This is a genomic window from Paenibacillus amylolyticus (assembly GCF_003719335.1).
Classification (GTDB): Bacteria; Bacillota; Bacilli; order Paenibacillales; family Paenibacillaceae; genus Paenibacillus; species Paenibacillus amylolyticus_D.
In genome coordinates this window covers 173,014-230,684 of sequence record NZ_RIAS01000009.1, presented here as the reverse complement: position 1 = coordinate 230,684, position 57,671 = coordinate 173,014, and the positions used below count along the sequence as shown (strand labels likewise).

Annotated in this window: 48 protein-coding genes (2 of these 48 only partly in view); 12 read left to right on the top strand and 36 right to left on the bottom strand. The window is 45.7% G+C overall.

What is annotated here, in order from left to right:
• A protein-coding gene (locus EC604_RS17530; protein WP_123065384.1) for an ABC transporter permease crosses the window boundary here: on the bottom strand, positions 1-771 show its 5' portion. The gene continues 420 nt to the left of window position 1, outside the view; 771 of the gene's 1,191 nt are visible here — the first part of the coding sequence; it begins with the start codon at positions 769-771; its stop codon lies off the left edge, out of view.
• An 11-nt stretch (positions 772-782) separates the two neighbouring features.
• Positions 783-1,718: an ABC transporter ATP-binding protein gene (locus EC604_RS17525; protein ID WP_123065383.1), complete on the bottom strand. Its 936-nt coding sequence runs from the start codon at positions 1,716-1,718 to the stop codon at positions 783-785.
• A 237-nt stretch (positions 1,719-1,955) separates the two neighbouring features.
• On the opposite strand from EC604_RS17525, the gene EC604_RS17520 reads away from it, so the two are divergent.
• Both EC604_RS17520 and EC604_RS17515 read left to right on the top strand, forming a co-directional pair.
• Positions 1,956-3,173, top strand: coding sequence for a sensor histidine kinase (locus tag EC604_RS17520; RefSeq protein ID WP_123065382.1), 1,218 nt, complete (start codon positions 1,956-1,958; stop codon positions 3,171-3,173).
• A 70-nt stretch (positions 3,174-3,243) separates the two neighbouring features.
• Positions 3,244-3,882 carry a response regulator gene (locus EC604_RS17515; protein WP_123065435.1) on the top strand — a complete coding sequence of 213 codons (639 nt, stop codon included), beginning with the start codon at positions 3,244-3,246 and terminating at the stop codon, positions 3,880-3,882.
• Positions 3,883-3,933: 51 nt separating this feature from the next.
• On the opposite strand, the gene EC604_RS17510 is transcribed toward EC604_RS17515, so the two are convergent.
• The 5 genes from EC604_RS17510 to ftsE form a co-directional block, all read right to left on the bottom strand.
• Entirely contained in the window at positions 3,934-5,262 is a 1,329-nt protein-coding gene (locus tag EC604_RS17510) for a PDZ domain-containing protein (RefSeq protein ID WP_123065381.1), read from the bottom strand.
• 64 nt (positions 5,263-5,326) lie between these two features.
• On the bottom strand, positions 5,327-6,799 hold the full coding sequence (locus tag EC604_RS17505; protein ID WP_123065380.1) for a S41 family peptidase: 1,473 nt from the start codon (positions 6,797-6,799) through the stop codon (positions 5,327-5,329).
• A 384-nt stretch (positions 6,800-7,183) separates the two neighbouring features.
• Positions 7,184-8,464 (bottom strand): murein hydrolase activator EnvC family protein, encoded by a 1,281-nt coding sequence (locus EC604_RS17500; RefSeq protein WP_123065379.1) that lies wholly within the window; start codon positions 8,462-8,464, stop codon positions 7,184-7,186.
• A gap of 261 nt (positions 8,465-8,725) precedes the next feature.
• Positions 8,726-9,643: a permease-like cell division protein FtsX gene (ftsX, locus tag EC604_RS17495; protein WP_123065378.1), complete on the bottom strand. Its 918-nt coding sequence runs from the start codon at positions 9,641-9,643 to the stop codon at positions 8,726-8,728.
• On the bottom strand, positions 9,633-10,319 hold the full coding sequence (gene ftsE / locus EC604_RS17490) for a cell division ATP-binding protein FtsE (protein WP_123065377.1): 687 nt from the start codon (positions 10,317-10,319) through the stop codon (positions 9,633-9,635). The genes ftsX and ftsE overlap by 11 nt, the downstream gene beginning before the upstream one ends.
• Positions 10,320-10,572: 253 nt before the next feature.
• On the opposite strand from ftsE, the gene EC604_RS17485 reads away from it, so the two are divergent.
• Positions 10,573-12,006, top strand: a complete 1,434-nt coding sequence (locus EC604_RS17485; protein WP_123065376.1) for a VanW family protein — start codon at positions 10,573-10,575, stop codon at positions 12,004-12,006.
• A 266-nt stretch (positions 12,007-12,272) separates the two neighbouring features.
• On the opposite strand, the gene EC604_RS17480 is transcribed toward EC604_RS17485, so the two are convergent.
• The 4 genes from EC604_RS17480 to EC604_RS17465 form a co-directional block, all read right to left on the bottom strand.
• Complete coding sequence (locus EC604_RS17480) at positions 12,273-12,917, bottom strand: hypothetical protein (RefSeq protein WP_123065375.1); 645 nt, start codon at positions 12,915-12,917, stop codon at positions 12,273-12,275.
• A 317-nt stretch (positions 12,918-13,234) separates the two neighbouring features.
• Positions 13,235-14,797: an MDR family MFS transporter gene (locus EC604_RS17475; RefSeq protein WP_123065374.1), complete on the bottom strand. Its 1,563-nt coding sequence runs from the start codon at positions 14,795-14,797 to the stop codon at positions 13,235-13,237.
• Positions 14,798-14,984: 187 nt separating this feature from the next.
• A complete protein-coding gene (locus EC604_RS17470) occupies positions 14,985-15,812 on the bottom strand; it encodes a polymer-forming cytoskeletal protein (protein WP_123065373.1) in 828 nt (275 codons plus the stop codon).
• Positions 15,813-15,825: 13 nt separating this feature from the next.
• On the bottom strand, positions 15,826-16,449 hold the full coding sequence (locus EC604_RS17465; protein ID WP_123065372.1) for a YhbD family protein: 624 nt from the start codon (positions 16,447-16,449) through the stop codon (positions 15,826-15,828).
• A 293-nt stretch (positions 16,450-16,742) separates the two neighbouring features.
• On the opposite strand from EC604_RS17465, the gene EC604_RS17460 reads away from it, so the two are divergent.
• Positions 16,743-17,531: an alpha/beta hydrolase gene (locus EC604_RS17460; protein ID WP_123065371.1), complete on the top strand. Its 789-nt coding sequence runs from the start codon at positions 16,743-16,745 to the stop codon at positions 17,529-17,531.
• A gap of 142 nt (positions 17,532-17,673) precedes the next feature.
• Here EC604_RS17460 and EC604_RS17455 read toward each other — a convergent pair whose 3' ends face one another.
• Entirely contained in the window at positions 17,674-19,305 is a 1,632-nt protein-coding gene (locus tag EC604_RS17455) for a PucR family transcriptional regulator (protein ID WP_123065370.1), read from the bottom strand.
• A 171-nt stretch (positions 19,306-19,476) separates the two neighbouring features.
• Between EC604_RS17455 and allC the strand changes: the two genes are divergently transcribed.
• From allC to EC604_RS17420, 7 genes are all read left to right on the top strand, one after another.
• Positions 19,477-20,721, top strand: coding sequence for an allantoate deiminase (allC, locus tag EC604_RS17450; RefSeq protein ID WP_123065369.1), 1,245 nt, complete (start codon positions 19,477-19,479; stop codon positions 20,719-20,721).
• Positions 20,722-20,754: 33 nt separating this feature from the next.
• On the top strand, positions 20,755-21,984 hold the full coding sequence (locus EC604_RS17445) for a pyridoxal-phosphate-dependent aminotransferase family protein (protein WP_123065368.1): 1,230 nt from the start codon (positions 20,755-20,757) through the stop codon (positions 21,982-21,984).
• A 213-nt stretch (positions 21,985-22,197) separates the two neighbouring features.
• Positions 22,198-23,535 (top strand): uracil/xanthine transporter, encoded by a 1,338-nt coding sequence (locus EC604_RS17440; protein ID WP_123065367.1) that lies wholly within the window; start codon positions 22,198-22,200, stop codon positions 23,533-23,535.
• A 3-nt stretch (positions 23,536-23,538) separates the two neighbouring features.
• The gene (locus EC604_RS17435; RefSeq protein ID WP_123065366.1) at positions 23,539-24,843 is read left to right on the top strand and encodes an amidase; all 1,305 of its coding nucleotides are present in this window, start codon (positions 23,539-23,541) and stop codon (positions 24,841-24,843) included.
• The gene (locus EC604_RS17430) at positions 24,840-25,697 is read left to right on the top strand and encodes a fumarylacetoacetate hydrolase family protein (RefSeq protein ID WP_123065365.1); all 858 of its coding nucleotides are present in this window, start codon (positions 24,840-24,842) and stop codon (positions 25,695-25,697) included. Before EC604_RS17435 ends, EC604_RS17430 begins: the two co-directional genes overlap by 4 nt.
• A 324-nt stretch (positions 25,698-26,021) precedes the next feature.
• Positions 26,022-27,416, top strand: a complete 1,395-nt coding sequence (locus EC604_RS17425) for an NCS1 family transporter (protein ID WP_123065364.1) — start codon at positions 26,022-26,024, stop codon at positions 27,414-27,416.
• A 68-nt stretch (positions 27,417-27,484) separates the two neighbouring features.
• The gene (locus tag EC604_RS17420) at positions 27,485-28,840 is read left to right on the top strand and encodes an allantoinase (RefSeq protein WP_123065363.1); all 1,356 of its coding nucleotides are present in this window, start codon (positions 27,485-27,487) and stop codon (positions 28,838-28,840) included.
• A 195-nt stretch (positions 28,841-29,035) separates the two neighbouring features.
• Here the strand turns inward: EC604_RS17420 and argH are convergent, their stop codons facing one another.
• The 7 genes from argH to argC form a co-directional block, all read right to left on the bottom strand.
• The gene (gene argH, locus EC604_RS17415) at positions 29,036-30,439 is read right to left on the bottom strand and encodes an argininosuccinate lyase (protein WP_111269132.1); all 1,404 of its coding nucleotides are present in this window, start codon (positions 30,437-30,439) and stop codon (positions 29,036-29,038) included.
• A gap of 106 nt (positions 30,440-30,545) precedes the next feature.
• Positions 30,546-31,781: an argininosuccinate synthase gene (locus tag EC604_RS17410; protein ID WP_090922968.1), complete on the bottom strand. Its 1,236-nt coding sequence runs from the start codon at positions 31,779-31,781 to the stop codon at positions 30,546-30,548.
• 90 nt (positions 31,782-31,871) lie between these two features.
• Positions 31,872-32,837 (bottom strand): ornithine carbamoyltransferase, encoded by a 966-nt coding sequence (argF, locus tag EC604_RS17405; RefSeq protein ID WP_123065362.1) that lies wholly within the window; start codon positions 32,835-32,837, stop codon positions 31,872-31,874.
• A gap of 255 nt (positions 32,838-33,092) precedes the next feature.
• Entirely contained in the window at positions 33,093-34,346 is a 1,254-nt protein-coding gene (locus EC604_RS17400) for an aspartate aminotransferase family protein (RefSeq protein WP_123065361.1), read from the bottom strand.
• A gap of 460 nt (positions 34,347-34,806) precedes the next feature.
• A complete protein-coding gene (gene argB / locus EC604_RS17395) occupies positions 34,807-35,589 on the bottom strand; it encodes an acetylglutamate kinase (RefSeq protein ID WP_123065434.1) in 783 nt (260 codons plus the stop codon).
• 399 nt (positions 35,590-35,988) lie between these two features.
• A complete protein-coding gene (argJ, locus tag EC604_RS17390) occupies positions 35,989-37,227 on the bottom strand; it encodes a bifunctional glutamate N-acetyltransferase/amino-acid acetyltransferase ArgJ (RefSeq protein ID WP_123065360.1) in 1,239 nt (412 codons plus the stop codon).
• A 145-nt stretch (positions 37,228-37,372) separates the two neighbouring features.
• Positions 37,373-38,422: an N-acetyl-gamma-glutamyl-phosphate reductase gene (gene argC / locus EC604_RS17385; RefSeq protein WP_123065359.1), complete on the bottom strand. Its 1,050-nt coding sequence runs from the start codon at positions 38,420-38,422 to the stop codon at positions 37,373-37,375.
• Between the two features lie 331 nt (positions 38,423-38,753).
• Here argC and cls point away from each other — a divergent pair, with 331 nt between their 5' ends.
• Positions 38,754-40,202 (top strand): cardiolipin synthase, encoded by a 1,449-nt coding sequence (gene cls / locus EC604_RS17380; RefSeq protein ID WP_123065358.1) that lies wholly within the window; start codon positions 38,754-38,756, stop codon positions 40,200-40,202.
• Positions 40,203-40,376: 174 nt separating this feature from the next.
• On the opposite strand, the gene EC604_RS17375 is transcribed toward cls, so the two are convergent.
• From EC604_RS17375 to EC604_RS17295, 17 genes are all read right to left on the bottom strand, one after another.
• Positions 40,377-41,285 (bottom strand): YitT family protein, encoded by a 909-nt coding sequence (locus EC604_RS17375; RefSeq protein ID WP_123065357.1) that lies wholly within the window; start codon positions 41,283-41,285, stop codon positions 40,377-40,379.
• 129 nt (positions 41,286-41,414) lie between these two features.
• Positions 41,415-42,528, bottom strand: a protein-coding gene (gene prfB / locus EC604_RS17370; RefSeq protein WP_123065356.1) for a peptide chain release factor 2 whose coding sequence is annotated in 2 segments (ribosomal slippage) — positions 41,415-42,455 and positions 42,457-42,528 — 1,113 coding nt in all. Because the reading frame shifts where the segments join, the coding sequence is not laid out codon by codon here.
• 288 nt (positions 42,529-42,816) lie between these two features.
• Positions 42,817-45,321 (bottom strand): preprotein translocase subunit SecA, encoded by a 2,505-nt coding sequence (gene secA / locus EC604_RS17365; protein ID WP_123065355.1) that lies wholly within the window; start codon positions 45,319-45,321, stop codon positions 42,817-42,819.
• Between the two features lie 741 nt (positions 45,322-46,062).
• Positions 46,063-46,623: a ribosome hibernation-promoting factor, HPF/YfiA family gene (gene hpf / locus EC604_RS17360; protein WP_090922954.1), complete on the bottom strand. Its 561-nt coding sequence runs from the start codon at positions 46,621-46,623 to the stop codon at positions 46,063-46,065.
• A gap of 419 nt (positions 46,624-47,042) precedes the next feature.
• The gene (locus EC604_RS17355; protein WP_024631599.1) at positions 47,043-47,240 is read right to left on the bottom strand and encodes a cold shock domain-containing protein; all 198 of its coding nucleotides are present in this window, start codon (positions 47,238-47,240) and stop codon (positions 47,043-47,045) included.
• A 233-nt stretch (positions 47,241-47,473) separates the two neighbouring features.
• The gene (locus EC604_RS17350; protein ID WP_123065354.1) at positions 47,474-47,812 is read right to left on the bottom strand and encodes a hypothetical protein; all 339 of its coding nucleotides are present in this window, start codon (positions 47,810-47,812) and stop codon (positions 47,474-47,476) included.
• Entirely contained in the window at positions 47,805-48,200 is a 396-nt protein-coding gene (gene fliS, locus EC604_RS17345) for a flagellar export chaperone FliS (protein ID WP_123065353.1), read from the bottom strand. The genes EC604_RS17350 and fliS overlap by 8 nt, the downstream gene beginning before the upstream one ends.
• 31 nt (positions 48,201-48,231) lie before the next feature.
• Complete coding sequence (fliD, locus tag EC604_RS17340; RefSeq protein WP_123065352.1) at positions 48,232-49,764, bottom strand: flagellar filament capping protein FliD; 1,533 nt, start codon at positions 49,762-49,764, stop codon at positions 48,232-48,234.
• Positions 49,765-49,802: 38 nt separating this feature from the next.
• Positions 49,803-50,189, bottom strand: coding sequence for a flagellar protein FlaG (locus tag EC604_RS17335; protein WP_123065351.1), 387 nt, complete (start codon positions 50,187-50,189; stop codon positions 49,803-49,805).
• A gap of 295 nt (positions 50,190-50,484) precedes the next feature.
• Positions 50,485-51,177, bottom strand: a complete 693-nt coding sequence (locus tag EC604_RS17330) for a cytidylyltransferase domain-containing protein (RefSeq protein ID WP_123065350.1) — start codon at positions 51,175-51,177, stop codon at positions 50,485-50,487.
• 32 nt (positions 51,178-51,209) lie between these two features.
• Positions 51,210-51,851, bottom strand: coding sequence for an acetyltransferase (locus EC604_RS17325; protein ID WP_123065349.1), 642 nt, complete (start codon positions 51,849-51,851; stop codon positions 51,210-51,212).
• A 57-nt stretch (positions 51,852-51,908) separates the two neighbouring features.
• Positions 51,909-52,955, bottom strand: a complete 1,047-nt coding sequence (locus EC604_RS17320; protein WP_345789273.1) for a nucleotidyltransferase family protein — start codon at positions 52,953-52,955, stop codon at positions 51,909-51,911.
• A gap of 186 nt (positions 52,956-53,141) precedes the next feature.
• Positions 53,142-54,218, bottom strand: a complete 1,077-nt coding sequence (neuB, locus tag EC604_RS17315; RefSeq protein ID WP_123065347.1) for an N-acetylneuraminate synthase — start codon at positions 54,216-54,218, stop codon at positions 53,142-53,144.
• A 28-nt stretch (positions 54,219-54,246) separates the two neighbouring features.
• Entirely contained in the window at positions 54,247-55,404 is a 1,158-nt protein-coding gene (gene neuC / locus EC604_RS17310; protein ID WP_123065346.1) for a UDP-N-acetylglucosamine 2-epimerase, read from the bottom strand.
• Positions 55,394-56,566, bottom strand: coding sequence for a LegC family aminotransferase (locus EC604_RS17305; protein WP_123065345.1), 1,173 nt, complete (start codon positions 56,564-56,566; stop codon positions 55,394-55,396). Before EC604_RS17305 ends, neuC begins: the two co-directional genes overlap by 11 nt.
• Positions 56,563-57,567 carry an NAD-dependent 4,6-dehydratase LegB gene (locus EC604_RS17300; protein ID WP_192895126.1) on the bottom strand — a complete coding sequence of 335 codons (1,005 nt, stop codon included), beginning with the start codon at positions 57,565-57,567 and terminating at the stop codon, positions 56,563-56,565. The genes EC604_RS17305 and EC604_RS17300 overlap by 4 nt, the downstream gene beginning before the upstream one ends.
• Positions 57,568-57,647: 80 nt before the next feature.
• On the bottom strand, positions 57,648-57,671 hold the 3' end of the coding sequence (locus tag EC604_RS17295; protein WP_161556968.1) for a motility associated factor glycosyltransferase family protein. It continues 1,791 nt past the right edge of the window; 24 of the gene's 1,815 nt are visible here — the last part of the coding sequence; the start codon falls outside the window, past its right edge — the gene reads right to left on this strand; it ends in the stop codon at positions 57,648-57,650.

Below are 57,671 nucleotides of genomic sequence, written 5' to 3'. Positions count from 1 at the left end.
AAGAAAACTGTTGCCTGCAACTTTGCCAGCAAAGATCACTCCATTGCCTACTGGAGTTGCCTGAAGACGAGCGAGCGTTTGTTTGTCGCGCTCCGTAAACAGGCTGTTGACAGTGGTCATACCAGAGTACAGCATAAACATCGCCAGCATAGCTGCAGCGTAATATTGTGAAGCGCTGTAGGATTGACCGGAGTGCCCCGGGCTGCTGACCTTAATATTCGGCTTTGCAGAGGTTGATCCAGTGCCATCTTGCGTTGCAATCGCCATCACCGTGTCAGGCCCGAGGACTTTTGCAATTGCAGCCTGTCGATTCAACCCATCCGTAAAGCTAGTGAATAAAGTCTGCCCCACGACATTAAGTGTGTTGTCTTTTCCAAGTATCCATTGCAGCTTAACGGCTTCTCCTGCCAACCATTGCTGCACCATATCCGAAGTCATGATCACCGCAAAATCAAGATTTCCTTGTTTTAACGCATCAATCGTTTCGTCCTGCGAAGACATGTTTTTAATCTTGATCATTTGGGCTACCTCAGGTGCAGCTACAAATGCTTCCAGGGCTTCACCCACCGGAGAGGACGCCGCTTCATTTGATTGCACCATCCCCACGCGTAACGTTTCAGGCGTAGTATCTTTCCCTGTTCCCATTGCGCTCGATAATGCCGTTCCTAAGATAAAAATTAATAATAAAGGCAGAATAAACAAATTAATGACCACAGAACGAATTTTCAGAATACGTCTGAGTTCAAAGATACAAATATGCCATATGCTCATGCCATCTCCCCCTAGTCTCGAAGCGTACGCCCGGTCAGATTGAGGAAAAGCGTTTCGAGATCCGGTTCTTCGACCCGGAGGGAATGAATGGATACGTCATGTTTGCTGCAAATAAACAGCATATCTTGCAGTGCCTGCTGTGCCGAAGGCAGCATAATCGTTAATGTGTCTTCGGTGACTTCTACTGCCCGTACACGCGGGTGAAGCTTAAGTTCTTCCACAACACCGGCATCGATCCCGGAAGTGGTAAGTACGATTTTTTCCTCCGATGCAACGCGTTCCCTTAGCTCAACCTCGGTTCCACAAGCAATAATCCGGCCTTGATCCATGATGGCTACCCGATTACTGATCGCTGCAACCTCCTCCATATAATGACTTGTATAGATGATGGTCGAGCCCATCTTGTTGAGCGTTCGCACCGATTCAAGAATGTGATTGCGGGATTGTGGATCAATGCCCACGGTGGGTTCATCCATAATAATCAGATCTGGCCGATGACTAAGGGCACATGCGATGTTGAGTCTGCGTTTCATGCCTCCCGAGAAGGTGGATGGAGCATCCTTGGCCTTATCTTGCAAACCGACAAATTCAAGAGATTCCTGTACTCTTTCTTTGAGCATCTTCCCTCGTAATCCATAGAGCCGGGCAAAAAAAGTAACATTATCCGCAGCACTCATCGTTTCATACAAAGCCAATTCTTGCGGAACCAGTCCAATCTTACGCTTCACATCGAGTGGTCGCTCCTTCACCGATATGCCATCCAGTCTGATCTCTCCCTGATCCATGTTGAGCAGACCTGCAATCATGCTAATGGCGGTGCTTTTTCCCGCTCCATTCGGGCCAAGCAGGCCAAAAATCTCTCCCTTTTGCACACTTAAGTTGAGGTGATCCACCGATAACTTGCTGCCGTATCGTTTTACAACGTGATCCATTTCCAATATGTTCATCTACGTATGCCCCTCCCATATGAGCTCTTACCGCGATATTCCTAAATCTATTGTATCGAATGTCTCCCTTTGGCGAAGGTACATAAAGTCATCATTCAAAGGTGACTTAAGTCATCTCCTGATGTTGAGGTGGCCTATGTTATAATCAAGGATGCGTTATCGGGAGTTCTATCCTGGCTCTCTTCCATCTGTAAACATTTTATTCTTCAATCTGCATAAAAAGGATGTCATCTACATATGCCCTTGGGATTCCTACAATATGGTTTATTAGTTGTACCTGCTGTGTTGTTCAGTTTGACCCTTCCTTTACATGGCGAAGCGCTGTACACCTTTTACATCCTCATCTCGACCTTACTCGCTGTAACGAACCGCTTTACCCGTTCAGGTGCAGGGCAGTCGCTGTTATTTCTGGCAGAAATAATGTGGGCCAGCTGGTTGATGGCGCTGTATGGCCCCTTTATGATTTTCATCTCTCTATCGGCTCTCTATGTTTATATGTATCGGCTCGGTGGATCTATAAGATGGTTCATATTAGGGATTCAGCTGATTACAACGAACCTCGCACTGTATTGGCATGTTGCAACTCCAACTACGCTCAGTTCTGGAGCCATGGAAGTTCAAATGAACACCATCAGCTGGTTCTCGGACTCTGTGAAGATAAGCATTGGCGTAAACTTGCTCCTATGGATGACAGCAGCGCTCTCCTGGCAAGGAGCCAAAGCGGCAAACCGTCGTAAACAACTGGAGCATGTGTATGACGAGCTGCGGCATAAGCATTATGAGCTGCAAGAAACCCGTGCACAACTGCTGTTATTTTCCAAACAATTAGAAGATGCGGCTCAGGCAGAAGAGCGTATTCGAATATCCCGTCAGCTTCATGATGATATCGGACATCGTCTAATCCGCACAAAAATGATGTCAGAGGCTGCATTGCTCACGCTACCCTTGAATAACGAACTGGGTACCGAAATGGTCAAGCAGATTCGAGATCAGCTCGCTGCAAGTATGGATGATATGCGTAACACACTTCATAAACTTCGTCCTGATTTTCATGCATCCGATGCCTACGCTTTGGATCGTCTATTAGAGGAAGTCGGCCGCGATACAGGGATACAGACCCATTACGAAATTGTTGGTCAGCCACACGCTCTCTATCCAAGTACGCAGATTGTGTTGTACAAAAATGCGAAAGAAGCCGTGACAAATGCCATTAAACATGGAAAGGCCACTTCCATTCGTTTGCAGCTGGCTTTTGGACATCAGGAGATTTGTATGAGCATCAGTAATGATGGCAGCACACACTCCCTTTTGGATACAGGTGTAACAACCGGCCTTGGGCACGAGGGTATGCGCCAGCGCACACAGTTCATTGGAGGTACCATTGAGGTTCAATCCACCGCCCCATATACGCTTATCACTCGAATCCCCATTACGAACAAAATGAATATACTGTAAAACGGAAAGGAATATGCTCATGCCAGAAGCAAACCATAGCAGTCAGGAAGCATTGTCTGAACAACCTTCAATGATTCATGTCCTTCTTGTCGATGACGATCCCTTCATCCGGGAAAGCCTGAACGTGGTGCTCGGCCTGGATACGGATATCCATATTACAGGTACGGCTTCCAATGGGACGGAGGCACTTGCTTGCCTTGAATCAGGAACAACAACAGATGTTGTACTCATGGATATTCGTATGCCCGAATGTGATGGGGTCGAAGGCACTCTTCTGATCAAAACCCGTTTTCCCGATATCCAGGTGCTGATGCTGACGACCTTTGACGACGATGAATATATCATTCAAGCATTACAGAACGGAGCGAGTGGTTATCTGCTCAAAAATGTCCCTCCTGCCCGTATCGTGCAGGGCATCAAAACCGTCCATAACGGGGATATGCTGATCCACCCGGATATTGCACGCAAACTCGCGGGTTTGCTTCGAACGCCAGCTTCTCCTCCGGTAAACGAGCCCTTTGAAACGTACGGGCTTACCCGCATGGAGCTTGCCGTTGCCGAAGCCATCTCTGAAGGATTATCCAATAAAGAAATTGCCGCTAAGCTTTTTCTCAGTGAGGGTACTGTCAAAAACTATGTAACTGAAATTCTGGGCAAGCTGAATTTGAGGGATCGCACCCAAATCGCCATTTTTATTTTGAAAAAATAAAGAAAAAAGGTACTCCCTCACCCCAGAGAAGGCGTTTGGAAGTACCTTTTATTACATTTCGATCGACCCTTTGTCACTCACTACAGGGGCTGGTGGTAAAGCCAGTGGAGCCTCGTCAATTCGCTGCTCTTTCCGGCGTGTGAATAATTTGAGCATAATCACATGAAACAGCGTCACCGGACGCGGCTGAACTGCCCATGCCTCATGTTTATCCGGTGCCATAATCACACCAAGCTGGTGATGCTCGCCTTCGTAAATCGCTCGCTGCATAAACTTGCTCTCTCCCTGATGATTACGCACCTCCAGCTTGCAAAAAGCCGGATTCATCCGCAGTGCCCGGTGTAGCTCTTCGGGAGAATGAACGAGTATACCGTTCACTTTATACAGCGTCTCCCCTGCCTCAATTCCGAGCTCTGCTGCAGGACTATCTGGAATCACACTCAGTACCTTAAGGCCATGCTGAGGGTGAACAAATGCAGGACTAAGTTGTTGCTCTTCCAATGCACTGTACCACACCAGGACTTCATGTCCAGCAAAAGCTACCAATGCCGCAACCACCGTCAAAGGTGACCACCATACGGCAAGCAGACTGAATACAAGCAAAGCCAAGCTATACAGCATCAAACGTTTAGCTGAAATCTGAAGTTTACGCCCAGGTAGCATACTTTGTGTGTTTTCACTAAATCCCAGTAAGATGGGCAGCGCCATTAGCGTGTAGCCTTGACCTGCATGAAGTAACGGAGTCCACGCTATTTCTGTGATGCCTCCGGTTGTCGGAACAAGAATCAGTAGCGGAACCGCCCAAAAGAGCTGGATCTGATACCCGCCTACTAACTTCCCACGTTTGCCTTCCATCAGAAACGGAGAGGCCATAGATACACCCTGCATTCGTGCCAGTATAGCTTCGCCAAAATGCAACAATGCAGCCAGAACGAGTAACGCAGGCATGTCCAGTGCACGCACCGTCTCCACAGCCTGTCCAAGCATGCCGGAAGGCTGCCAGCTGGATGCCACATTCAAAGCAAATTGAAGTATTCCCAGTGCCCCCGCTGCATAGGCAAAACACAAATAACGGATACGAATAAGAGCCAAGACCAATGCTGCAATCCATATGCTAATCAGACTGCCCAGGGTAAGATAAGTGCCAAGGAAAAGCGATACCATGGACACGATTACACCAATGACAATTCCCCCGAGAACCGCTCGAATCGTCTGCGTGATTGAACTCTGCATACGCACATGGAAGAGTTTACGTTCTTGGAGCAACTGACGATGATAAATCAAAACAATCAGAATCACTGCCATATAATAAAACGGCTGAATCAACAACTGTAACAATGCTTCCCCTAATGTAGTTAACCAAGGCCATGCCCATTCCATTGTAGCATTTCACTCCTCTCCTTCAGCCGGTTCAGAAAAAAAGAAGGCTGAAAATCAGCCTTCTTTATGGCTTCGACACAGCGGACGAAATATCCTTTGAGACATTTTCGATCGCGCGTTTCAGCTGTGCATCATATTGAGGATTAGCGATGCGTTCAATCAGAGATGCCTCCAGAGATTCTGCCGTTTTCTCATCGATTTGGCCAGTAACCTGAATGCCTTTTTTCTTCTGGAACGCCTTGACGGCTTCTTCGGTCTTCTGGTCGTAGTATCCGTCCACACGATCCGGCTTGAAGTCAAGTCCTCTCAGCATCGTCTGCGCACTCTTCACATCCGTGCTATTGCTGTCATATTTCAGTGGCAGCTTCTCTTTATTAATCGGTGCAACCGAGAAATAATCAGGCTGGTTCACTGCGATATCCGGTTTGATGCCTTTTTCGTGAATCCAAGTACCGTTTGGTGTCAGCCACTTGGCAATCGTAATTTTCAGCAAGCTACCGTCACCCATCTGTTTATCGTAGCTGGTTTGCACGGTTCCTTTACCAAAAGAATTCTCACCCACGAGTGTAGCGCCAGCAGATTGTTGCAAAGCTCCTGCCAGAATTTCGGAAGCACTCGCGCTGCCTTTGTTCATCAGCACCGTGATTGGATAAGGCTTGGCTGATCCATTTGATTTACTTTGTTCCTTCTTGCCATTTTTATCTTCAACCTGAACGATGACTTTGCCTTTCGGTACGAACTGTTCTGCAATATCGATAACGACTTGCAGTACACCGCCCGGGTCATTCCGTACATCGATGATCAGGCCTTTCATATTTTGCTTCTCCAGCTTCGCGAGTTCTTCCTTGAAGCGTTCACCTGTATTCAGCGAGAACTGCGTAATGTTGATGACACCAATACCGCCATCTTCCATATGTGCATAGACGGTTTCCAGGTCAATATCATCACGAACAATCGTGAATTCAATCGGCTCTGTCGATCCCGCACGTTTCACTTGTACTTTGGCTTCGCTGCCCTTTGGACCTCTAATCTTGTTGACCGCTTTGTTGAGCTCAAGTCCTTGAAGCGATTCACCGTTAACCGACATAATGATGTCTTTCGCACGGATACCTGCTTTTTCAGCAGGTGAACCTTTGATTGGGGAAACGACAACGACATTACCGTCTTGCGAGGAAACCTCTGCACCAATACCGGTAAATGATCCTTCGATGGACTCTTCAAACTGGGCTGCTGTTTCCTGTCCCATATAGTTGGAGTAGGGATCACCCAAAGATTCCATCATACCGTTAATCGCACCATCGATCAGCTTGGTACGGTCGACATCTTTATAATAGTTGCTGGAGATTAAATCCATTGCGGTTTCAATCTTCTTCATATCGTTCTTCTGCTGCGAGCTGCCGGTTACACTAGCCAGCAATCCTTCGCCGGGTCTCACTTGATTTGTAATACCCGGATAAGTCATTAACACGAGCGTTAATAGACTTCCGCCAAGCAGTCCCAGAATAACAAACAGCAGCGCCGATCTTTTTTTCATCATCCGTATGTCACCGCCTTTAGTTTTGAAGCGCATCCGATTCGGACTGCCCCGAATCATTCCCTGAACATGCCAGCTTAGTATATGTCTAGCTTGTACGAATTATGATTTTTCCATTCGAACTTTAAACTATATAATTTGAACTGAAAATTTTACACAGCCCACTTCAATGACAGAATAACCTTACAATCGCTGTTATCCCCAGATTTTTTGGATTCCCTTTTTTGAAGGGGAAAATCCGGTGATAAACGTATGCTTTCGGTGCAGCTTTCTTTTAGAAAGCTTTTAGGCGAACGCTTCGCTTTTCCAGGTTTTTTCTGTCCTCTCCGTTAGAGTGTAAATGAATAGTTCAACTTATATAAGTTGCATCGCATTAAATCAGACAATCTACAAATAGTTCATCGGATTCACAGCTGTTCCGTTATCACGCACTTCAAAGTGCAAGTGAGGCCCAGTCGAGTTCCCTGTATTGCCAGACTCGGCAATGGTATCGCCTTTACTTACCGTATCTCCCTTGCTGACCTTGAATCCACCTTCACGCAAGTGACCGTACAATGACCACAGACCTCCGCCATGATCAATAATAACCGTATATCCATAGCCACTATACCATTCAGCCATAATGACAATCCCGCCGGAAGCCGCATGAACTGATGTGCCTACTGGAACAGCAAAGTCGACACCTGCATGAAGTTTACCTACTTCCCCCGTAATCGGGTGAATTCGCGGACCAAACGGTGAAGAAATGCGTCCACCGGAAACCGGTTTTGCAAAAATACCGCTGCCGGATGAATAGGTTACTTCACTGTTGCCGCTTGAGCTTACACGTGTTGGTGCCTTGGCTGCTGCTTTGGCACGTGCCGCAGCTTGGGCCCGAGCTTTGGCTGCCGCTGCTGCCTGTTGCTCACGCAATTTATTTTTCTCCTGTAACAGAGCTGAGCGTTTGCCAGCAATCTGCATCAACACAGCTTCCTGCTCTGCCGTCAACTCTTCGGATTGTTCAATTTTAGCATCATATGAAGCCAGAAGCACCTGCTTTTCTTTCTCTTTTTCGTTCAGCTGTGACTTGCGCTGTTTCTTCTGTGAATACAGGCTTTTGGCCTCCGCATACTGCCGGTCCAAATCTGCCTTTTTCTCCACCACTAGCTGCTTGTCCTTTTTATGTTCATCCAAGAGATGCTGATCCTGATCCACAATCGTTTTAAGCGAGTCCGCACGGGTCAGAAAATCAGTAAAGCTGGTGGAAGACAACAGGACATCAAGGTAAGATACTGCCCCATCCGTGTACATCAGGCGCACACGTGACTCTAACAGTTTTTCTCTTGCGACGATGCGGTCTTCTGCCGCTTGCAGATCCTTTTTCGTTGTACGGAGATCTTCCTCCGTATTTTCAATCTGCAACGATACACTCGCCAGCTCATCACTTACAACATTGATCTGTTCCAAGACAACCTTCAGATAGGCATTGGTTTTGTTCTTGTAATGCTGCGCTTCCTGTTTGTTGGCCGCAGCCTTTTTTTGCTCCTGCTTGGCGGAAGCCGCCTTGCTCTCCAGTTGCTGAATCTGTTGATCAATATCGCTGATGCTATTCTTGGCATATCCGTCAGAAGGTTGAAACGTCATACCGGCCAGTAACATAAAGGCCAGCAGCGAAGCGGTTTTTTTCAAAATGATGATCCCCCATCCTATGAATTCACAAGAAAGCAACCTGCACAGGTGGTGAACAGCATGTTCTTTGCTTTCTTTCATCAAAACAACAGTTGCGTCTTTCCTACATATCGTCAAACAGCATTCAATAATGAACCTGTTTTGGCATTCTTTTCGACATTTTCTGCTAAATGCAGTTTGAACGAAGGATGACCCACGCGTTTACGGGCCAAACAGCTTACACTGAAATGGCGCAAGCGTGGGCATGACCCCGCAGTATAGTTAGACTTTAAGCGACTTCCGGATGGATAGTGTACTACCCAGAATTCCGACAAGCACCCCTAGTCCAATCAGCAACGTTCCCATAAGTGGCCAGATCTCGCTGAGTGGAATCAGATTCAACATCTGCATGAAGACATCCTGACCAATCGTTGACATCAATTGACTGTATCCGAAGAACAGAACGGCGACTGTAATGATGGAACCGATTAGTCCAATCAACGCTCCTTCAATAAAGAAAGGCCAGCGGATAAAGGTGTTGGTCGCACCCACCAATTTCATAATACCAATCTCCCGGCGGCGAGCCAGAATCGTTACGCGAATCGTATTCGAGATCAGGAACATCGACATCAGACCCAGTCCCCCGACAAAAATAAATCCGATATTACGAACAAGCTTCGTGAATTTGAACAACACATCTACCGTTTCCTTGCCGTAGTTCACTTTCATGATCGGCTTCTCGGGATGTTTCTCGTTCAATGCTTCAATCTTCTGCGCGACAAAATTGACCGTTTCCGGCTCAATCACTTTGACTTCAATCGTATCGGGCAATGGATTGTTATCGACATCGAAACCACCGAGAACATTATCCGCATTTTCGCCTAGACGATCACGGAATTCTTTTAATCCCACATCCTTCGGAACAATTCGAATCTCGCTGACTTCAGGCATGGCACTGATCTCCTGACCAATGACATTGCGCAGGTTCTCGTCCACATTCAGCTCCAGAAACGTACTAATCTCGACCTGGCTGTCTACCTGATTGGCCATAGAGTTCACGTTAAGCACAAGCAGCATAAACACGCCAAGAATAAACAGAGAGACGATAATCGACATGACGGATGCCACTGACATCCAGCCATTGCGGAATACGTTCTTGAAGCCCTCCCGCAGATGTCGCAAGAGAGTACTAAAATTCATAACCGTATTCCCCTCTCATCTGATCCCGTACAATCTGTCCGCGTTCAATGGCGATAACCCGCTTACGCATCGTATTAACAATATCTTTGTTGTGTGTTGCCATCACAATCGTTGTGCCCCGGAAATTGATCTCGTCCAGCAGTTGCATAATGCCCCATGACGTCTCCGGGTCCAGATTTCCTGTAGGCTCGTCAGCAATAATGACGGAAGGATTGTTTACAATCGCCCGTGCGATTGCAATCCGTTGCTGTTCCCCGCCAGAGAGTTGTGAAGGTTCACGGTTGGCCTTGTTGCGTAGTCCCACCAGATCGAGCACTTCCATAACCCTTTTCTTGATTTGGCGCTTCGGTGCTTCAATAACTTCCATCGCAAATGCCACGTTCTCGTACGCTGTCATCTTCGGCAACAGACGGAAATCCTGAAAGACAACGCCGATATTACGGCGCACATAAGGAATTTTCCGTGGTTTCAGCTTGCCAATATTAAATCCGTTAATGGATATTTGCCCTTTGGTTGGCACTTCTTCTCTGTACATTAGCTTCATAAATGTCGATTTGCCTGCACCGGATGGACCAACGATATAGACAAATTCATTGCGGTCGATCTTCACCGACACCCCTTGTAATGCGTGGGTCCCATTGGCGTAGGTCTTCCACACGTCCTGCATTTCTATCACATCATCACTTCCTGCTCACATAGTTAGCCATTATGATTTCGACACAATCCCGGCATTTCCTTTAAAAAGGCCTGAAATTCATCAGGAAAAATCCATTCTGTCCCTCTTTTGCTGGTGAAGCATGGATTCATATGAAGTTTATTGTAACAAATTTGTTACCTATTGAGTACCCGAAAGTTTTCCACCCTTGGATCATATAGATAGAGAGTGTTACGAATTCCGGAACAACAGAAGCCAAAAGGAGCGTTCGGTTATGAAAAAAATACATGTAACGGTTATCGCCCTGTTCTCCCTGCTCTTGATCGGCTCCGCGTCCTATGGATTGCTCTATATGTACGTGAATCAACCCAACTTACCCAAAGGTGTACAGGTCGGGGGCTGGACCATCGATGGCAAACATCGCAAGGACGTACTGGCAGAAATGAACAATCGCATTCAACAATTGCAGGACTGGCCCGTCGCACTGGAGCTGACTGAACCCAACCCAATAACAATGTCACATACCGCCGCCGAACTAGGAGTGAGTTACAATGCAAACAGCTTCAAGGCCGCAGTACAACAGCTGGATGAGGGGAACCTGTGGGAACGTGCGTATGCACGGTATCAATTCCCCCAGACCTTCCCTTTGGATATGGACTACAACGAACAAACTTTTCAACAATTGCTTAGTCCTGCCTGGGAAAAAGAAACCTTCGGTACACCGGCAGAAGCCGTTCGCCGCATCACCCCAAATGATCAAGTGCAGTACATTCCGGAAAAAAGCGTGCATCGGGTGGATTGGAAAACACTCAGCACCCTCATGAAGACCAAGCTGCATAGAGAGCTCAGCGATGTGGTGGATGGAGTAAAACCAGAACCCATACGGATTCTTTTACCTCTATACACCTTGAAACCAGAGGTAACGTTTGATTCCCTGAAGCAGGAAGGCATCGAGCGAAAAATCATTCAATTTTCCACAGGACTGGGAAACAGCAGTCAAGGTCGGGTACATAATGTCAGCGCGGCTGCTCAGGCCATCAATGGGATGATTTTGCCGCCTGGAGGTGTGTTCGACTATGAAAAGGTGATTCGCAAAGCGGAGAAGGAATATGGTTTTCGGGAAGCACCGGTCATCGTGAATGGCCGGCTGACACCCGGAATTGGCGGAGGAATCTGTCAGGTATCCAGCACCGTATATAATGCTGCCCTGTTGACGGGTCTGGATATTGTGGAACGGCGCAATCATTCATTGCCCGTTAAATATTTACCGAAAGGGCTGGATGCCACCTATGCCTCAGGCGCCATTAACTTTCGTTTTCGAAACAGCACTGAGAAATCATTGTTGATCCACGCGAAAGTGCTAGGCGGACGCATGGTCGTGAAATTTTTCGGCACATTTCCGGAGAATGTCAGTTATACGGTGGAGTCTCGTACGATTGAAACGCTGAGTGTACCCGTAAAGTATGTATCCAGTAATGTGCTTCCCGACGGCGCCCAGCAAGTACTTCAGAATGGACAGCCCGGGTACATCGTTGAAACGGTGCGTACGAAGAGAGTGGATGGCAAAGTCGTTGAAACCAAAACAATCTCACGTGACATTTACAAAGCACAAAGCCGCCTTATTGCACGCTCAGGTCATATTAGCATGCCTGATCCACAGCAACCTTCAGTGGTGGAGGATGGCATCCGTGAGGGGAATCAGCCTTAAATTCAGGTGATAATATATAAGTTGAAATATATTTTGTTTACACTGGGCACTCCGCTGACAGAATAACCTTCCGATCGCTGTTATCCCCGGATTTTTTGGATTCCCTTTTCCAAAGAGGAAAATCCGGGGATAAAGGCGAAGCTTATGCTTTCGATGTAGCTTTCTTGCAGAAAGCTTTTAACTCCGCTTCTCCAGGTTTTTTCTGTCCTCTCCGTTATTGTGTAAATGAATTACATAATGAATTTCCCCCGGCTTATTAGTAAAAGCTATAACTCTTCGCTTTGTTTAGAAGAATCTTCATTATTTTCATTGTTTTTTCTATATTCTTTGAGAGCGCTATCGTTTTCAAAAGTCACCTTGACCGCGTAGTTAAAAATAAGTAAAGGGGCCATAACTATTAAAAATGAAACTTTTATAAAGTTATCATCAATTCCATCAGCAATAACTAAAACACTAGTAGTTAGAGTGGCTCCCCATATCACCATTCTTCCTATTTCTAAAGCTGGTTTTTGATTAATCGAGAAATTTTCATGTTTTTTGAATACTGTGAAACTTATTAAGTTTAAGATAATTGGAGTAAGTATATAATAAGCTAAAACTATATATATTTTCATATTGCCTGAAGCATCGTTTGGTACAAACTCTATGAACTTTGTAATCGAGGCTAACACAACAAATAAGGGTAGAGTAATTTGCAGATAAGTAGCCAGAATAACGAACCTAGACCTACTAACCTTATCAAACATACGTACTCGATTAAAGTAAAACAATGTACTTATATAAAGAACAATCGCCATAAAGAATCCATGAAAGAATATACTCCCAAATATAACTAAGAGGTAAACAATAGAGATAATTATATTATCAACATCTCTCTGGTCCAAGATTTCTTGATTTTTTTCAGTTCGCATTAGTACCTTCCCTATGTATTTTTTTGGTTTTCAAGAACATTTTTCTTTATTCAAAATACGGCCTTTTCAAAAAAATGCTGTGATTACATATGTGTCAGAGAGGGTCAAGCTTCAACTAGGAAGTTATGACGGTCACTAGTACTGACCCAATCTGCACTTTATGAACAACATGTTTTTTTATCTCAACTTCTCTTAAACACTGAAAATCTCTATACACTAAACACAAAAACAATAATCCACTATTTTATGATCACCAAGAATAATACTGGATCGCTACTTAACGAAACCCTTAGTAATTGGTTCTTTGACCCATTAGCTTAGTGCCCACCTGTATACTCATGTTGCTCTTCTCCCACCACCATTTTCTCTTTTCCCATAAAGAAGGAAGCGATCAGTGCAAGGGCCGCCGGAATAACCGCCCAGGCAAACAGCTGTACAATAGATGAGGATAACGCATGTGTGATGGAATCCAGCACTTGGGGTGGAATCCCTTGACGCAGCTCTGGTGATAACAGTGCATGCGGATCGGTCAGATCCATCCCGGCAGGCAGACCACCTGCAGGTGTGCCAACCGATGCACCAGCTTCGCCAGTAGCACCAGCCATGCCGTCTGTCATCTTGCGAGTAAAGACTTGACTCTGTACAATGCCAAAGATCGTGATACCCATCGTCATGCCCAAAGAACGCAGAAAGTTCAGCGTTGAACTGGCAGCACCACGTCTTTGGGGTTCAAATGCATTCATAGCCGCATTGCTAAGTACGGAGAAAGATGCGCCGACACCAAGGCCAATCATGACCATGTATACGCGAATCGTCCATAGAGATGAATTTTCATCCAATGTCGTTAATAAACCTAGCCCCACTACAAGCAAAGCCAGCGTTGGAATCATAATATTGCGGTATTTCGTTTTGGTCATGAGCACACCGCCCATGGAAGCCGTCACAACGGAACCTAGCATCATCGGCAACAATACAAGACCCGAGTTGGTCGCTTTGCCGCCGAGTACGCCCTGGATGAAAATCGGAATATACACGGAAGCCGTAATAAACGCAGCACCACTGAACATGGCAATAACGTTACTTGACCAATACACCCGCTTGCGAAACATACCGAATGAAATAATCGGCTCTTTGGCCTTCGTTTCTGCATACAAGAAGATCAATGCCAGCACGATAAATCCGGCAAATAGCCCCAAGATCTGTGCAGAGTCCCAGGCAAACGTTTTGCCACCCAGCTCCAGCGCAAAGATCAGGCAGACCACAGCACCAATCAGTGTAATAGCACCCAGCCAGTCAATTTGCTGTGACTGATGCTGGTGAGATTCCTTATAGAAAAATGCGATGAACAGAAATGCAATCAAGCCTAGCGGCAGATTGATGTAAAACACCCATTCCCATGTTGCATACTCTGTAATGTACGCACCTAGCAGCGGCCCGAATACACTCGAAAGACCGAACACTGCTCCAAACAGACCACCCAGCTTCCCCCGCGACTCAGGCGCAACGACGTCGAACATAATCGTAAACGCAATCGGCACCAGTGCTCCTGCACCGATCCCTTGAATTGCTCTGTACATCGTCAGTTCCACGATGGATGTCGCGGTTCCACACAAAGCGGAGCCAAGCATAAATACGATGATCCCGAAGACAAAAAACTTTTTACGTCCATACATATCCGACAGTTTACCGAAGATCGGCATACCTGCCATCTCGGCCACCATATAGGCAGAGGTTACCCAGACGAATTTGTCGAGCCCGCCGAGCTTGCCCACGATATCCCCCATGGCCGTAGCCACAATGGTGTTATCCATAGAGGCCATTAAGATGCTGAGCAGCAAACCTGCCAGCACAAATCCAATTTTATTGTTGCGTGCAGCCATTATTGTTAGTCTCTCCATTCCCGTTCTATTCATATGACTGCATTAGTATATCCGAAAAGAAATAACAAGCAATCAGTCCAAGGACCGATTGCTTTATGGCAAAACCTTCTACCTAGAGGGATATCCATCAGCTCTATCCTTTAAAAGTCATAAGGGTCGTCTCTCGCTCTTATATCTCGCATATTCGCTAGATTCGCACACTGCTGCCTACCTTTGCTTCCGGATCAACGGATAGTTCACCAGAATACTCCACAAACCGGATATTACAACCTCGCCCAATATGGACCCGATTCCCTCGAACCGTATCTGCTTCGGTATCTTCCAGCACAATTTCATCGCCCTCGATCAGTTGAGCCCTGAAGGATGGTGCCCCGCCTAATCCGAGCGCTTTCCAGAATCCGCTGCGTTCCTTGCGCCGGATGTCGATCCGCTCGCCGCCTACTTCTCTTGCTGAAGAGGACGTGTATAATCGAATCTCCACACTGTCCGCATTAAGAAGTCCGCCTACCTTAATATTGCCCTGAACGTCGATTTTCTCTCCCTGCACATCTCCATCAATAGTCGCCATACCCCCAATATCAATACGTTCACCGTTCACTCCACCGCGCACATTACACTTTCCGTTCACGGTAAACTCAGGTGTAGACAGGTCTCCATTAATCGTGGTCATGCCATCCACACGTACCCGGGAGCTAACCAGCGGACCATTAATCGTACACATTCCATTAACCATTGTGCTCTCGGCTCGAGCTGCACCGTGGACTCCCAGTGTTCCGTTGACATCAAGAGACTGGGTGCGAAGTTCTCCCTCCACTTTGGCCATACCATTAACCGTTGTACTTTCAGAGACGAGGGAACCATAGATTTTCAGCGTGCCGTTAACACTCAGGGAGGAACAATCCAGATCACCATCCAGTTTAGCCATACCATCGATATTTACCCGATGATAGGAACCGCCCGTTGTTTTACGAGACCCTGTAACATTCAGATCATTTCTCAAGTGACGTTCTTCCATTATAAAATCCCCCTCAGCCCAATTTAATTTTCAATTCTTCCATGAACGTTGCCAGCGGAATGCGGAGTACCACTTTTACCCCATGATCAAAATAAAGCTCTGCTCCCGAGTTCACTACCATTAAGGTAGGTACGCCCATCTTGCGAATAAGCAGCAGTTCACTAGCTCGGTCTCGGAACCGATAGTAGTGCTCAGACATCACATCAATTAAGAGCAATCCCTCCTGCTGCGTGATATCCCCGCTGAGAAGCAACTTCTCAAGCACATATAGCATCATAATCTGTTCCAAACCGTATAATGCCTGCTGGCGTCCAGCCTCATTTAACAGATCAAGCGAAGCGAACGAAACAATGTTTCGGTCTAGCAATTGCTGATCGGACATCTCCACCTCACCAAGTGTTGGCGAAAACACATCCGCCAGTTCATCCAGCGACAGTCCGTCTTTCATATGAATGATCTTGTCGATCCGCTGTAAAATCTGCTGTTTTGGGAAAAATGTTTCCTGTCCCGTAAAAGAAGACTTTCGAATAAACCATTCCTCGGGAATGAGGTTTTTCCGTTTCCATCGATATAGTTGACCGTATGAAATACCTGTCAGGTCAAGCAGTTCTTTTTTGGAGATCAAATCATCTGTCATTTCAGGACCCCCTTTCCATTGAATACAGTGTAACAAAACATTGTTACGTTGTAAAGGTGCGAGGATCATATGTGATAAAAATAAACTTTTCTTTGTTTGTTGTTTGTTCCTAAACTTGATTGTAAACAAGTTATTTTTTGCAATTATCGAATACGTTTTATAACCTTTCGTTGCGTTTACTTTATTTTGGGTATAACCTTGAATAGTAGCTGGTATCGTCCCGCTTTCTTACCTTTTCCATTGCATAGAAACATCTTTTAAACATCCATTCATGAAAGGGGTTACTTTTTGGTATGGCACTCATTAAATGCGATTTCTACTCGGACGCCCTCGGATTAAGCACAAGCATGCATGTCATTCTGCCACAGCAGACCCACACTCAGATCGGTATGGAAAATGTGAAAGGTTCCGGTCTGCACCCCACCCTGTATTTGCTTCACGGAATGTCAGACGATGACTCCATTTGGCTACGCCGTACTTCGATTGAACGTTATGTCGCTTCACTTGGTATTGCGGTCGTTATGCCGCAGGTCCATCGAAGCTTCTACACGGATATGGCGGAGGGAGGGCGTTACTGGACATTTATAAGCGAAGAACTGCCAACACTGGCCCGCTCATTCTTCCCGCTTTCAGCTAAACGCGAAGATAATTTCGTAGCTGGCCTATCCATGGGCGGATACGGTGCCTTCAAGCTGGCTCTACGAAAACCCGATCAGTACGCTGCGGCGGCAAGTCTTTCGGGCGCTCTTGACATGGCCGCTCATTTGAACAACGACGTCCCATCCGCCTTACGGCAGGCTGAACTGTTACGTATCTTTGGTCCGCAATTTGCAGGTTCAGAGAACGATTTGATCCATTTGCTCCAGGAGAGCAAACATAACACGGCTCCACGACCGCTCCTCTATCAATGCTGTGGAACAGAGGATTTTCTGTATGAAGATAATCAGACGTTCCGCAAATCCTGCGCCGAGACAGACTTCAAGTTAACTTACGAGGAAGAGCCTGGGGAACATGAATGGGGTTACTGGGACATGAAAATTCAGGATGTGCTGAAGTGGCTGCCGCTGTCTAAAAGAGACTGAGGCATTAAAGAAACCCTTTTTTCCCTCATTAATTGGCCATTAGAAAAAAGCAGGCCTGAAGTGCACTGCGCCCCCTTGGTTACTTTAACTAGCCTGGAGGTGCAGTTTATCTCAGCCTGCTTTTAATCATATTCGGTCACCCTTAAAACTCTGCCTTTCCTTCTTCCGGTAGCAACGCTTTGATCCGAAAAGCCATCCGAAGACGTAACGTTTCTTCCGGGTCTTTCAAGCTGCGGCCAATAATCTCCTCGCATTTTTCCAGTCGATAAATTACGGTATTCCGATGAATATAAAGTCGCTTTGCCGTCTCCGCAAGATGACAGTGCGTTTCCAGATATACGGACAAGGTATGAAGCAACATATGGTGATCCTTAAGTGTCTCGTCTTCGAATCCTTGCATTGTATCCACATAAAATTTTCTTAGATGATCTTGGGGAATTAAACGCAAAATTTCAGATACTTCCTTCGGCTGATACAATTCAATAAAGCGCATTTTCCCTGATATACTCCCGAAATAGAGAGCTTCATTGGCCTCTTTAAAAGATAAAGGAATCTGGCTAAGTGGCTGGGCATAACTGCTAAGACCAAATGACAGCTCGGATTCGTAATACATGGCTATTTTACGTTGCAGACGTTCCAGTAGCTGGGTAAAGGAAGTTTTGATCATCTCCCACTCTTCAACCAGCGGCATGAGTAACACATAGGATCGGTCATGGGTAAACAAATATATTGGATGGCGGAATTGCGCTAGCTCTCCTTGAAGATGTTCGGCAATCTGATCCTGTTCTGCCTTGTATTGCATGAATGATGTCGCTCGATCCTTGCCATTCAGCTTGCCGACCGCACAAAGGTACCGTTGATCGCTGGATAGTCCAAACTCTCTTGCCCGGTTAGCAATCTCCTCATTGCTTGAGAAGACCCCTCCAATAAAGTTTGTAAAAAACTCATTCTGGATTCGGCGCCGATTCTGCTTCAATGCATTATCCTTCATTAATTCAAACGCAATCACGTTGGTTGCCTGTTCAATGGTCAGAATGCTTGAACGTTCAGAAGGTGATATGAAACCGGTAATACATAGGAAATGCAGTTGCCTATGGGTGTATACAGGAAATAACGTGAACGTTTCGCGTTCCTCCCCTAACAAGGAAAATGCCGAGAACATGGAAGGCGTAACATGAAATTGACCGCCGCCAGATAACAACACCTCTAGCTGTGCAGCCGTTTTAGCAGGAACTCGGCCGAAAATCGGCTGCAGATACGGCCCGAGCAAATATACAGGAAGTCGCAGCAAAGCAGATAATTGATCAAGCAGCTTAGGTATACCTTGACCGCTCATAATTTGTTGAGTGAACTGGCGATGGGTCTGTATCGCATTATGCAACTCCGTCGTTCGCACATCGAGGATATGACTCAGCGATTTGTTGACAATATCACCTAGCGAAGGATCAACAGGCAGTTCCACCAGAGGCAGTTCTAACTCATTTGCCAGCTGAACTGCGGATTCGGGAATATGGCCGAGAAACCTTTTACTTTTGATACCCAGTCCTGCACATTCCTGTTGCCCCATCTCACGAATCAGTTCGAGCAGAGCCGGCAGGTCATCCTTGAAGTGAAAAGCCGTCGTAATCAATAACTCATTTCTTTTCAAGTACGGAATAATATCAGGAGCATCCATCATATTGACGGTATGAACTTCCCGATTCAAACCACCGCTTCCCCCTACCACGATTGTGCCGTTGAATACAGCCAGCTTCAGCAGGTCACTCATTTTCATCCTTCTCCACTCCTATGGTTAACATGCACAACGAATTTAGCTATTCTTCTACATTTTCGTGAATGATTTTTAACTTTTTTTATTTTACGATGAATTAAACGCAATGCCAAGTTAATTAATCTAACATCGGCCGGAAAGCTAGCGTTGCCGGAATGGGGGATACTGCACTTGATGATTGAACAACCAAAACCATCTGCCTTGTCTAAGCAGATCGAAGAGATGGTCGAATGGCTGGCTTCGTACGGAAAAGACAACAGCGGCGGTGTAACCCGTTTGCTCTATGACCCGGCTTGGAGCGCAGCTCAGAAGGCGATTCAAGCCAGAATAGAACTACTTGGTTTATCTGCACGCTATGACGATGTCGGCAATTTATTCGGCAGGCTCTCTGGACGCGACCCTGAAGCAAACGTTGTATTAACCGGATCTCATGTCGACACCGTGATCGGCGGTGGAAAATATGACGGAGCCTATGGGATCATTGCAGCACTCATTGCTGTGGAATATTTGCTCACACATTACGGTCAGCCACTCAAACCGATCGAAGTGGTATCGTTGTGCGAAGAAGAAGGTAGTCGTTTTCCAATGACTTATTGGGGCTCGGGCAACATAACGGGAGTAAAAGAGCGCGAGGCCGTTCACCACATCAACGATGTAAACGGAATCCCCTTCGAACAGGCGATGCACGAGGCAGGATTCGGACTCGGACTTCATGCACAGCCAACACGCAAGGACCTGGAATGTTTTATTGAACTACACATCGAACAAGGCCAAGTGCTTGAACGCGAAGAGAAATCGATCGGCATCGTCAGTCACATCGTGGGGCAACGCCGCTATAACATTACGGTATACGGTCAGAGCAATCATGCCGGGACAACACCTATGCATTGGCGTCACGATGCGATGTTTACTTCAGCCGAGTTGATCCGAATATTGATGCATCGGGCTAACGCCCACGAATCCGGACTTGTTGCCACCGTTGGGCGTATGGAAGTTAAACCGAATGTAGGTAATGTCATTGCACGCGAGGTCACCTTTAGCCTGGATGTCCGTCACAGTGATGCGAAGATCATTGAGCAATTTTGTGAGGCATGCTTCAGTGATTTCGAGACTGTCACCTCTGAACACGGAACAACGGTCACTTGCCATAAGTGGATGGATGAACCTCCCGTTGCGATGGATTGCACGTTAAACCAAACGGCTGAGGACATTTTAAAAAGAGAAGGTATTTCGTACAAAAGAATGACCAGCGGAGCAGGACATGACTCACAGATCTTCGGCACACATTGTCCAACAGGATTATTATTCGTACCAAGCCAGGGCGGCATTAGCCACTCCCCTGCTGAATTCACTCATACGGAAGATTTGCAGCGCGGAGTTCGCCTGTTAATCGACCTGTTATACAAGCTGGCATATTGAATGAACAACCAGAAACCAGGAGGCGATGATGAGATGACACAGTACCGGGAAATTCATGCACCTTTGAGAACCATTATGACCCCAGGACCGGTCGAGGTTGACCCCAGAGTTTTGAGAGCCATGGCAACGCCCATTCTGGGTCAATTTGATCCGGAATTCACCCGAATGATGAACGAAACGATGGACATGTTGCGGCAGACATTCCAAACGACGAACCAGTGGGCCTTTCCGGTTGATGGCACTTCACGTTCCGGTCTGGAAGCCGTGCTGTGCAGCCTGATCGAGCCAGGGGACAAAGTGCTTGTCCCTATCTTCGGACGCTTTGGGCATCTGCTTACTGAAATCGCTGAGCGTCACGGCGCCGAACTCCATCTGATGGAATGCCCGTGGGGAGAAGTATTTGACCAACAAGCAGTAATCGACGAGGTAAAACGAGTTCAGCCCAAAATTCTTGCTATTGTACATGGCGAGACTTCAACCGGTTGCATGCAACCACTGGACCAGATCGGTCCAGCTTGCCGAGAACTCGGTGTGTTAACGGTCGTTGATGCTGTTGCTTCCATTGGCGGCGCCCCCGTCAGAGTAGATGAATGGCAACTCGATGCCGTGATTGGCGGCACCCAAAAGTGCATATCTGTCCCTTCTGGCATGGCTCCTGTGACTTATAACGAGCGGGTAGAACGCATTCTGGCAAGTCGGAAAAAGGTAGAACGTGGTGTTGCACTTGAGAGTGATCGCCGGGATGTCGCACACCCGATCCGCAGTAATTACTTTGACCTGAGCCAGCTGCAAGATTACTGGGGACCACGCCGGTTGAACCATCATACGGAGGCAACATCTATGCTGTACGCACTGCGCGAAGGATTGCGTATTCTGCTGGAGGAAGGACTTGAGGAACGCTTCGAACGTCATCGTTTGCATGAAAAAGCACTAATGGCAGGTATCCGCGGCATGGGTCTGGAGCTGTTCAACGATAAAGCATGGAAGCTTCCAGTCGTCACCTGTGTAAAAATTCCGGCAGGCATTGATGGCGAGTCTGTACGAACTACACTTCTGACTCAGTTCGGCATTGAGATCGCTAGCTCATTCGGACCGTTGCATGGGCAGATCTGGAGAATCGGCACCATGGGTTACAGTTGTCGGAAAGAAAACGTACTATTCGTCCTATCCGCTCTAGAAGCTGTGCTAATCCGCCATAAAGCTCCGATTGTGATTGGACGCGGGGTGCAAGAGGCCCTCGACGTTTACGAGCACGCAGAATAAAGCTGTAGAGTAAAGCTCTGAGGGATTTAGATATCGATAGGAACAGGCTATTTTCCAATTAGAATCAAGGCTATTTTCAATATTGAAAGGATTCCGGGAACTGCCGGAATCCTTTTGTACAATTCAGACTTCGTTCAAGATACATCAACTGCATCATGGATTGCTGAATGCATGGGAAATATTTTCAACGAAGATCCACACGGAAGGTGACACATGTTTAATATCAACTGGCTGCGCTCCGGTCTGGGCGGGCTGCAATGGCTGTTTTTCTTATTTACCAATACGGTAGTTATACCTATTACAGTTGGGGCGGCATTTGCACTGCCCCAGGAACGAATTCAATTTCTGATCCAGTGTTCATTCATTCTCACCGGAATCGCATGTGCTGTACAAGCATGGCTTGGACATCAAAGATCTGTCATGGAAGGACAGTCGGGATTATGGTGGGGTGTCATCCTGAGTCTTAGCGCATCCGCCCCCTCCCTTGGTATATCCATGACGGAGCTCGGGGGCAGCCTCGCCGTCGGCATTCTGATCTCGGGTGTGATCACGATCCTGATTGGTTTATGCGGCCTAGCCACTCCTTTATCGAAATTATTCACGCCAGGGGTCATGGCCGTATTTATGTTCTTACTTGGTTGCCGACTGAATATCATTTTTCTCGAAGGTATGCTTGGTATTTCATCAGGCTCTTCCGATAAGGCGCACGTCATCCAACCTGCCGTTTTCCTACTGGCGGCAGCAGTGGCTGTTTTTGTAGCTGTCTTATCCATAAAAGCAAGGCCAGCCATAGCGCAGTATGCTTTGCTAATTGGTATTTTGGGCGGCTGGGCATTACATGTATTTATCTTCGGCAGCTCTGGGGGAACACCCAACTCGGGAACACTCGATGCAGGCTGGTTTCCGCTTGGAGAACCTACAGGTGGATTGAACGCTGGCGTAATCGCGATCGCCGTGATTGCCGGTTTAATCAACACTTCAAACACATTTGGCGCCCTGAAAGGTACTGACGCTATCTATGAACACGAAGCGGCGAGCAGCCAGTATAAACGGTCTTTTACAATCAGCGGCATCCTTGCAGTGATATCGGGTCTGCTCGGACTCGTTCCATACGCTCCATATGTTAGTTCTGTCGGCTTTCTCCAACAAACCCGTATGCGAGAAAAGCTTCCGTTTGTCATCGGGGGTCTGCTATTTGCAGCCATCGGCCTGATTCCAGCTGTCACCGGTTTACTGACACAACTTCCGCTCAGTATCGGAAGCGCTGTACTATTCGTGACGTACCTTCGCCTTTTAGGTTCTTCTCTCCAGTATTTCGGACAGCTTCATATGGATGCAGCGAACCTCTACCGGACGGCTGCGCCATTATTCATAGGTATTATCGTTATGGGATTACCGTCGGAGATTTTCACGACATTCCCCCCATTGCTACGTCCACTTCTCGGAAACGGGCTTTTGGTAGGTATTTTACTAGCTTTGTTGTTGAACCAAGTCCACTCCCGCTCCTCCCTGAGTGCACTAAGCCCTAGTATAAGAACGAAAGGGGAATAACTAATGAAACATTCGAATCAGGAACAGACAGAGGCATCGGCAACGAAAACAGGTCCAAAAGAAACAACCGACGCACTCCAGTCTAATCACTGGGGGGCGTACGTTAATGCAGAAATCAGACTTCCAGCTACCCAAGCTGGCCCACTAAGCGGACTAACCTTTGCAGTTAAAGATGTCTTCAATATTCAGGGAGAAACAAGCGGAGCAGGCAATCCCGATTGGCTTCGCACACATGAGCCTGCAACTTCTACCGCTCCTGCATTGCTTATCCTGCTGGAGAATGGGGCAAATCTCGAAGGCACAACACAGACAGATGAATTGATGTACAGCCTGAATGGGGAAAATGCCCATTACGGTACGCCAACCAATCCCCTCGCTTCGGATCGGATTCCAGGCGGTTCATCGAGCGGGTCTGCCGTGGCAGCAGCAGCGGGACTGGTCGATTTCGCTGTTGGAACGGATACTGGCGGTTCTGTACGTATTCCATCTTCGTACTGTGGTCTGTACGGCTTCCGCCCAACGCATGGAACTGTATCGGCAGAAGGGGTCATCCCTCTTGCACATAGCTTTGATACAATCGGCTGGATGAGTCAGGATGTAACTATTTTACGTAACGTAGGCAACGTGCTACTGAAAGAAAAGCTCCTTCCGAAGGAAAATGGATCAGAAATTACGTCTGAAATAGAGATGAAGCCCTTCACTCATTTCTTCATAGCGTCAGAGGCTTGGGACCTGCCAGAAGCTGAAGATCGTTCAATCTTACTCTCAACATTACATGGAATTGAGGGATGGCACCCGGATGGCTATCAAGCCATTGACCTAAGTGAACCTGCCGAGAGCTTGGCAGAGTGGTCAGCAACATTCCGCGTTCTTCAAGGGCTGGAAATTGCGCACGAACACAGTGGCTGGCTGACAAAAGAACGTCCGACGTTTGGCCCGGGGATCGCAGAACGTTTTGAGTGGGCTTGCTCCCTTGAGAAGTCTGCTAGCGAGGCCGAAGTGGAGCTGCGTGCTCGCGTACGGCGTAACCTCGTTGACTTGTTAGGAGAAGAGGGCCTGCTGGCCATTCCAACCGCACCGGGCCCAGCTCCCCTTCTGGGATTGAAGGGTCCTGAAGCAGAAGCTTACCGCGCCAAAACGATGCAACTCTCCTGTATCGCAGGGCTTTCCGGCCTGCCCCAGGTTACGGTTCCTGTTCTCCGTCCCGATGGACTGGCCATAGGGTTATCATTTATCGGTGGTACAAAGACAGATGTTAGGTTATTACATTGGACAGCAAAGCAGTTTGCGGGAGAGGTGTGCCGATGAAACTTGTAACGATTGAAGATAATGGGCGGGAGCAAGCAGCTGTTTGGACGGATCGAGGCATTATTCCGCTGACGTCGCTGAACGAGCAGTTCGGGACGAACTGGGATACAGATCTGTTTACTTTACTGCAAAAAAATCAATTTAACGCACTACGTAGCTGGTATAGCAATGAACACGAGCAACTTGTTTCAGTGCCTTCTCTGCCGGTCAGTGACGCATCCTATCGTGCGCTGTATCGCCGTCCAGGGAAAATCATTGGTGTAGGCATGAACTATTGGGACAAAGCCATTGAACTATCTGGGCGCCCACCCGAGGATGAACCCGTTATTTTTCTCAAACCTGATTCATCCCTGATTGGCTCCGGGGAAACGATTCGTCTACCGGATGTAGCCGGACAGGTCACTGCTGAAGCAGAACTCGCCATTGTCATTGGACAAACATGCAAAGCCATTCGTGAAGATCAGGCCATGAGTGTCATAGCAGGTTACACAACGTCACTCGACATGACTGCCAAAGAAATTCACGCCCGCAATCCCCGGTTCATGCAGCGTGCCAAAAGCTTTGACACGTTCCTGAGCCTTGGTTCTTCCCTCGCAACACCCGATGAATACGAAAATCTGAATGAACTTGAGATTCAAACGTTACACAATGGCCATGTTACTCATCGTAATACCGTTGATCACATGATCTTCTCGCCTGCGTACCTGATTTCTTTTCTTTCGAATGTGATGACACTCCATCAGGGAGATGTCATTTTGACGGGTACACCAGGATCAGTCACCATCCAATCAGGCGATGTGGTTAGCTGTCAGATTGATGGACTTCGGAAACTGGACAATAGAGTCGAGGGCTAAATCCGAACATTATAAGGTTTTATGTACACAAAAATGCGTCTATCACACCACTCACTTTAAACATAACAAAACACGTCATGTTTTTTCGTGCATTTTCAACAGAAATTAAGATAACAATCTACGTTTTTGTCAATGAATTGTACAAACAAGATGATAAAATAAGATATACGAAGAACAGGTAAGGATATATAACACTAATGAGTTATTTTATCTTACATGTTTTATATCATCTGTGGTGTGCAGACAGGAATGGATGGAATGACTCGTTAATTCAGAGACCGACCAGCCTTGCGGCACCCCATATCAAAGAGGAGTGGGGCAGATATGTCAACGAATTTGGCAGGACAAGTACTGGAACAGACGCAGCTACATGAAGAAATCAGTATCGACGACTCCTTAAAACCGAAACAGGAGAGCGAGAGAACAATCGGATCAGTACCTTACATGTTCATGTGGATCGGGGATGGCGTGAACCTCGGTAACATGACCCTCGGAGCGAGCCTCGTTGTTGCTGGTGTTGCCACGCTCAATGTGTTTCAGACATTTGTAGCTGCGATGATTGCCATTGCGATCATTTCCGTAATCTTTGCCATAAATGACCGTTTTGGTTATCGAACAGGCATCCCCTATGTGGTTCAACTACGTATGTCGTTTGGCATCAAGGGATCGATTATCTCCTCATTTTTACGTGGTGTGCCTGCCATCGTATGGTACGGCTTCCAGAGCTGGGTCGGAGCAACGGCCTTGAATGAAATTGTCAAAGTATTAAGCGGTGGCAGCTTAGACAGCATTCCTGTTTGTTTTATCTTGCTACAGGCTGTTCAGATTGTCCTGTCACTTTATGGATTTCACGCAATCAAGTGGGTTGAAACCCTCGCTTCCGTCGTTATTATGCTTGCACTCGTTTACGTATTCAGCTTATTACTCAACTCCCACAGCACAGCTATCAGTGAAAATTGGGTGCATGCAAAAGGAACATGGGGCCTTCCATTCTTCGCTTTCATCATGGTATTCCTCGGCAACTATGCAGCCATCTTCCTAAGCGCAGGTGATTATTCTCGTGAGCTGAAGAGCGGCATGAGTGACAAAAAGCGTAGCATGCTGTACTTCTTCCCTATCGTTATCGCTTATGGATTCGTTCTGACTATCGGGGCTATGATGGCCGCAGCAACAGGCATCTCTAATCCAGTTAAGGCATTTGCTGTTATTGTGGACAATCCATACATCACCGTATTCGTTTCTGCCTTCATCGTTGTTGGTGCGGTTGCTGTTAATATGGTCGCCAACATCGTACCACCCGCTTACGTCATCTCGCTTGTTACCAAGCTCAAATACAAAGCATCTGTTGTCATCACTGGCTTGCTTGCCCTCTGTTCGTTCCCATGGGTACTCGTGCAAGATTCCTCGGCTCAAGGTTTGAATACATTTATTCTGATCTATTCCGCATTCCTGGGCCCCATTGTAGCGATTATGCTGGTCGAATATTACATCTTGCGAAAACAAAAGGTCGATACAGCAGAGTTATATCTGGATAATGGCTCCTTTAGAGGGTATAACCCAAGCGCCTTGTTAGCCATGCTCATCGGAGCTGGAGCAGCCTTCTTGCTCGTTGACATCGGATGGATCATCGGGTTCACCACAGCAGGCCTATCCTATCTGCTACTTAGCAAATTCGCTTTTAAGGGTTCCTCATTCAAGAAAGGTACCATCTACGAATAAAATAAACGAGCCTGATTTGACTACCAGAGCCAGCCCATTTAAATATCACCAAAGAGAGAGGGATAAATATGGAACATTATGATCTGATCATACGCGGCGGAAGCGTGGTGTTGCCAGACGGTGTCGCACAAGTCGATATCGGCGTAAAGGATGGCAAGATAGCGGCGATTGCCACCACACTTGAGGGCGAAGTTACACACGAGTGGAATGCCACCGGACAGCATGTGCTTCCAGGGATGATAGATGTACACGTGCATTTCAGCGAACCAGGAAGAGAGCACTGGGAAGGCTTTACTACCGGATCAGCGATGATGGCTGCAGGTGGCTGCACGACCTTTTTCGATATGCCGCTAAACGGAATCCCCTCGACAGTTACGGAAGAAGCACTGCTGGAGAAGGCACGCATTGGTAATGAAAAATCACTCGTTGATTTTGGCCTCTGGGGCGGACTCGTGCCTGGCAACGAAGATGATCTGGAGCCATTAGCCGAATCTGGCGTCATTGGATTTAAAGCATTTTTGTCGACCACCGGTAATAAAGAATTCGAAGCGGTAGACGACATGACACTGCTGACGGGCATGAAAAAGATTGCAGCTCTCGGCAAAATTCTGGCTCTGCATTCGGAAAGCGCGGCAATAACGAACTGGCTGAAAGCTGAAAAGGAAGCGGCAGGGCTCGTCAGCGCCGATGATTATCTGGAGACAAGGCCCATCCTCGCGGAAGTCGAGGCGGTTGAACGCGCACTCTACTATTCCGAAATTACAGGTTGCGCCCTGCATTTTGTTCATATCAGTTCCGCAGCAGCTGTGGCTATAATTGAGGCGGCAAAAGCCCGCGGTATGAATGTAACGGTGGAAACTTGCGCACATTATCTACTCTTCAACCACGATAGCTTACGGGAAAAAGGTACCATTGCCAAATGTGCTCCTCCCCTGCGTGAAGCGGATGAACAACAACGCCTGATCTCCCTCCTGGCAGAAGGTAAATTCGATATACTGTCTTCCGATCATTCACCATGCCCTTACGAGATGAAAGATCCGAAAGATTATAATCTCTTTCAGGCATGGGGCGGAATCAGCGGCGGACAGTTCACACTGCTCTCTGCTCTGGAACTTGCATTGGCCCACAACATTCCACTAGAGCACGTCGCTGCTTGGACAGCTTCGAATCCAGCAACACGCTTTGAACTTGCAGATCGTAAGGGCAGTATCGCCATCGGAATGGATGCAGACCTTGCCATCGTAAATCTGAATGAAGCCTTTACCGTGACGGAAGAAAACTACTACGCCAAGCATAAACAGAGCCTCTATATTGGGCACACCTTCCCGTCGAGTCTGGCAGGTACAATCGTCCGCGGACATGTCGTTGTGCAGGATGGCAAGGTGCTTCCTTCTGTAAACGAAGGTAGTTGGCTGAAGCCTTAATTTAAGGTAATAGGAACAAAAAAGAAGCATGTCGGAGATTTCATCTCTCGAACATGCTTCTTTTTTCAGTCATTTTCCTTCTTTTTCATTCATTTATTCATCATTCATTCCACCATACTATCAGTTGTATCTATCCCATTTAGAACTCTACTCAGAACTTAAATGAGTCCTAACCCTGAGTTCCAACAATGAGCCTTAACCCCGATTTTCAATCCACTGCTCGGTTGCTCCCAGCACCTTCTCACTGCGAGCAATAGCCTCTGCCACTTGACCCGACGCTGTACCGCCATACACGTTACGTGCATTGACTACCGCTTCCGGCTGCAGCACATCGTAGATGCGGTCATCGAACAACGGTGAAAATTGTTTGAATTCATCAATCGTCAGATCAAGCAAATATTTGCCGTTCTGGATGCAGTACAGTACCGTTTTACCAATCACCTCATGCGCTTGACGGAAAGGCAGACCCTCACCTACGAGGAAATCAGCAATGTCAGTTGCGTTAGAGAAGTCCTGGTTCACTGCTTGGCGCATGCGATCTTTGTTCACTTTCATGGTAGCGATCATCGGAGCAAATAACTGCAACGCACCTTCCAGAGTAGCTACCGTATCAAACATGCCTTCTTTGTCTTCTTGCATATCCTTGTTGTAAGCCAGAGGAAGGGATTTCAACACGGTGAGCAATCCGATCAGATTGCCGTATACACGTCCTGTTTTACCACGAACAAGCTCGGGCACATCCGGATTTTTCTTTTGCGGCATAATGCTGCTGCCTGTGCAGAACGCATCATCCAGCTCTACAAAACCAAACTCCGTGCTGCTCCACAGTACCAGCTCTTCGCTCAAACGGGACAAGTGAGTCATGATCAGGGAAGCTGCCGCCAGGAACTCCACAATGAAGTCACGGTCACTTACCGCATCCAGACTATTCTCATATACTCCATCAAAGCCAAGCTGTTCTGCTACAAAATGACGATCAATCGGGAACGTTGTTCCTGCAAGTGCCCCTGCACCAAGTGGCAGTACATTAATCCGTTTGTAACTGTCCATTAGACGCTCCGCATCACGCTGGAACATGGATACATATGCCATCAAATGGTGTGCAAACAGAATTGGCTGTGCACGCTGCAGATGGGTATAACCGGGTACAATCGTATCCAGATTATCTTTAGCTTGTCCGATCAATGCTTCCTGCAAAGCATGCAACATGCCAACAAAACCAACGACACGCTCACGCAGATACAAGTGCATATCGGTTGCCACCTGGTCATTCCGGCTGCGGCCTGTATGCAGCTTACCGCCAACAGGGCCGATCGTTTCAATCAGGTTTTTCTCAATGTTCATATGAATGTCTTCATCCGATACGGAGAATTCCACTTCACCTGCACGGATTTTATGCAAAACGGTAATCAGGCCTTCTTTGATCGTTTCTACATCTTCCGCAGGCAAAATACCACATTTGCCGAGCATCGTTACATGCGCCAAACTGCCTTGAATATCTTCTTCTGCCAATGCTTTGTCAAAGTTAATGGATGCGGTATATTCTTCAACCAGATGATTGGTTTGCTTCGTAAAACGTCCTCCCCACAGCTTGCTCACAGTGAGTATCCCCTTTCGCTCATGGACAAAGCCGCCCCTGCCAGAATGTGCAAGAACGGCCTGCCTTGTCAGTAATTATGATATAGCGTGACACACACGCCGTGAATTATTTTTTGTTTTGCTCCACACCGGAATGTACTTTCAAACGCAGTGCGTTCAAGCGAATAAAGCCTGTTGCATCGCCTTGGTCATACGCTTCTGATGGATCTGCTTCCATGGTCGCAATGTCCGGATTGTACAGGCTCACAGGGCTTTTCACACCTGCGCCGATGACGTTTCCTTTGTACAGTTTCACACGAACCGTACCGGTTACGTTCTTCTGGCTTTCCGTTACCAGAGCTTGCAACGCCAAACGTTCCGGCGCAAACCAGAAACCGTTGTACACAAGTGTGCTGTAACGAGTAATCAAGCTATCACGCAGGTTCATCACTTCACGGTCCATGGTGATGGACTCCATTTTGCGATGTGCCGTGAACAGGATCGTTCCACCCGGTGTTTCGTATACGCCGCGGCTCTTCATACCGACAAAACGATTCTCTACCATGTCTACACGGCCGATACCGTGTTTGCCGCCCAGTTCATTCAGTTGCTCCATCACTTGCAGCGGGCTCAGACGCTCGCCGTTCAGGGCAACACAGTCACCTTGTTCAAACTCCAGCTCGAGGTACTCCGGTTGATCCGGTGCATCCTCAGGTGCGCTGCTCAGCAGGAACATATCTTTGTTCTCGTCCGCGCTCGGATCGAACCAAGGGTCTTCAAGCACACCGCTCTCATAACTGATATGCAGCAGGTTGCGGTCTGTGGAGTAAGGTTTCGCCGCAGAAGCGGTAACCGGAATGCCATGTTTTTCAGCATAAGCGATCATTTCAGCACGTCCCGGGAACTGATTGCGGAACTCTTCCAGACGCCAAGGGGCGATCACTTGAATGTCTGGTGTCAGTGCAGCTGCATTCAGCTCAAAACGAACCTGATCATTTCCTTTACCCGTAGCACCGTGAGCGATCGCTGTAGCACCTTCTGCACGCGCGATGTCCACCATACGTTTAGCGATAAGCGGACGTGCGATACTTGTACCGAGCAGATATTGGCCTTCGTAGAGGGCGCCTGCCTGGAACATTGGATAGATGAAATCTTTCGCGAACTCGTCGCGCAGATCATCGATGTATACTTTGGAAGCGCCCGTAGCGAGTGCTTTTTCTTCGAGTCCGTCGAGTTCATCCTTCTGGCCGATATCCGCGGTAAACGCGATAATCTCTGCATCATACGTTTCTTTCAGCCATTTCAAAATTACAGATGTGTCTAGTCCGCCGGAATAGGCGAGTACGATTTTTTCCTTAGCCATGTGATATGGTCCTCCCCAAGATCAATTACGATATTCTATCTATCATCGCCAAATTGGCGTGTAAAATCAACCCGTTGCCGCAAATCGCGACTATTCGCTCATCAAAGCGGCCATCAGCGCTTTCTGTGCATGCAGACGGTTCTCTGCCTGATCAAAGATCAGCGAGTTCGGGCCGTCAATGACACCTGCGCTCACTTCTTCACCACGGTGTGCTGGCAGGCAATGCAGGAACATGTAGTCAGGTTTGGCACCTTTCATCAATTCTTCATCGACCTGATACGCCGCAAATGCCTGCTCGCGAATCTTCTGTTCTTCTTCAAAGCCCATGCTCGCCCATACATCGGTATAGACAATATCGGCATCTTTCACGGCTTCCTGTGCACTGTAGGTCACAAGTACTTCGGAGCCACTCTCCTGTGCAATAGCACGTGCTTGCTCGACCACGGTGCTGTCCGGCTCATAACCTTCCGGTGTTGCTACTGCAACGTGCATTCCCATTTTTGCTGCGCCCAGCATCAACGAGTGTGCCATGTTGTTGCCGTCACCGACATAAGCCATTTTCAGACCTGCCAGCTTGCCTTTATGCTCCAGCACCGTTTGGAAATCCGCCAGTACCTGACATGGATGCGCTGCATCGCTCAGGCCGTTAATCACCGGTACATCCGCATGTTCTGCCAGTTCAATCACATTATGGTGTCCAAACGTACGAATCATAATGCCATCGAGGTAACGAGACAGTACTTTGGCTGTATCATGCGTCGTTTCCCCACGTCCCAGCTGAATGTCGTTTTTGCTCAGGAACAGCGCGTGTCCACCCAACTGGAACATACCTACTTCAAAGGAAACACGCGTACGTGTGGAGGATTTTTCAAAAATAAGTCCGATCGTTTTGCCCTTCAAAGGCTGGAACGGTACACCGCTTTTTTGCTTGCCTTTAATCTCAATCGCGAGATCTAGCAGATAACGAATTTCTTCTGCTGTATAGTCCGTGAATTCAATGAAATCCCGGCCTCTCAAGTCAATTTTCTGAACCTTGTCTGTGTGCTGTACTGCCATTGTTGTTTCCTCCTCATTTCCGGTTCCCTGCACCCGCACAGGCAGAAGTTTTACATCCTTGGCTGACTCGCCTGAACTAAACCTCTCCATATCAGATGAGATAGAGCAAATTCCCATTCAGTCTATATTGCGGGTAGATCGTCAACCTCTACTACTTCTGCGCTTGATTACCATGCGGCTACAGGGATTCTTTCACTTTAATCTGCGCCGGGGGCCGTGATGGCCCCGGTCCAGTACTTTGTTTCTATCACGTGATTAAGCTTTCGCCGCAACATACTCCTCAATCAATGTCGCCACCAGGGACACAGCCTCGTCGATCTCTTCTTTACTTACATATAGATTAGGGAGCAAACGAATCACATTCGGTCCAGCAGAGACAAACAAGATGCCACGTTTCTGTCCTGCAAGTACGATATCACCGATTGGCTCCGCGCACTCAATACCTACCAGCAAGCCCATACCGCGCACTTCTTTCACAAACGAGTTGCCAGCCAAACGATTGCGTAAGGACGTCATCAGATAGTCGCCCATCTCCGCTGCACGCTCTGGCAAATGATCTTCCAGCATGGTTTCAATGGTCGCAATAACAACAGAGGAAGCAAGTGGTGTACCGCCAAATGTTGTTGCATGGCTGCCCGGTGTAAATGCATCACGCAGGAACCCTTTACCGAGCATTGCGCCAACAGGGAATCCACTGCCAATGCCCTTCGCAACGGTGAACACGTCAGGTTCAACACCATAATGTTCGTGAGCAAACAACTTGCCTGTACGTCCCATACCTGTCTGCACTTCGTCCACAATCATGAGCAAACCGTGCTCGTCACATAGTTTACGCACATGCTTCACAAACTCCGGCTCCACCGGATACACTCCGCCCTCAGCCTGAACCATCTCCAGCATAATCGCTGCGGTCTTCGGTCCAATCGCAGCTTCAAGTGCAGGAATATCGTGCAAAGGCACAGTTACAAATCCAGCTGGCAGTGGCAAAAATCCTTCTTTCACCTTATCCTGTCCGGTTGCCGTCAGCGTTGCCAATGTCCGTCCATGGAACGATTGGGCAAAAGTAATCACTTCGTACCGATCTTCGCCTTTCACCTTCTGTTGATAACGACGTGCTACTTTGATCGCTGCTTCGTTCGCTTCAGCACCGCTGTTGCAGAAAAAGACTGCGTCAGCGCAGGTACTGGCTGTCAGCAAAGCTGCTGCCTTTTCCTGTCCCGGGATCTGAAACAGGTTGGATACGTGCCACAGCTCATCGATCTGAGCTTTAAGCTTCGCTCCCACTTTCTCCGGTGCATGGCCTAGGCTTGTTACAGCAAGTCCACACATGAAATCGAGATAGCGGTTACCCTGATCGTCCCATAACCAACTGCCTTTACCTTTGACCAGACTGATCGGATACCGTGCATACGTTTGAAAAAGTGAGCTTTCCGTCTGTGCCGCTGCACCTGTTGCTGCTGCCCCCGCTACGGCTGTGCCAGAACCTGGCTGTTCGTTGCCTTTTGCCATGACCATATCACTCCTTGTCGATTCGTACACGCATAAGGTGAATCAAAAACATAACACTGGCCACTTCGATGAAAAAAATACCTTTTGATCGCGTATACCCATGGATTTTTCGATTATATTCATTGAACTAAAGACGGTTTACACCGAACACTCCGATGACAGAATAACCTTCCAATCGCTGTTATCCCCAGATTTTTTTGGATTCCCTTTTCTCAAAGGGAAAATCCGGTGATAAAGGCGACCGCTCCGCTTTTTCAGGTTTTTTCTGTCCTCTCCGTTTTTTGTGTAAAAAAATAGTTCCAGAATGATAAAAAGTAAAAATCCACGATGCATGCGAACGCTTCGCTTCTTCAGTTTTTTCTGTCATCTTCGTTATTGTGTTATGAGAAGATTCACAAAAGTCGTGTACAAATTCTTTTTTATATAAATAAAAACCTAAATTCTGAATTTCGTATTACATCTACTGCATTCGGATAATTCTTGTGCCAGTCGTCTCGCCGCCAAGCACACGGCTCAGGATCTGCGGTTCGCTGCCGTCGACGATAATAACCTCCCGTACCTCGCCGTGAATACACGCAATCGCGGCGCGTACCTTCGGGATCATGCCGCCGTAGATTTCGCCAGTTTGAATCATATCCTCGATCTCCTGAACGGATACGGACGGAAGTACTTTTTTCTCGCCGCCAATTGTTTTCATAATGCCCGGTACGTCTGTCACGACAATCATTCGGCTTACGCCGAGATGAGACGCCACCGCTCCTGCAGCCGTATCGGCATTAATGTTGTACCGCTGTCCGCTCGCATCTACACCTACCGGTGCAATAACAGGCATATAGCCCATATTCACGATGCCTTGAATAATCTCAGCTTTGACGCTTGTTACATCACCAACCCAGCCGATTTCGGCATGGTTTGCTACGGGTTTTGCTTGGATCAGACCGCCATCCACACCGGATATACCCAAAGCCTGACCGCCTACACGCTGGATCAAACGTACGATCTGTTTGTTAATGCTGCCTGCCAGTACCATTTCTACAACGTCCAATACAGGCTCGGTGGTCTTACGCAAGCCGTTCACAAATTCGGTTTCAATCCCAAGCTTCGCCAGATTATCAGAGATTGCCGGGCCGCCGCCATGAACGATGACCGGGCCGTTCCCCGAGGACTGCAGATCACGCAGATCCGCAAAGAAAGACTCTGGCAATGCAGCCAGCGTACTGCCTCCACATTTCATCACAAACATCTGTTTTTCCGTACCTGCTTCTGTTACAGTACTGCCGTTTGGCAAAGTTGAATTCACGGGGCAATGCTCCTTCCTAATGGAGTGATAGAGGATTAACACCTATATAAAAGATACAGTATAAACGCTAGCGTTCCAGATTCGGATCGTTCTTTCGATCGCCGTTGTCTCCAGGTTTTTCTGATTCCCCTTTTTCAAAGGGAAAACCCGGAAACAAATGCGAACGCTCCGCTTCTACAGAATCGATTCCGCCTCTTCCACTACATTCGTTTATTTTTATATTTAAAAGTTTAATCCTTATAACTGATTTTTACATCTATGATGGTACGCAGCTTTCTAGGGATCAAGCTGCAAAGTTCAAAACCTTTAATTAAGACAATCATATCTATGACAAACTTCTACTTACGTACGATATGCAGCGTTAATGCGTACATAGTCATATGTCAGATCGCATCCCCAGGCTACAGCGTGGCCTTCGCCGTGATGCAGGTCCACTACAATACGCACTGTATCGGTCTGCAAGTATGCCAGCGCCGCTTCTTCATCAAACACAACAGGACGAGACTGTGAAAGCACGGAGATGTCACCGAGACGGATATCTACTGTATCCGGGTTTACCGGTTGGCCTGCACGGCCTACAGCAGCAATGATCCGTCCCCAGTTTGCGTCAGCACCAAACATTGCGGATTTCACCAGGCTTGAGCCGATTACAGTTTTGGCAATGGCTTGTGCAGATTCATCGCTAACCGCACCCGTAACTTCAACTTCAACCAGCTTGGTTGCTCCTTCACCATCCCGCGCAATTGCTTTGGCAAGCACTTGGCATACATATATGAATCCAGCCGCAAATGCCTCCCAATCCGGATGTTCCATAGTCAGCTCTTCATTGCCTGCATAACCGCTGGACATCGCTACAAGCATATCGTTCGTGCTGGTATCCCCGTCTACAGTAATCATGTTAAACGTGTGGTTTGTCGCCTGGCGTAGCAGGCGCTGCAACGCTTCTGCTCCGATGACTGCGTCCGAGGTCATAAATGCCAGCATGGTAGCCATATTCGGATGAATCATACCCGAGCCTTTGGCCGCTCCCGCAATCGTTACCGTCTTGCCGCCGACAACGACGGAGACACAAGCTTCCTTTTTCACCAAATCCGTCGTTAGAATCGCTTGTGAAAATTGTTCTGCTTCATTCGTCTCTTTGCCGAGCTGCTCCGGAAGGGCTTTGATGCCTGAATGAACCGCGTCCATCTTCAGTAGTTCACCGATGACACCCGTGGATGCCACAGCCACGTCCTCTTCAGCCACGCCTAGTTCACGAGCCGCTGCCGCACGCATCGCATACGCATCTTCTTCACCCTGCTGTCCTGTACATGCATTGGCATTACCGCTATTTACAATCACAGCCTGCAAACGTCCGTTGCTCAGGCTTTCCCGAGTGACTTTGAGCGGAGCAGCCTGAAACACGTTCGTCGTGTAGACCGCTGCAGCTGTCGCAGGGATATCACAACGAATCGCTCCGATGTCGTTGCGTGATGTTTTTTTCAGACCACAGTGCAGTCCTCCTGCCGAGAATCCGCCTGGCGTAACAATGGTTCCATTTTCAACTACGGTAAAAGCTTGATGCTCCACTTTTGTTCCCATATCATATCCCCCGTATGCGTTCAGCCATATGCTGATGAACCGCCTGCTTCAACTGAAACTGCCCCAACTGCTACCCATGCTGTATGATTTTCAAATGAAACTCGCTTCTTTGCATTTTCCCCTGCGATGTTCATTCGTCACACGTTTATGGATATACCGGTGTCATGTTCAGCCCGAGGTTTTCCTCCCATCCCATCATCAGGTTCATATTTTGAATCGCTTGCCCGGATGCACCCTTCACCAGGTTGTCGATAACCGAAATGATCGTCAAACGCCCGGTGCGCGGGTCTACCGAAAATCCGATGTCACAATAGTTCGATCCAGATACCTCTTTCGTCGAAGGCCAAATGCCTGGTTCACGCACACGTACAAAAGGTCTGTTTTCATAGTATTTACGATATAAATCCACAATCTCCCGATCACTATGCTCACCCGTCAGCTTTGCATACATCGTACTCATAATGCCGCGTGTCATTGGCACAAGCTGCGTTGTAAAAGTTACCGTCACCGGGCTTCCCGTTATGTTGCCGAGAACTTGCTCGATCTCAGGGATATGCTGATGTTTATTCAATTTGTACGCTTTAAAATTTTCATTCATTTCTGCATAATGGTTGGTCAGACTCGTTCCGCGCCCTGCACCCGATACGCCCGATTTTGCATCAATAATGATGGTCGATGGATCGATCCATCCCGCTTCCACCGCAGGAATCAGCCCCAGCAGTGTAGCTGTTGGATAACAACCCGGGTTGGATATAAAATCCTTTCCTTTCACTTCATCTCCATATACCTCAGCCATACCGTATACAGCCTTCTCAAGCAAATCTGCTGACGGTGCAGGGTGTTTATACCATTGCTCATATACCGATCCGTCTTTCAATCGGAAATCACCAGACAGGTCGATCACTTTCAGTCCTGCTTCCAGCAAACTCGGTACGAGCTTCGCGCTTACGCCAGACGGGGTCGCGGTGAATACGAGATCTGCACGACTTGCGATCTCTCCCGGATCGACACCGTCGAGTGGCCTGCGAATCACGTCCGTCAAATGCGGAAACCCATCCGCGATGGACTCCCCGCTGCTCGATGAAGAGATTACCGATGTAATTTCAACTTGCGGATGATTCTGAAAAAAACGAATCAGTTCCACCCCGCCGTAGCCGGTGGAACCGACAATTGCCACTCTTAATTTGTTATTCACTCTCGCTCCCCCAATCCTGTTGTATGCGCTACTTGTGCCTTGCTCAAGGCTCGCCAAAGCTTGAGTAGACAATTCCGTCGCTTCTATGCATATTTGTGTATTATTATACGACTCTAGTTATATAAATACAACCATCTATCATGAATTTAACACGGATTCCCAACAAATCCGAACGATATCTTTTTACCTTGCGGACGAACAAGGTTTCTTCTGTTAAAATACATAGTAGAAGGAAACATTACATACAGAGTCTTGTTCATATATACACCTTCTCTTGAATGGTTACATTGAACTGGACTCCTAAGGTCATTATGAGACATGGGGGACTAAAGTGCATATCGAATCCATATTACTTATTGTGCTCCTGGGACTGAATATTATCTTCGCTGCCGCAGTCGTTTTCTTTGAACGCAAGGATGCCAGTGCTTCCTGGGCTTGGCTGTTGGTATTGAACTTTATTCCAGTCTTCGGGTTCATCCTTTATCTATTGACGGGTCAGAATCTGACTCGGTATCGTCTCTTTCAATGGAAAGAGCGCAAGAAGCTTGGCTTGGAGGAACGAATCGAGGCGCAGCTTGCCCAGCTGCAGGATAATCGCACTCCTTTCTCCAACAAGGCAACGGAAAATAGCCAGGACATGATTTATATGAACCTCAAACAAAACGGTGCACTTCTGACCGAGCATAACGCCGTTGAGATCATCACCGATGGAACAGACAAGTTCCAGCGGCTTCTGGATGACATCGAGGCGGCACAGGATCATGTACACGTGCAATATTATATCTATCGAGGAGATAGTCTGGGCAAAAGAATACGGGATGCTCTGATCCGCAAAGCACGCGAAGGCGTGAAGGTACGCCTGCTCTATGACGCGCTTGGCTCGCGGCGGGTTAGAAATCGCTTTTTCAAAGAACTGCGCGAAGCTGGTGGACTTGTTGAAGTCTTTTTCCCATCCAAATTCAGTCTGATCAACCTGCGGATGAATTACCGCAACCACCGTAAGATCGTTATCATCGATGGTAATCTCGGTTATGTTGGCGGATTCAACGTGGGAGATGAATATCTCGGACTTAATTCCAAATTCGGCTACTGGCGAGATACCCACCTGCGTATACGGGGCAATGCTGTACATGCGCTGCAAACCCGTTTCTTGCTCGACTGGAATGAAGCTTCCAAACAGCATGACACGCCTTACGTTCCCGCTCACTTCCCTCATATCGAGGGAACAGGCAATACCGCTATGCAGATCGTATCCAGCGGCCCTGATGCCGAAATTGAGCATATCAAGAATAGTTACCTGAAAATGATTAACGGAGCCAAACATTCCATTCTCATTCAAACCCCGTATTTTATACCGGACGCCAGTGTATTTGAAGCCATTCGTCTGGCTTGCCTGTCAGGCATCGATGTTCGAATTATGATTCCGAATAAACCGGATCATGCCTTTGTCTATTGGGCGACGTTGTCTTATATTGGGGAGTTGTTAAAAGTAGGAGCAAAAGCGTTTATCTACGATAATGGTTTCATTCACGCTAAAACACTGATTATTGACAGTCTCGTTGCTTCCGTCGGTACGGCTAATATTGACTACCGTAGTTTCAGGTTAAACTTCGAGGTTAATGCCTTTATGTATGATGAGACGATTGCAACGGCGCTTGTACAGACGTTCGAGCACGACCTGCATGTATCACGAGAGTTAACGCTTGAGGAGTATCAAAACCGCAGTTTATTGATTCGTTTCAAAGAAGCGATTTCTCGTCTGCTATCTCCAATCCTGTAAAATCAGGCAGGGACCTATATAAATAACAGAACATGATTTACACAGACACTACGATGACAGAATAATCTTCCAATCGCTGTTATCTCCTAAAACATAAAAGCAGAACCTTCCTTCCCCGTAATCCAGGCAAAAGGAGGATCTGCTTTTTTTATATCTACTTCATGCTTTTAAACCTTAGATATGTTCACCGCGCTTAAAGCCTTCACCAAGCACCTCATGCGCATTACTAATGATGACAAACGCTCCCGGGTCCACAGACCGGATCAACGTTTTCAGTCTCGGCACTTCATTTTGCCCCACGACAACCATCAGCACGGTTCGCTGATCGTCCGTATATCCACCTTTGGCTTCCAGCTTGGTTAGTCCACGATCCAGGTCGGCTAGAATAACTTTGGTAATCGGCTCTGTCTGGTTAGAGATAATATACGCTACCTTCGAGTATCCCAGTCCCATCTCCACGGCATCAATGACTTTACCTGTAACGTATAGGCCGATTAACGCATACAAAGACTGTTCCAGCGACAGCACAAAGGCTGCCAAAATAATGACGGTTGCATCCATGATGACAACACATAGCGAGTAACTGAGCCCACTGTATTTTTGCACAATGCGAGCCAGGATACTCATGCCCCCGGTTGATCCTCTGCCCCGGTACACGATCCCAATCCCGAGACCCACACCAATGCCACCATATAGAGAGCCGAGTAACGGATTCGCCGTCGGAATCTCCCAATGACTCGTCAAATACACAAAGAGCGGTAACACAATGCTACCAAGGATGGAACGAACACCGTACTGTTTACCAATCAACAGGAAACCTGCAATCAATAACGGAATGTTAATCGCCCATTGGGTATAAGCAGGCTCCCAGCCGAACCACTCGTCTCCCAGAATGGATAAACCTGATACACCGCCTGAAGCGATTTGACTGGGCAATAAAAATAAATTAAAGGCTATAGCAATCAAAAAAGAACCGACAATAATAAGCAGGGTATCGATGACGTTCCGCCATGGCCCATTCAGGGGAATGAAGGTGGTTAACCTCTTTTTACGATGAGGATATGAATGTTGTTGCTCTTGCATGTTGTCGCGCTCTCCTTTTATATAACAGTTCCATAATCTTCTTAATAAATGTATATAAAAATATTCAAAAAAAAGCCCCTGTATACACCAGCATACGCCTGCGCGCACGGGTCTATACAGGAACTTATATTAATCGGTTTCTACTTTAATTTGGCTGCGCAAATAACCGTCGATGAATGTATCGAGGTCGCCGTCCATCACTGCTCCTGTATTCCCTGTTTCCACGCTCGTACGGTGATCCTTTACCATACTATAGGGATGGAACACATAGGAGCGAATCTGGCTACCCCACGAAATTTCCGATTGATCCCCTCGGATTTCATCCAGCTGTTGTTTTTGCTCTTCGATTTTACGCTCATACAATTTCGAACGAAGCATCGTCATCGCACGCTCGCGGTTTTTGATCTGTGAACGTTCGTTCTGACAGGTTACAACCACTCCGGTTGGAATATGTGTAATCCGTACAGCGGAGTCGGTGGTGTTAATGTGCTGTCCACCCGCGCCGCTCGCACGATACGTATCGATTTTAAGGTCTTCGGTACGAATGTCGATCTCGATGGTATCGTCGATCTCCGGCACCACATCACAAGATACGAAGGATGTATGTCTTCGGCCTGATGAGTCAAAAGGAGAAATCCGTACCAGACGGTGAACTCCCTTCTCTGCTTTCAGATAACCGTATGCGTTATGCCCCTTGATGGACAACGTCACACTCTTGATTCCTGCTTCATCACCCGGAAGATAATCCAGCACCTCAACCTTGAAGCCCCGTTTCTCCGCCCAGCGGGTGTACATCCGAAGCAACATCTGACCCCAGTCCTGCGACTCTGTACCACCGGCACCTGGATGCAGCTCCAGAATAGCATTCATCTTGTCATACGGCTGATTGAGGAGAAGCTGCAATTCAAACTCTTCCAGCTTGCTTACAATTGCAGCGACACTGTTGCCAATCTCGGCAGCGAGCTCTTCGTCTCCTTCTTCGTCGGCCAACTCAGCCATCATCAATGCATCGTCATAGTCCTGCTGCAGCTTCGCGTACTGGTCTACCGAACCTTTCACTGCATTCATCTCCGCAATGACAGCTTGCGCTTTCTCATTGTCATCCCAGAAGTCCGGAGCTGACATCTTCTCTTCAAAGTTCTCAATCATCTCTTGCTTGAGATCTAAGTCAAAGAGACCCCCTAAGGTTTGTTAATTTCTTGCCTATTTCACGCAGGTCCTGCTTCACGCTTGGATCAATCATGTGCAATTCCTCTTTTCATTAAGATAAGCTCCCCGCATCCGGGAAGTTCAATAAACAAGATTAAGTCTCGGAACCATTATACCGTAAGCCTTGCGCATACTGTTACCAGCACGCACGTCGGCCTTCACTCAGCATCATATGATTATTCATATGCACCGATGATCGGATATGCATCCTTCACTTTATCTTATTGAACCCCCGGCTGCAAGGAGCCGTATAAGTCAAACGTTATAGATTAAACTAACCTATCTTACATTTGGCACTTCGATAAAAGAAATGAAACGAAAACTACTCTTGACCATGACAGTGCTTGAACTTTTTGCCACTGCCACACGGACAAGGATCATTACGTCCGATTTGGTCAGAAACTTTCACCGGACGTTTCTCTGCAGGTTCACCGCTTGTCGAGATCTGACTCTCGTCCACAACGGCCTGACGCTCCTGGTTGCTTTCGATCTGTGCTTTCATCACATACGTCGCCACTTCTTCCTGAATCGAAGCGATCATCTGATGGAACATCTCGAAACCTTCGAATTGGTACTCACGAAGTGGGTCTGTACCGCCGTATGCACGGAGGTGGATACCTTGGCGCAATTGATCCATCGCATCAATATGATCCATCCACTTACTGTCTACTGCACGAAGCACAACCACTTTTTCGAACTCACGAACCATATCTTCACCGATACGTTCTTCACGAGCGTTGTACTTGTTTTGTACTTTCTCGAACAGATACTCAATGATCTCTTCGGCTTCTTTGCCCCAAAGGTCATCTTTGGTAATCGAACCTTCATCCAGCAATTTGCTGTTCATGAAGTCCGCAACCTCTTGCAGCTCCCAGTTCTCTGGAATCTCGTCACTGCAGTGCGCTTCAACGATGCGTTCAATGGAAGGTTTGATCATATCCATAACGATTTGTTTAATATTTTCAGACTCCAGTACCTCACGACGCTGTTTGTAGATAATCTCGCGTTGTTGGTTCATGACATCATCATACTGGAGTACCACTTTACGTACGTCAAAGTTATTACCTTCAACCCGCTTCTGCGCAGATTCTACAGCGCGCGTAATCATGCGGCTCTCGATCGGTTGATCTTCTTCAAAACCAAGACGTTCCATCATGTTAAGCACGTTGTCTGCACCAAAACGTTTCATCAATTCGTCGCCCAGAGAGAGGTAGAATTGTGTGGAACCCGGATCACCCTGACGTCCCGCACGACCACGCAACTGGTTATCGATCCGGCGTGATTCGTGGCGCTCTGTACCGATGATATGAAGGCCGCCAACTTCAGCTACGCCTTCGCCCAAAATAATATCCGTACCCCGACCAGCCATGTTGGTTGCAATTGTTACCGCACCCGCTTGACCCGCACCGGAGATAATTTCAGCTTCTTCCGCATGGAACTTCGCGTTCAAGACCTGGTGTCTGATGCCGCGACGTTTCAGCATATCCGATAGACGCTCCGAGTTCTCGATGGATACCGTACCCACCAGAACCGGTTGGTTTTTGCTGTGGCGTTCCACGATCTCTTCTACAACAGCTTTGAACTTGCCATCAATGCTCTTGTAGACCACATCCGCCATATCATTCCGTTTGTTAGGACGGTTCGTTGGAATCTGTAGTACTTCAAGTCCATAGATTTTCTTGAACTCTTCTTCTTCCGTTTTCGCTGTACCTGTCATACCCGCAAGTTTGCGGTACATCCGGAAGTAGTTCTGGAATGTGATTGTTGCCAGCGTCATGCTCTCGTTCTGAACCTCAATGCCTTCTTTGGCTTCAATCGCCTGGTGCAATCCATCACTGTAGCGACGTCCAGCCATCAGACGGCCTGTGAATTCATCAACGATCATGACTTCTTCATCCGTAACGACATAATCCACATCACGGCGCATAATCACGTTAGCTTTCAGACCCTGTACAATGTGGTGATTCAGCGTCACGTTGGCATGGTCATACAAGTTCTCAATCCCAAAAGCTTTCTCCGCTTTGGCTACGCCGCCCTCTGTCAGCGCTACGGATTTCACTTTGATATCCACTGTAAAATCTTCTTCCGGTACAAGACGTTTCACAAAACGGTCCGCTGCGTAATACAGATCGGTCGATTTCTGAGCTTGTCCCGAAATGATCAATGGTGTGCGTGCCTCATCGACGAGGATCGAATCTACTTCGTCAATGATGCAGAAGAACAATGGGCGTTGTACCATTTGCTCTTTGTACAGCACCATGTTGTCACGAAGGTAGTCGAACCCGAATTCATTGTTTGTACCATACGTAATGTCACATGCGTACGCATGCTGTTTCAACGCATGGTCCATGCCGCTGAGGTTCACCCCAACCGACATGCCCAGGAATTCATAGATTTGTCCCATCTCCTGGCTATCCCGTTGCGCCAAATAGTCATTGACTGTGACTACGTGTACACCTTTGGACATCAATGCATTCAAATATACCGGCAGTGTTCCTACCAGCGTTTTACCTTCACCCGTTTTCATCTCAGAAATACGGCCTTCGTGCAGCGCAATCCCGCCCAGCATTTGTACATCATAATGACGTTTGCCCAGCACGCGGCGTGATGCCTCACGTACGGTTGCAAATGCTTCAGGAAGAAGTTCATCCGTCGTTTCTCCCTTTTCAATGCGGGCACGGAATTCATCCGTTTTGCCTTTCAACTGCTCATCAGACAATGCCTGAAATTGTGGTTCCAGTTTATTGATCACATCGACCGTCTTCATCAGACGTTTCACATCTCGCTCGTTCATGTCTCCGAAGATCTTTTTGACAAGTCCTAACATGGTATACCCCTTTCGTGCAAAACAGAATAGACCCCCTGATGCCGCCATGCGACACCATCGGATGGATTGTTCATCCATTTCCCCCTGGGGGTAACAAACAAAAAAACATATGAGATGAATCAACTCCAGGCTTGCCACAGTTACTCATGAAGCTGATCGTATTCACCCGGCTCTGGTTTACGAAATATATGCCAGAATTCGAGCTATTGAATCATGTTCATGGTGCTGTGTCTGTCATTGATTATGATTAGCGATCATTCGTTGACAATTCCTCATCAGGACAATGATTCTCTTTGCATAAATTGTAACAGTTTGTAAGGGTCGCCGCAACACGCCATAGCAGACTTCTTAGAACTTCAATCCCCGTATAAACCGAGTTTTAGTGCAAAAAATCATAGTCGTTATCGGAAGTGACAAATGGACTGTTTTATTTCCCGAGACGCTGCAAGGATCAATCAATCATTTGTGGGAAATATGGAATTTAATATCAAAACTAATTTTAACTTCTATAATTCTACTTTTATTTTGATTTTCCTGCTGACTCCTAATCTATTAGACGCAACAATATAGTGAATAGTTTCATCATTTTATTTCCATCTTCCAATAAAGTCGCTACGCACAAAAGAGCCCCATCCCTTGAAGGATGGAAGCTCTCGTTAAGTTCAATTCAGGAAGCATAGGCCCCTGCTTATATTCAATAATAGGGTGTTCTATTCAATTGAAGCGATGCTGTAAGTATACTTAACCTTGCTCAATCAAGCCATACTTGCCATCGTTCCGTTTGTAAACCACGCTTACTTCCTCATTCTCGATATTGGAAAATACGAAGAAGTTATGACCAACCATGTTCATCTGGAGGATTGCTTCTTCCACATCCATTGGTTTTAACATAAAACGTTTCGTCCGTACAACTTCCAAATCATCATCCGTATCCGTGTCCAGTTCGGCTGTAGCCACTGTGCCTGTCGGATCTTCTACGAAGAGGGTCTTCAGGCTGCCTTCCTGACGGAATTTACGGTTAATTTTCGTTTTGTGTTTGCGAATTTGACGTTCCAACTTGTCCACAACGGCGTCAATGGATGCGTACATATCATCGCTCTCATCTTCAGCACGGAGCACAAAGCCCTTCAAAGGAATCGTCACCTCAACTGTATGCAAGCCTCTAGTTGTGCTCAGAGTAACGGCACCGTCAGAGGTAAGGGGTGCGTCGAAATACTTCTCGAGTCTACTCAACTTTTTGTCGACATAATCTTTCAAAGCTTCGGTAACCTCGATTTGTTGACCTCGAATACTTAAATTCATAGGGCACTCCTCCTTTATCTTTGCCACTTCATTATAACACGAATGTAAGCGCCATGTAAAAACTCCCGGTGACCGAATAATGACATCTGCTCCAGTCACATCAACCAACGTAAGTTTAACGCCATATTTCGCGATTTTTCGCCATTTTCGAGCAAAATCACAGATTTAACTGGATTGTACATTTGGCGCTTGATCATCTATTTAACCGTTTTTGAGGTTACTCAATCTGTTATGTAAAACCTGCTTAATTATGACCCTTAAGGTGTCCCGTTTATGCCCTGTAATGGAGAGGTCAACTTCCTCATATTTTACACTCTATAAAATACAAAAAAAGACCCCGGATCACCGGAGTCTGATGCTAGCGATAATTCAATTTGGTAACCATCTAACCATATATGTAGGTCGGATTGTCCGGATGATTATAATTTGATTACGTTAGCTGCTTGCGGTCCACGTGCGCCTTCGACGATGTCGAATTCTACGGATTGACCTTCTTCCAAAGTTTTGAAGCCTTCGGATTGAATTGCGGAGAAGTGTACGAATACGTCGCCGCCGTCTTCAGTCTCAATGAAACCGTAACCTTTTTCTGCGTTGAACCATTTTACTTTACCTTGCATGCACTAACATTCCCTTCGTCATCAAATGAAGTGAAGCTCTGGCCAAGACCCTAGCCCACAACTCAGATGATATCACCTAATCTTATCCATTGTCAATTGGTAAAGAAAATGTTTTATTGGTATTTTTTGTAGATTTATAGGGAGAAATGTTGAACAAATGGGAATAATCTTCATCAAAATAAAAAAAGAATGCAACATATCTTATTCGGATATCTGCATTCTATTACAGCTTACTAGTACCTTTTTGTGTCCACGATAATGCTATCCACTGCATAAGATACTTCATATGCATTTTTTTGCACTTTAGCTCGATTACGTTGCATGAGCCAATCTTTAGCCTCAATCTTTAGATCGTTCATCCGGCTTAGAATCGCCTGGTCATTCTCCATGATAGCCTTAAGCCGTGTTTGTTCGGCTACTGTGGCCTCACGACCACCAGTGCGTTCCAACATCAAATCAATGATTGCCTGACGCTGATCCACAAACGTCTCTAATTCTTCTGAACTCACTTCGTGAATCTGAAGCATAATTTGGCTTGTTAACTGCTCCAATTGAGCAATCAGATCATCCATGAACGACTCCAGGCTCAGAAGAAGACACCATTTTACTCGCCTGAACCCATGTTTCCTTTAGTTCTTTCAAGTATCCCAGCGCTTCTTCTGCAGGTTCTGGTTTTTTCTTTGTATTTGCGTCAATAAGCAAGTAATTAATATATTCATACAAAGCATTCAGATTGGCCGCGATATCAGAAGACTGATCCAAGGTAACAGATAATTCGCTAACAATGGTTTGTGCTTTTCCCAGGTTCAGACTGACCTTCTCGTAATCCTTGGTACCCAATCCATCAAGCGCTGTCCGTACAAAACGAATAGCTCCATCATACAACATAATCAATAACTGACCTGGTGAAGAGGTCTGAACAGACGACTTGCGATATTGATCATATGGAGACTTAATCATATTTACACCCTTTCAATCTTTAAATATTAATCTATCTGGCGAAGAAACTGGAAAGACTTGAGGCTTGACTCTGATACTTACTCATTGCGGTTTCCATCGCTGTGAACTGTTTATAATAACGACTTTCCATGTCTGAGAGTCTTCTTTCTAGTGCAGTAATCTCTGAGTTATATCCTTTGAGCGCCTTACCCATTACACTTTCTTCTTTATAAATACTGTTAACGTCGCCACTAAATTTGGTCGTACCCGCACGCTCTGCGATTTTAGTCATCGCTTTATCCATCTCGGAGTACAACTTGCCGAAAATGGAATCATCCGTGTTCGCCCCTGATCCTTGGAAGAGGTCTGAGACCTGTTGCGGATTATTAATTATTGCTTTTTTAAACTTATCTTCATCCAGATAAATTTTACCATTCTCGAAGTACTTGCCGCCCGTTATTCCGATATTACTCAATTCGCCCATTTTCTCACCCATAATGTTTCTCATGGTGGACGTCAGGCCTGAGAGAATATCATCGTTTTTCAGAAGGCCACTTTTGGCTTTCTCTTCCCACAGCTTAATGTCACTCTCGGACATTGCACTACGCTGATCTTTTGTTAACGGCTGGAAGGTACGATATTTCTCTTCCCCCACCTTGGTGTTGAACAAGGCCAAAATCTTGTTGTAATCCTCGATAAAAGACTTCATCGTTTCGAGCGCTTTATCCGGATCATTCTGTGTCGTAATGGTGAATGGTTTGTCACCTGTTATGGCACCATTTGAGTCTCTGGTTACTGTCTCAGCCAACAAGTTCATTGTCACACCATTGTAAGTAATAACATTACTCGTTGGGGCTGGATTAAGCAAAATCCCATTAATTTTAACAATAGCATCCTTAGCGTTAACGTCTGTAGAGCTTGATCCGAAAAGATCAAACAAAGAATTATCCCCTGCATTTAGCGCTTGAATATTAAGGATACCTGTAGAACCGAGATCTTTCGCAGCAACACTAAACTTCCCGGTTAACTCATCGAAACTTGCTTGTACACCCAGTTCCGATTTACTGTTGATCTTTGCAATTACAGAAGAAACAGTATCTTTACCTGTAAAAGTCATTTCTATATCGTTAATCTTAATTTTATATTCTTTCGTATAATCACTATCTCCGAGACTTGTCGTTGGCTGTCCAAATTTTATTCCATTCGCCAACTCTGCTAAAGATTGTCGTGAAGTAAAGCCTTGCCCGTTGCCATTGGTTACCTTAGCTTTGGCGGTTGCCAGTTGTTCTACAGATACATCCATCTTAATTCCATTTGCAGTTGCACCTGCTTCTGCTCTAACAGCGTCCGTATTGCCTGCAACGACGGCCTTTTGTGTATTCAATGCTGATGATAATCTATATGTCTGCTGCAGCTTCGTGTTACGGAATTCATACATTTTACTATTCAGTTCGCGGTAGCTGTCCCTCTGCCATTCCAATGTTGTTTTCTTTTGATTCAACTTATCCAACGGCGCACGTTTGGCTGTCATCAGCTCTTTGACCATGCTATCAATGTCCATACCGGAAAAACCGTTTACACGCATAAATTCACTCCTCACCTATTAAAATGGATATTGACTCTTTATACTTTCTCGTCAATCAGAATGCCCGCAATTTCCATCATCTTCGCTACCAGATCCAACGTCTGCTCACGCGGAATTTCTCGAAGTACCTCTCCCGTTTCCTTGTTAAGTACTTTGACCATAATATCATTTGTTTTTTCATGGATGCTAATGTCTAATGTGGTCTCTGGCCCTTGCAGTGCCTTCACAGCACGGTCAATATTTCGGATCAGTAACTCTTCACCTACCGGTAACTTTACGCCCTGTCTTTCCTTGCTATAGGCTTCTTTTGCCGTCCTGATGTTTGCAATCTCGCTTCCCGCTTGAGAAGTGCCTACCTGGTTTGGAACCTCGATCGTAGAACTACTTGCAGATGTAGCGGCAGACAATGAAAACTGAATGTTCATCCTTGAATGACCTCCAACTGTGTTCGCATTTATAGTATATATCGGCTTATCGCCTCTCCAGCTTTAGGAAATTTGTAAAATCAAAAAAATCATTTACTAATAAAGTGACTAGAGTGTGATATAACAAAATAAACCTAGTAACCGAAGGCTATTAGGCTGGCATTATTAAAATAAGGGGATATATATGATTTTCTAAATCTACGAAAGGAAATAAATATTTCAAGCAGCGAATTTCCGGAGAAGCGCTCTGGGGTCTTCAACAAACAAATAATTAATAATTAAACTTGCATCAAGCTCATTGTATTCCTCTGTGTCTTAAAATCAGATCACAAATGAGTAGGTCTTCTTCCGTGTCAATATCATAAGAACGTTCTTTAGGAATAACAAATGGCAGAGTTTCATCGTGTAGAAACGTTCTGTTTTCTATGAGCCATTCAGTCTGAGCAATATATATGGCACCATTAAGCTCATAAACGTCAGGTAGATTCTGCCTACGTGAACTAATCTCAACCTGGTTTATGACTGGCTTCATCTTATTATGATCAAGAGTGTACATCCAAAAGGGTGACTTACCGCTAATATTTACACTGACACTAGAAACAGCATTATTCTCTTCGCATCTCTCAATACAAAGGTCAATATCTAACACAGAGCGCAATGGTGAGGTTGGCTGAAGTAACATAACATAATCGAAAGCCGGCATATGTTCAAGAGCATGTAGGACTGGTGCAATACCAGGCGTATCATCTTCAGCCAAATGTATAGGACGAACAAAAGGAACATCACAACCATACTCTTCTGCTGTAGTAATAATCTCTGTATCTTCTGTCGAAAGAATTAAATGATCTATATACTTAGACTTTTTAGCTTCTTCAATTGACCAAGCAATCAAAGGCTTCCCTGCAACAGACCTAAGATTTTTCCTCAAAACACCTTTCGATCCCCCTCTAGCAGGAATTATAGCCAAAATCTTTTTATCATTAATCATGTAATCCTCCGATATCAAGTTACTTCATTATCTTATTTAACGATTTCACAAGGATTTCCATAAGCCACAGCATTATTGCCAATGCTTTTCACGACTACACTGCCTATCCCTATGATAGTACCCTCACCTATACTTAAATTCTGTCTAATTACAGTTTGTGCTCCAATATGAGCGTTGTTACCAATTTTAACACCGCCAGCTAAAACTACACCAGAAGCTACATGAGCATATTCCCCAACATTACAGTCATGTTCAATAATTGCTCCTGAATTCAGTATTGCACAGGAATTGATAACAGAACCTGCGTTTACAATGGCTCTTTTCCCAACGAAGACTCCTTCACCAAATTTCGTATCAGAACCAATGACTGCTGATTTATCAACAATCACAGGTATATGAAAGCCGAAGGCTGTTATTAATTGATGTAACTTGATTCTTGGCTCAGGATTACCGACACTTCCAACCGTAATAAAAGCAGAATGAAATCCTTTATTAATAAACTCTTCAAGTTCTTCATCTGTACCTATTATTGGAACGTCAAGTATATTCTTACCTACATTTTCTCTCTTATCAATAATTGCGATATCTGAATATAAATTCAACCCTATGAGACTATCTAAAACTGATTTGCAGTGTCCTCCACCACCAATTAATAAAATTTTATTCGACGCCATTAAATACCAGTCCTTATTGTATTAAATATAGTATTTAAAATCCTTATACTCAAACATTCACTTCACTAATTCTTCTTTTCTGAAAATCCCCTGATATTCTCTATCCGCTTGCTCAAATTCCGTAATTTGTCCTATATCAAGCCAATATTCATGAATAGGAAAAACTGCCACTTTCTCTCCATTAGCCACAAGTTCCTTAAACAAGGTAGGCATATCATAAAATTCTCCATGGGGGATATAATCAAAAACTGCAGCATCCAGAACATACACGCCTGCATTTACAAAGCTACAATGCACCGGCTTCTCATTAATATTGATTAGATTCGTTCCATCTGTTTCTACTACACCGTAAGGAATCTGGTACTGATATTCTCTCACACACATTGTCGCAATTGCATCTTGCTCTATATGAAATTGCATAAGATGTTGAAAATTAATTTGTGTAAGCAGATCTCCATTCATTACAAAAAAGGGTTCTTTAGGGCGATCAGTTAATAAAGAGAGTGCTCCAGCTGTCCCCATTCTCTTCTCTTCTTCTATATAATCAATATTTATGTTATGTGCTTCTCCGTTAAGAAAGTAATCTTTAATTATCTCTTTTTTATAATTTACAGAGAAAATAAATTGAGAAAAACCAAATTGTTTAAATCCGTCAACAATGGTTTCTAAAATTGGCTTATTTCCTACTTTTAACATAGGTTTAGGAATTTCATTGGTTAGGGGGCGTAATCTGGTCCCTAATCCCCCAAGCATTAGAACAACTTTGTTATGCTTCGTTCCATGTTCCATTCTATCAGCAAAAAGTACATCAACCACTTTATTTTGTTTATTAACAATCGGTAATTGCCTAAGCCTTTTAACACTCATACTATGCTTATATACATTAGGATGCTGCCCAGCAAGTTCACTTACAGGATTAGAGTTCATGATCATTTTTATGGAGACATCTAGTCCGTATCCTTTAAGCAGACCTCGTCTTATGTCTCCATCTGTTACAGTCCCTAACAAACAACCATTGTTATCAACAACAACTGCAAATTGTAAGGATGACTCGTTGATAACCTTCATGGTTTCTAATAAGTTCCTGTCATCTTGTACGATCACTTTCTCCCATAGTTTCATAAGCGCATCCCTTCTTCCATCATAGAATCTATTTCTCTATCATTTCGTGACTACCAATAACTTTATTATCGGAGAACGATTCTGTTATTTTATATCTAATCACTAATTTTTAACGTTCTTAAATCTCAAACTATCTTGAAAGAAATACCTCCAAACACATTCAACACCTTATGAATACTCAATTAACTCATCTTCCTTGAAATCTCTAGAAGCTTTTTTACCAAGAAGTGCCCAATATTTCTTAGGCTCGATACCACTACCTGGTCTTTTAACAGTAATATTGCTCATCGTGAATTCCTCGCCTGCTCGAATAGATTCTTTTGCAACAATACTTTTACGAGCTGGGATACGATTCTGGAATTCATTCTCACTAGGTCTTTTAATCCCATCTCCAAGTGCCGTTTCTACTTCTCTAATGCCACTAACGAAAGCCTTTAATTCATCTGGCTCTAGCGATGCCTTATGATCCGGTCCTTCCAAGGAGCGGTCTAACGTAAAATGCTTTTCTACTACTGTAGCTCCCATACCCACTGCAACCATTGCAAGATTAATCCCCGCTGAGTGGTCTGAAAAGCCAACAGGAACCTGAAATTCTTGCTCTAATGTTTTTATTGCCTTCAAATTAATTGATTCAGTTGGAGCTGGGTATTGTGTAGTGCAATGAAGCAAAACAACATGCTCATGAAGTAATGCCTTAGCATGATCTGTATGGTAAAAAGTCTTTACATGTTGCTCATTAACAGGTTCTGTCGGATTAGCAAACCCATATGCTATATAAGAAAGTGCCTCGTGAATCTCATCTAAATCGGCCATTCCTGTTGACACGATCATCTTATTTCCTTTGGTTGCGATATAATGCAAAAAAGGCGCGTTGGTAAGCTCGCCAGAGGGTATTTTAACTTTATCGATGCCCAGTCTATCCATTAAAAAGTCAGCACTATCCACATCAAAAGGTGTGGATAGAAATTCTATATTTTGCATTTTACAAAAAGCCTGCAAATGTTCGAATTCTTCGTAACTGAGTTCCAACTTTTTTAGCATTTCAAATTGGGAGGAAGATCCTTTCAAATTTTTGATTTGATATTCTGCTTGTTCAGCATTTTTAGTTACTAGACTCTCTGCCTTAAAAGTTTGAAATTTTACAGCATTTGCTCCGGAATCTTTAGCCACCTTAATCAATTCTTTAGCCATTTCCAATGAACCATTATGATTAACTCCGACCTCAGCAATAATATAAGTTTTCATGGTATGCTCCCTTGAATAAAAAAACATATTATTTAAAATCATAGAATTTTTTTAAAAGTATGTTACCAAGCTTACTTTCTTTTAAGATCAGGGCTATTTTCTCGGAAGTATTACCTTCACCATATAACAAAGGGGCACTCTTGATCTCTTCTTTGAAAGAAGCTGAGAGGCCTTTTATTATTGCAGCCTTTATATCATCTATTGAAAAGGAACAATCAATGACAGATGCAGCTTTGAGCCTCCCCTGTTGACGTATTCCTATATTTATAGTTGGTTTCTCGAAAACTGGACTTTCTAAAAGTCCACTAGAAGAATTACCAATCACCATTTCACAATGGCGAACAGCGTTCAAGTATCTAACTTGTCCAAGCGAGGTATAGACTCTTGTACGGTCAGGATTCCGCTCAACGTACGCCTCAATATATTTATTTATAATCCGCCCATCGGTGTCGGCATTTGTTTTCGTAAACAGGATTTGATAATTGGGGAATTGATCCAAGGCCTTAAGCAGATTCTGAATTTGTATCTCTGAAGAACTGCCTTCCAAAGTAGTTGGATGCAACGTAACTAGAAAAAATTTTTCTAATTGAAAATGAATACTCTCAGATAATTCTACTATATCCATACATTTTGTTTTTCGTATACCTTCTATTCCTAACGCTCCAACATTATAGACGGTCTCCGGCTGTTCGCCCAATTGAATTACACGATTTTTATATTCCTCAGAAGCAGTAAAATGAAAATGTGCCATTTTGGTTATAGAATGACGGATAGCATCATCTATAGCTCCTTGAGTCAATTCCCCCCCATGGATATGAGCTATTGGAATCCTCATAATCATAGCGGCCTGAGCTGCTGCAAAAATTTCAAAACGATCACCTAAAACTAATAGAATATCAGGTTTGATTCTTTCAAGTGCATCAGCAAATGAAATAACACCCAATCCTACTGATTTCGTTATCGCCGTCGTTGAATCTCCAGAGATCAACATCTCAATCTTTTCATCTATAACAAAACCATCTTCTTCAATTTCCTTGTACGTTAGACCAAACTCTGGGGACAGATGCATCCCCGTGACTATAAGTTTCAACTCAAGTCCAGGCTCATGTATTATTCGCTTCATCAGGTGGTGTAGCAACCCATACTCTGCTCTAGTCCCAGTAACAATACAGATTTTACGATTCAACGGTAGATACCTCACTTAATGGTGTGCTAGGCATACTAATTATAACTGCATTTAAATACTCTGTTTCACTAAGATCGCTTCTAGGACATGATTGATATATCTTCAATGTGTGCAAAGGGCTCCAGACTGGACGACACATTACTCCCTGCCCATTTAAGAATTCAAGAATTTCTTCTTTATGATTCTCGTCTTCGATAAGCATCGTTTGTAACCAATAGTTACTTCTTGCCATTGGAATTTCTTTAAATAATCTAACCCCTTCAATTTCTTCGAGCCAGAGAGAATAGGTTTCTGTTAATTTACGTTTAGACTCAATAAAAGAAGGAAGCTTCTCTAATTGGGCACATCCTAGTGCTGCATTTAGATTAGGCATTCGATAGTTAAAACCGATCTCATCATGCAGATACATCCATTGATGTGGAACTTTTGCCGTGGTAGTCAAATGTTTAGCATAATCCGCCAAGGTCTCATCATCCGTTAGGATAGCTCCACCTCCACCAGTTGTGATGATCTTATTTCCATTAAAACTAACAGCACTAACCCGTCCAAAGCTCCCCGTATGTTTTTCTTTATAGTAGCTACCTAATGACTCAGCTGCATCTTCCACAAGTTCAAGATTGAACTTCTCACACACTGAAACTAACTCATCCATCATACAAGGATGACCAAAAGTATGCATAGGTACCATTGCTTTAATTCGACGGTTTGTATTTTTGTTATACAACTCTCCCTGCCGAAATTCCCCAATAGAATCCAAGTATCTTTCCAATTTCATTGGATCTATTCCTAGTGAATCTCTATTCACATCAACAAAATGAGGAATAGCCCGAATGTAAGTTACAGCATTGGCTGTTGCAACAAAGGTCAAAGAAGGAATGAGAACTTCATCCTCTTCTACCACGCCAACAAGCTTTAAAGAGATATGCAATGCTGCTGTCCCATTTACGACAGCTACTGCTCGCTTCACACCCACAAAACGAGCTAATTCTTCCTCGAAACGATTAACATAAGAACCAACAGAGGATACCCATCCAGATTTGACACAATCCGTTACATATTCAACCTCTTTATGATTAAAGGTCGGCTCATGGAGTCCGACCACTTCTTTTTGATATTCAGCTTTTATTAACGTGGCTAATTCCATCCATTGTTTATTATTCATAAGTTGTACACATCAGCTTTATATCTTGATAAATTATCTTCGTCAGTAAACCAATTAATCGTTGCTTGTAACCCTCTACGAAACCCCTCTTTTTGTCCAAACATCGGTTCCCACCCCAATAAGTCTTTTGCCTTCTGATTGTTACACCAGAGTCGCTCCACTTCGCTTTTTTCAGGTCTAAGACGATCTTCATCAGTTTCTATCACTAACTTTACGCCCATGATGTCCGCAATAGTATCAGCAGTCTCACCTATGGAAACTTCATAGTTAGATCCAATATTAATAACTTCTCCAATGGATTGATCCGATTCCATAACAGAGATAAATCCATTCACCGTATCTTCCACATAATTAAAATCACGTGTTGGAGTAACCGAACCAAGCTTAATATTATGAATTCCATTTGCAATCTGACTAATAATTGTAGGAATAACTGCACGGGCAGACTGACGTGGTCCATACGTATTAAATGGTCGTATTACGGAAATTGGGGTTTCAAATGAACGATAAAATGACAACGCCATTTGATCTGCACCAATTTTCGATGCAGAGTAAGGGGATTGTCCTTGAAGCGGATGATCTTCGTCGATTGGAACGTACAACGCTGTACCATAAACTTCACTAGTTGAAGTGTGCACGACTTTATCCACATTTAACTCTTTGGCAGCCTGTACGATATTTAAGGTGCCCACAATATTCGTATCAATATATGTGGATGGTGAATGATAAGAATAGGGAATCGCGATTAATGCTGCCAGGTGCAACACGTGAGTACATCCAACCATGGCCTGTTTTACACCAAAAGGATCCCTGATATCTCCTGCAAATACCTCGAGCTGTGATTTAACATCCATTGAGCTTTGATCTAACCATCCCCACGAGTTGAAGGAGTTATAGTTAACAAACGCTTTAACGTTATATCCCCTTTTGACAAGTTCTTCGGTTAAATGAGAGCCAATGAATCCATCAGCACCTGTAACCAAAATTTTCAACAGAATCATCCTTTACAGAAAATGTTTTTACAGCACCTTTTCAGAAAATTATATCTCTCGCAATATAGTGAGGTTTTAATAAAGCAACGTTACTCTCCCAAGCTTTCAGCCGT

Coding starts and splice junctions, on each gene's coding strand:
- EC604_RS17525 (WP_123065383.1), bottom strand. CDS start 1,718: ATGAACATATTGGAAATGGATCACGTTGTAAAACGATACGGCAGCAAG.
- EC604_RS17520 (WP_123065382.1), top strand. CDS start 1,956: ATGCCCTTGGGATTCCTACAATATGGTTTATTAGTTGTACCTGCTGTG.
- EC604_RS17515 (WP_123065435.1), top strand. CDS start 3,244: ATGATTCATGTCCTTCTTGTCGATGACGATCCCTTCATCCGGGAAAGC.
- EC604_RS17510 (WP_123065381.1), bottom strand. CDS start 5,262: ATGGAATGGGCATGGCCTTGGTTAACTACATTAGGGGAAGCATTGTTA.
- EC604_RS17505 (WP_123065380.1), bottom strand. CDS start 6,799: ATGATGAAAAAAAGATCGGCGCTGCTGTTTGTTATTCTGGGACTGCTT.
- ftsX (WP_123065378.1), bottom strand. CDS start 9,643: ATGAATTTTAGTACTCTCTTGCGACATCTGCGGGAGGGCTTCAAGAAC.
- EC604_RS17485 (WP_123065376.1), top strand. CDS start 10,573: ATGAAAAAAATACATGTAACGGTTATCGCCCTGTTCTCCCTGCTCTTG.
- EC604_RS17480 (WP_123065375.1), bottom strand. CDS start 12,917: ATGCGAACTGAAAAAAATCAAGAAATCTTGGACCAGAGAGATGTTGAT.
- EC604_RS17475 (WP_123065374.1), bottom strand. CDS start 14,797: ATGGCTGCACGCAACAATAAAATTGGATTTGTGCTGGCAGGTTTGCTG.
- EC604_RS17470 (WP_123065373.1), bottom strand. CDS start 15,812: ATGGAAGAACGTCACTTGAGAAATGATCTGAATGTTACAGGGTCTCGT.
- EC604_RS17465 (WP_123065372.1), bottom strand. CDS start 16,449: ATGACAGATGATTTGATCTCCAAAAAAGAACTGCTTGACCTGACAGGT.
- EC604_RS17460 (WP_123065371.1), top strand. CDS start 16,743: ATGGCACTCATTAAATGCGATTTCTACTCGGACGCCCTCGGATTAAGC.
- EC604_RS17455 (WP_123065370.1), bottom strand. CDS start 19,305: ATGAAAATGAGTGACCTGCTGAAGCTGGCTGTATTCAACGGCACAATC.
- allC (WP_123065369.1), top strand. CDS start 19,477: ATGATTGAACAACCAAAACCATCTGCCTTGTCTAAGCAGATCGAAGAG.
- EC604_RS17445 (WP_123065368.1), top strand. CDS start 20,755: ATGACACAGTACCGGGAAATTCATGCACCTTTGAGAACCATTATGACC.
- EC604_RS17440 (WP_123065367.1), top strand. CDS start 22,198: ATGTTTAATATCAACTGGCTGCGCTCCGGTCTGGGCGGGCTGCAATGG.
- EC604_RS17435 (WP_123065366.1), top strand. CDS start 23,539: ATGAAACATTCGAATCAGGAACAGACAGAGGCATCGGCAACGAAAACA.
- EC604_RS17430 (WP_123065365.1), top strand. CDS start 24,840: ATGAAACTTGTAACGATTGAAGATAATGGGCGGGAGCAAGCAGCTGTT.
- EC604_RS17425 (WP_123065364.1), top strand. CDS start 26,022: ATGTCAACGAATTTGGCAGGACAAGTACTGGAACAGACGCAGCTACAT.
- EC604_RS17420 (WP_123065363.1), top strand. CDS start 27,485: ATGGAACATTATGATCTGATCATACGCGGCGGAAGCGTGGTGTTGCCA.
- EC604_RS17410 (WP_090922968.1), bottom strand. CDS start 31,781: ATGGCTAAGGAAAAAATCGTACTCGCCTATTCCGGCGGACTAGACACA.
- argF (WP_123065362.1), bottom strand. CDS start 32,837: ATGGCAGTACAGCACACAGACAAGGTTCAGAAAATTGACTTGAGAGGC.
- EC604_RS17400 (WP_123065361.1), bottom strand. CDS start 34,346: ATGGCAAAAGGCAACGAACAGCCAGGTTCTGGCACAGCCGTAGCGGGG.
- argB (WP_123065434.1), bottom strand. CDS start 35,589: ATGTTTGTGATGAAATGTGGAGGCAGTACGCTGGCTGCATTGCCAGAG.
- argJ (WP_123065360.1), bottom strand. CDS start 37,227: ATGGGAACAAAAGTGGAGCATCAAGCTTTTACCGTAGTTGAAAATGGA.
- EC604_RS17375 (WP_123065357.1), bottom strand. CDS start 41,285: ATGCAAGAGCAACAACATTCATATCCTCATCGTAAAAAGAGGTTAACC.
- secA (WP_123065355.1), bottom strand. CDS start 45,321: ATGTTAGGACTTGTCAAAAAGATCTTCGGAGACATGAACGAGCGAGAT.
- hpf (WP_090922954.1), bottom strand. CDS start 46,623: ATGAATTTAAGTATTCGAGGTCAACAAATCGAGGTTACCGAAGCTTTG.
- EC604_RS17355 (WP_024631599.1), bottom strand. CDS start 47,240: ATGCAAGGTAAAGTAAAATGGTTCAACGCAGAAAAAGGTTACGGTTTC.
- EC604_RS17350 (WP_123065354.1), bottom strand. CDS start 47,812: ATGGATGATCTGATTGCTCAATTGGAGCAGTTAACAAGCCAAATTATG.
- fliS (WP_123065353.1), bottom strand. CDS start 48,200: ATGATTAAGTCTCCATATGATCAATATCGCAAGTCGTCTGTTCAGACC.
- fliD (WP_123065352.1), bottom strand. CDS start 49,764: ATGCGTGTAAACGGTTTTTCCGGTATGGACATTGATAGCATGGTCAAA.
- EC604_RS17335 (WP_123065351.1), bottom strand. CDS start 50,189: ATGAACATTCAGTTTTCATTGTCTGCCGCTACATCTGCAAGTAGTTCT.
- EC604_RS17330 (WP_123065350.1), bottom strand. CDS start 51,177: ATGATTAATGATAAAAAGATTTTGGCTATAATTCCTGCTAGAGGGGGA.
- EC604_RS17325 (WP_123065349.1), bottom strand. CDS start 51,851: ATGGCGTCGAATAAAATTTTATTAATTGGTGGTGGAGGACACTGCAAA.
- neuB (WP_123065347.1), bottom strand. CDS start 54,218: ATGAAAACTTATATTATTGCTGAGGTCGGAGTTAATCATAATGGTTCA.
- EC604_RS17305 (WP_123065345.1), bottom strand. CDS start 56,566: ATGAATAATAAACAATGGATGGAATTAGCCACGTTAATAAAAGCTGAA.
- EC604_RS17300 (WP_192895126.1), bottom strand. CDS start 57,567: ATGATTCTGTTGAAAATTTTGGTTACAGGTGCTGATGGATTCATTGGC.